We start from the raw sequence: 56422 nt of genomic DNA on the forward strand, positions 1-56422 counted from the left end.
GCGGATCCTGGAACACCATGGCGATGTCGCGGCCGCGAATGGCGCGCATGCGGGCCTCGTCGACGCCAAACAGATCCTGCCCGTCGAACATCACGCGCCCGCCGGTGGTGCGCGCCGGAGCGCCGAGCAGGCGCATCACCGCAAGCATGCTCAGGCTCTTGCCGGAGCCGGATTCGCCGACGATGCCAACAGCCTCTCCTGCCGCGACGGCAAAATCGACGCCGCGGACAGCCTCGATGACGCCGCCCGACGCGTCGCGAAAGCCAACGCGAAGGCCCTCGACACTGAGCAGGGGCCCGTTCATGCGACCAGTGTCCTGGCTTCGCTGCGCGGATCGAACAGCTCGCGCACCGCGTCGCCGAGCAGGTTGAAGCCGATCACGGTGATCGAGATCGCCAGCCCCGGAAACACCGGCAGCCACCATTCGCCGGAATAGATCGCGCTGCGCGCATCCGACAGCATCGAGCCCCAGCTCGCCTGCGGCGGCTGTACGCCGAGGCCCACGAAGGAGACCGACGCTTCGACGACGATGCCGATCGCGACCAGCAACGTCCCCTGCACAATGATCGGCGACAGGCAGTTGGGCAGGATGTCGCCGGTGACGATCTCCCAATGCGTCGCGCCCTGGAGAGAGCGTGCTCGTACGTAATCGGCGCCGACGACGCGGCTTGCCACTGCATAGGTCACGCGGGCGAAGACCGGCGAGAACAACACCCCGATCAGCAAGACGATCTTCACCTCGTTGGGCAACACCAGCGGCCCGACACGCACCGGCCCGACGCCGAGGATGCCGACGATCGCGATCGCCCAGACCAGCAGGGGAATCGAGGCGACACCGTCAACAATGCGCATCACGAGCTGCTCGCCAAGTCCTGCCTTGTAGGCCGAGAAGAGCCCCGCCGAGACGCCGATCAGCGCTCCGATGACGACGGCGCCGATGCCCACGGCCAGTGAAGCCCGCGCGCCGTAGATGATTCGGCTCAGCACGTCCCGACCGGCCTGGTCGGTGCCGAGCCAATGCGAAATGTCGGGTGCCAGCAGGCGATCCTCGATGCTCAGCGCGACGGGATCGTAAGGTGCGACCAGCGGCGCGAAGATAGCGGCGCCGAGCATGACGACGACGATCATACCGCCAAGCCAGCCGGTCCAGTCGATCAGGCGCAGCGTCGACGAAAGCCCCCTCATGCGGTGACCCGCTGGCGTGGGTCGAGCACGCGGTTGACGAGGTCCGCGGCGAGGTTCGCCAGCACGAAGATCACCGTGAACAGGAAGACGATGCCCTGGAGCAGCAGGAAGTCGCGCTGCGAGATCGCGTTCAACAGAGCGCGCGACAGGCCGGGCACGTTGAACACCTGCTCGATGATCAGCGCCCAGCCGAACATGTAGCCAAAGGACAGGGCGGCCAGGTTCACCACCGGCGGCAGCGCGTTGATCAGCGCGTAGATCACGACTCTCGGCGAGGACAGCCCCATCGCGCGGGCGGTGCGGACATAGTCCCCGCGCAGCGTCTCCTGCAGGCTGGCCTGGGTCATCCGGGCGAGCACGGCGACATAGTAGACAGCGAGCGAGACCGACGGCATCAGGATGGTCTGGAGATGGGCGCCGAGGCCGGCGGAAAGCGGCGCATAGCCACCGGGCGGCAGCCAGCGCAGATCGACCGCGATGAAGCGGATCAGCACGATGCCAAGCCAGAAGGCCGGCACCGACAGCCCCAGCACCGACAGCAGCCGCGCCCCGCGATCGAACACGCCGCCGGGGCGCAGCGCCGCCGCGATCCCGATGCCTACACCGAAGACGAGCGCAACCGCGAAGGCGAAGAGCACGATCGACAAGGTCACCGGAAGCGCGTTGACGATCTCGGTGCCGACATCGCGGCCGGTCACGAAGGACCGTCCGAAATCGCCATGCAGGATGTCGGAAAGCCAGGCGCCGTATTGCGTCAGGAAGGGGCGGTCGAGCCCGTTCGCCTGTTCGAACTGCGCCAGCTGCGCGGCGGTCGCATCCGCACCGAGCACGATCCGGGCCGGAGAACCCGGACCGGCCCGCGTCAGGGCAAACAGCGCGAAGCCGACGAAGAGCAAGGTGCCGATGGACGAGACGATCCGGCCGGCGACGAGGCGAAGCATGGGCAGTTGTGTCCTAAAGCTTGGTGACCAGCGGCCAGATCAGGATGGGCCCCGGAACCGGTGCCGTTATCCGGGGCTTGACCCGGGATCCATCACAGGGCGCGACGATCCCCTATGATGGACCCCGGATCTCCGCTTCGCTGCGTCCGGGATGACGGCGGTTCTGGAGTTCGAGCTGGACCCTAGAGCTTCACGTCCCCGACGCTCATCGTCAGCGCCTGGTTCACCGTGAAGTCCTTCACGCCCTGCCGCCAGAGATTGGAGGCGTGGACGAAGCCGAGCACGCCGATCGGCGCGTCGCGGGCCAGGATCGCCTGCATCTTGCCGTAGAGGTCCTTGAGCTTGGCCTCGTCGGTCTCGGCGAAAGATGTCGCCATCAGCGCATTGAGCTCGGGGTTGTCATAGCCGGTGCTCTTCGACAGGAACTGTCCCGGCATCACCGTGTTGGCGATGATGTAGGTCGCCTCGCCCGGCGACATGAAGACCTGCATCGCCATCTGGTGCTCGCCGCGCGCGATCTGCTGGATCAGCACCGAGAACTCGTAGACCTTGAGATTGATCTTCACGCCGATCTTGGCGAGTTGCGCCTGCAGGAAGATCGCCGCGTCCTTGGTGTCGAGCAGATAGGGCTCGGCCTGGATCGAGATGTCGATCTCGGCGCCGGTCGGGTATTTCGACTTGGCCAGGAACTCCTTGGCGCGGTCGAGATCGAAGCCGAGCTCCTTGTCGGCCGCGGCATTAAACCACCAACCGCGGGGCGGCGCGAGCACGGCGGACGGATCGAGCAGCCCGTAATAGACCTTGTCGCCGATCGCCTTGCGGTCGATGGCGCAGGATAGCGCCTTCCGAAAGTTGAGATCGTCGAGCGGGGGCTTGAGGTTGTTGGTGAACATCAGCAGCGCGCCGCCCAGCGTCGGGCGCGAGGCGCCGGTGACGCCCGGCATGGTCTTGAGGCGGTTGAATTCACGCGCCGGCGGCGCGCTGATGATGTCGACCTGGTTGGTCAGGAGATAGGCGACGCGCGTCGCATCCTCCGGGATCATCTTGACGACGAGACGGTCCCAAGCCGGCAGGCCCTTGCGCCAGTAATTCGGATTCTTCTTGAAGCTGATATAGTCGTTGGGCTTCCACTCCTCGAACATGCCGAAGCCGGTGCCCATGCCGACGGGCTTGGACTTGAAATAGTCGTCGCCATGCTCCTTGCGCGAGCCGGCGGGGAAGACGCCCATGTATTTCGTCAGGAAGTAGACCCACTGGCCATAGGGCTCGGACAGTTCGACCTGGACCTTGAGCGGATCGAGCACCGTCACCTTGGCGATCTTGGTGAAGAGCGGCCGGCGCAGCGCCTTGTTGTTGGCGTCGAGCAGGTAGTCGAACGAGTATTTCACGTCCTCGGCCGTCATTTTCTTGCCGTTGTGGAACGTGACGTCGTCGCGCAGTTCGAAGGTGTAGGTCTTCTTGTCGGCCGAGATCGTCGGCAGGGCCTTGGCAAGCTGCGGCTTCAGCACGCCATCGACATCGAACTCGACGAGGTTCTCGAAGACGGTCTGGCCCAGCACCATCGCGTCATGATTGAGCTGGTTGATCGGGTCGATGGTGATCGGATTGCTCGGCAGGACGATCGTCAGCGTCTTTCCGGCGTTCGGCTGGGCGTGGAGCAGGCTGGACGGCAACAGCGCGGCCAGCGCGCCACCGGCACTCGCTGTTAGAAATTGTCGGCGATCCGTCGGTAGATTGACCATCGAACATCCCCTTTTGGCTGGCGAAGCCTTGGCAGTGCGCATCGTCGGACGTGGCGCTCAACGGGGGGAAGCGTAACACCCGCGCAAAGACCAATGAAAATAAGAACTCTTGGCGTCTCGATAGCCGCCCACTATCGTCTTTGCCCATGCGCTACACCTTCGGTCAGGCCGAGGCATTCTATTGGGTGGCCCGGCTCGGAGGGTTCCGCCCCGCCGCAACGCATCTCAATCTCGCCCAGCCCACCGTTAGCCTGCGCGTCAAGGAGCTGGAGCGCATCCTCGGCGGAGAGTTGTTCGACCGCGCGCTGTACCGGCCGGTGCCGACGACGTTGGGCAGCGCGATCTATGCCGATGTCGAGCGCATGCTCGCCCACGCCGATCAGGTCCAGCGCCGCTCGAAGGACGCGCTGCCGGGTCGCGGCCTGCTGCGCATCGGCGCCGCCGACTCGTTTGCGGCGCTGATCCTGCCGGATCTGCTGGCGGCGTTGGCGGCTCGCCACGCGGCCTTGCAGGTCGACGTCACCGTGGATTTCAGCACGCGGCTGGAACAGCTCCTGCTCGATCGCTCGATCGATATCGCGTTCCTGTCGCAGCCGCGCGCGCATGAGGGCATCACCATCGTGCCGCTCTGGCTGATCGATCTCGTCTGGGTCATCGGCAAGGACCTGCCCTTCGACGGCGATGTCGCCACGCCGGAGAATCTCGTCGATCTGCCGATCTTTACCAATAGCTCGCCCTCGGGCCTGTTCACCACGATCCAGATGTGGTTCGGCACGAAAGGGCTCAAACCCCACCGCATGAACACCTGCAATCCGCTGACTGTGATCGCCAGGCTCGCCAATGCCGGCACCGGCGCGGCCCTGATCCCGCGCGAGATGATCAGGGTCTCGGGCGACGACCTTGCCCTGCGTGTGCTCGAGACCAGGCCGCCGATCCCGTCCCACAATCTCTGCGCGATGTGGTGGGACAATGAATCCGCCGCCGAATGCGGCTATCTGGCCGATCTCGCGCGCGAGATCTCGACAAAAGCTGAGCTGTGAATGGTGCATTGCGACCTCGCCCCTTCCAATCGCAGAGCGCCCGTACCCGAACTTCAGGAAGTCTTAGGGGGGAGATTGACGGGCTTGCGTCTCCTCCCAGGCACCTGAGGGGTTGCGTCAGAACGCGCCGGCATTGAAAATGCTGCGTCTTACTAGGTGTAATCTGCGATGGCGACCGGTACTGTGAAATGGTTCAATGCGACGAAGGGATTTGGCTTCATCCAGCCGGATCAAGGCGGGCAGGATGTCTTTGTGCATATTAGTGCCGTGGAGCGAGCGGGTCTGCGCGAGCTGCGCGATGGTCAGAAGGTGTCGTTCGAGCTTGCCCAGGACAAGCGCTCAGGTCGCACCTCGGCAGATCAGCTTCAAACCCTCTGATCGCCCAGCCAACGATGTCGAGGCCGCACTCCGCCAGCAACTCCTAGACATCGCGATAGCTCAAGGCGAACCGCAGATAGAGCCACAAGGCGTGCCTGATAATCTCGCGCGCGAACTGGTGACGGGCGTAGGAAATCGGCTGCATGCCCCCTACCCTAACCTGCCAGGTTCAAATCGCCCATTCCCGTGACAATGCCCTTCATTCTACTGCCGATCAGGAAGCGAGCTGCGGATGTACCGGCAGCACCGATCGAGCGGTAATCCACGACAGGGCGCCAGCAGGGCAAAACTCAGCCCCTTGGGCCGCGTTCGTTCGGCTTCTTCACGGCGGTGTCACTATCAAGTTCGTCGAGGGAAACCGCTTCGCCATCGTCGTGGGTTTCCTCCCAGCGATCCACCGCGGCCAGCAGGAGTTCGTACTCGGGGGGAGCCGGGCTACCGGGTTCGATCTTGCCGATTGCGTCGAGCCGGCGTGCAGCGTCGCGATACTCGTCTATGTTCTTCAGGAACAGCTTTCTCACCGAACAACCTCGTCGTGGCGCGGACTTTCAGCGCCAACGAGGGCGCGTCCCAACAGTTCCGACGCGGAACGATTCTATCGTCCGGCCGTGGCTGCCAATCCGGAGCGCCATGCGTTGAGCCCCTTCAACGACGTCGTCGATATCAGGCGACTGGCTATAAAGAGGGCCCGTCCCATCGCGGAAGGCCAATCTGGGCCAATACGCCAAACTGTTAGGGTCCGAACAATCTGCCGGATTACCTCCAGAGGGCGAAAGAATAGCACTCCCTACTTTAGTTCAGACCCCGTAAAAGGAGGTTTAGACCACTGCAGCGGAACGAAACATTCCGCCCGTCTTTTACAACTCTGTTAGTTGCGGAGGTTGTATAATGTGTGACTGTCGGGCTGTCAGAGGCGCGCCTGCAGCGGATATCGTCCAAGACCCGCTCGCGCGGCGGCGGGAAGCCGAGCGCGATCAATTTGTGGACCCGATGCCGGAACGCGTTGAGCCTTGTTTGGCGCTGCTCCAAAGCAAACCTCCAGCCGGCAACGACTGGGCTTTTGAGGTGAAGTGGGACGGCTACCGGCTCGCCGTCCATATCGGGCCTGGCAAGAAGGTGCAGATCATCACCCGAGGCGGCCACGACTGGACCAATCGCTTTCCGACTATCGCAAACGATGCGCTTGAGTTCGGCCTGGACAGCGCCATCCTCGATGGCGAGGCGGTCATGCTCGACGAGCGCGGCGCTTCCGACTTTGGCGCCCTGCAGAAGGCCCTTGGCGGGCGGGGCGGCAAGCGATCGGCTGCCAGCGCGATGCTCTACGCGTTCGACCTGCTCTATCTCAACGGCCGTGATTTGCGCGCGCTCCGCCTCGATGAGCGCCGGGCGATGCTGGAGGGTGTACTCGCCTACCAGCCGCATGGCTCGATCCGGCCCAGCAAGGAAATCAAGACGGAAGGCGCTCCGTTTCTTGAGCTCGCAGGTGAGTTCGGCCTGGAAGGAATCATCGCGAAACGCCGCTCGGCTCCGTATCGCTCGGGGCGCGGCGGCGACTGGCTAAAGGTGAAGTGTGTGCAGTCGGAAAGCTTTGTTATCGTGGGTTATGAACCGTCCACCGCTGCGCTCGGCGGCATCGGTCGATTGGTGCTGGCTGCTCGCAAGGACGGAGCGTTGGTCCATGTCGGGGGCGTCGGTACCGGCTTCAGCCACGCCAGCGCGACGGCACTCCGCAAGCAAATGGACGAGCTCGTTATCCCGAAGCCGGCGCTCAGCGTGAAGGGAAGTCGCCAGGCCTATCGCTGGCTCACGCCAGCTCTGGTCGCAGAGGTCGAGTTCCGAGCGTGGACAGACGATGGCAAGCTGCGGCATGCATCGTACAAGGGCCTGCGCGAAGATGCCGAGGCGGCTGAGGTCACTGAGCTGCCCTGAAGCCTGATGGGGCTTACCCACGTCCTTTCCTTGGCACGGCCTATTTCTGCGGAGGTGCCGGCTCGTCAGCTCTTCTCAGCGTGCCTTCGCCGAAACCGTACGATGGCGCCTCTTCGATTTCGCATCTGCCGATCACATGGTGCGCGTCGTCCGGGCCGCGCACGCGGTAATGCTGCTCACCATTACAGTTCGGCAAAAGCTGGATGATCTCGAAAGGGCCAGGGCGGAGCGCACCGGCAAAATTGCGCTGGAGATCGACAAAATCACCTATTTGGTATTCCGTCTCCATCACGATTTTTTCCCTCTGCCCTCAGACTTAGGTCAGGCGATCCGGACCGGCGCTGAGGGGAGCGCCAACGCCCTTCATCGAGCGAATCCTTATAGACCTTCACGGCGTCCGCGAAACCGCCATCTCGCGCTCTTCGTCGCTGTTGTTGGTGAATCCCATCCGATCTTTGGCCTGGTCCAAAGCGGCGCTCAGTTCGTCTTCGCGTTGTATCACCAATCGGCTCATGGGCGATTAATGGGCTCAGTAAAACTTCGTTCCGCTCCGAGTTCCCAGCAATCTGCTGTGCTCGACATGGGCGGCCCAACCTTCGTCGCCGATGAAGGTCAGGTGGATTTGCGGAAGGCCGGAGGCAGGCGTCGCGAGTTTCAGCCTGACCATCTGTTGGTGTCACCTGGCGGACGCCGTTGGCGTGGCCCCCGCGTGCATTTGAATGACCCACATCCAATAGGAAGGCTCGGCGCCCGGGCCTTGCTGCTAAACAATCGTGCCGACATAGAGCCCTGTGCCCTAGCGGCCGTTCGCCTGCGCGCAACGACGGCCGCTTTCGCTACCGTTCCGCCTCAGCGCGGCAAGCAATCAATCTCGACGCTTTCGAGCAGATCTTCAACACGCTGCGCCCGCACGGTTCGCTCGGATACCGCGCCAGAAGTCTTCGCGCCCGCCATGACCGCGCGGGCGGCCGACGCTGGGATCGTCATCTGGCTCTATTTCGCCCGCCGGGACAAGGACCCCCTTGGATTAGCAAACGCTGGCACGGGCATGATTATTTGGGTTGGAGGCCGAGCGATCCTTTATTGGCTTGTTGGTCGCTAGATGTCGAGCACGACACGTGCGCCGCCATCACAACCTTAGATTGCCTCTGGACCTCAAGAATGAAAGGTGAGGGCCCGCTTATCGGATCGGGAGCGCCGCATAATAGGCAGAGAGCGCAGCGATTTCCGCTGTCGTCATCGCACGCGCCATATAGCGCATCTCCTTGTGCTGACGCTTTCCCAACCGAAACGCCATTATCTGATTGAAGAGGTAGCGTTCATTCTGCCCGGCCAGATGAGGCACTTCGGTATCTCGGGCGATGCCATCTTCGCCATGACAAGCGGCGCATTGCTCCACGGTGGAGTGCCTCGGTTCGGCGAGTGCTGGAGCGGCGATCAACGCCATCGCTAAGGTCAGTCGAAGCATCACCTTGATTTCTCCCCGCTTGTTCCATCCGCCGAACCGGCCGCGATGGGATGCTCGGCAGTAGCAATCGCCCGCGTCCCCGCTTCCGGCCAGATCTTCGCGCTAGCGCTTCCGACCCTGCCCCTTCCCTCGGGCCGCTGCAATGACGGCCGGCTCCGCTGTCGGCGCCGCCCGGCGTTTAACCTTCTTATCCTTCATGGCATCGGTATCGGCGAGCACACGGTCCACAGCAATCGCCGCCTCCGCTCGCACATCGTCGGCGTTGGCCTTCTGCTGCTCTATTGAAACGGCATCTACGATTGAGACGGAATGGCGGCGTCCAAGCTTCGCCAGCCTCACGACCGGCTGGCCGCGGTTCACGAACTCGACGCCTGCGGCCTCTAGTGCCTTTGGAATTCGGTGCACGACATCAAGACCGCTGGTGAGTGTACTCGCTCCACGCTTTTCCATCTCTGCTGCCGCCGCGCTGCTTCGCAACAGGAGCAAGCAATGAAGAACGTGATAGGAATCGCAACGCTGATTGCATTCGTGATGCCAACAATTGCAGACGCTGCTAGTGCCGCCGCATCGGCCCGTTAATCGCGATATCGGTGCCACGTCGCCTTGCGGTATTGAGTGGATGAAAATGACCGCCACGCCGCCGTTCCGACGCGCTCAGGTATTGATCCGCCAGCTCTACGAGGGCGACTCGCGCCGGGCGCACCAATTCCGCTATACGCTGCTCGCTTTCGATCTGGTCACGCTGCTGTTCATCGTCGCGACCTCGTTCGTTCCGGGCAACGCCGTCACCGAGACGCTCGATGTCGTGTTCGGCCTCGTCATCCTGGCGGACTTTGGCGCGCGCCTGCTGATCAGCCGCCACCGCCTGCGCGACCTACTGCGCCCGACCACATTGGCCGACATCGCGGCGATCACGTCATTCCTCGCGCCACTGGTGGGCGAGGGCGCGGGCTTCCTGCGCGTCGTACGCACTTTGCGGCTGCTGCGCAGCTACCAGCTGCTGGCGCGGCTGCGTCGCGACTCGGCGTATTTCCGCGACAACGAGGAGATCATCATCGCGGTCGCCAATTTCGTGGTGTTCCTGTTCGTGATGACCGGCTTCGTCTACGAGACGCAGCACGCCAGCAATCCGCACATCATCAACTATGCGGACGCGCTGTATTTCACCGTCACGGCGCTGACCACCACCGGTTTCGGTGACATCACGCTGCAGGGCACCACCGGGCGGCTCATCTCGGTCACCATCATGATCTTCGGCGTGACGCTGTTCTTCGGGCTGGCCAAGGCGGTACTGCGTCCGAACAAGGTGCGCTTCCCCTGCCCGACCTGCGGCCTGCTGCGTCACGATCCCGACGCGTCGCACTGCAAGGCCTGCGGGCAGGTGCTGAACATTCCGTACGAGGAGGAATAGAGCTTTTTGGGCTGATCGCCGCTAGTGCGGAACGGAACAAGACTCAACGAATAAACCCTTGCGCGCCCTTTCCCCTAGCCCGCCCGAGGGCAACGTTGGCAAGCGCGCGGCCATCGATCTCGTCATCGCTTATGGCGACGCTCCCGACGTCATTGCCGCCATGCGCGGGCCGTCCTAGGCGATGGGAGCCCGGCCCAATCTGTGAGCTGGAACGGGCAGCAGGGCACCGAGATGTCTTCACGTGCGCCAACATGGCGCCTGGCCAGGGAGCTATGAGCCGCGTCACCCACGCGCTGATCCGCGACGTGCCGCGGGCGAGCCGCTCGTCCCAGATCCCGGAACTCCAGAAGAATGCGGACGGGTCGGGGCGATGATCGCACTCGTCTCGGTCATTTGTCGTCGAGCCGGTCGAGCGTCCGCAATGCCGCAATCATTAGAAACTTGCGGAGTACGTTTGCCGAAAGCTCGGATTTCAGGTCGACCCGTTTGGCGAACGCGGCAAGATCAGTGTCCTGATTGAACGTAAACGCCAGACTGATGAATACGGCTGCCTCTGCCGAACGCGCATTGTTCGCTTGAGCCTGCTGAAGCAAAGTTATCTTTTGGAGGCATTCGGAAAACGTTTCCTTGAGTTGATACCGCGCCCATTCCTTGGTCGAGACCAGACGGGTTATTCGATTGATGTCAGACGTTTTGGATTCCGCAGTTACCCATGCATCCTCGGCGGGCGTGTTGGTCGGCACGACGTCGAGGATTTCGCGACAATAGGCCTCGACCAGTCGCGACAGTTCCACCCGGTTTACGGGGCTAAAAGGTTGCTTAAAGGCAAACCCGAATAGGTCGCCTTGCGCCGAACCGGGCGCAGTCGCCTGCGAATAAGCCGCTGTCGTTGCTGCGGTCGCCAGAGCGGCGAACATCAGGCCGGCAAGGATGGTCGGACGGCTCGTCATGGGGCAGCCTTGCACGGCCACGCGCTGCGCAGTGCCGCTGTCGCCAGTATAGCAAAGGGCTCATGCTGTCTGGCGGGCAGCTGGTCGATATACGCCACGACGACGCGAGCTACTTCGGCGATATAGACGCCATCGAGCTCGCAACTCTTTGGGTCGACGAAGACAATCCCGGCAGAGAAGCCGCCGCAATATCCTTCGTTGAAAGTAGCGAGCGGACCTCTTTGACTGGCGTTTCCAAACGCACGGCAGCGGGACAGCAATTTATTCTCCGACAGCCCTTGGGCGGAGCCCGTCTCAACGCTCAATGCCGTGATGAGAACAGCCATCGACAACCAAAACATCGCCCACCCCAACAATCGCCTCTCGCATATGTCGCCAGGACATATTTATTTTTCATGCTGCGGGACGGCGCTCCGCGTTCAGCCGGGTCAGCAGCGCGTCGCATATTATGTCAGCAACGACAGATGTGATCTATATCAGAAGGTTAGGTATAAATATGATAGTGATTTGATATTAAACATATTTTTTTGGACCTATATACCTAGTTGACCTTGGAGTTAGCCCTTGAGGGGGACGTTTAGAAGCGAGGCAATTGACCGGCGACCCAAGGTACGCCCTCAGCCAAAGCGGGTGGTCTTCGAAACCGGCCCCCTGTCCGTGTGGCTCTATCACACGTTATGCGCACCTGGCCTACCTGCAGTTTGCATCATGCTCGCCAAACAAGACCGACGCGAACGCTGCGGATGGCTTGGCCCATCTGCCGAAAGGCGGCTTTTATTGTGGGGTACCCGTGAAAGGGTTCGATAACATGTTGACCTCACGCTAGTCTCAGAATGAACCAAGCTGGTCAGGATCACGATCGAGCTCTCCAGCGAATTCCAAGGCCTGATGGGATGGGCTCGCGGTTGAACCGAGCCTCGCGCCATAGGGGCCGAGCTGGCATAGCCAGTAGAGCGGCGCTCTGGGCCGAACTGCTGTTCCCGATGCAATCCGCCTTGTGTGATGCGCCGCCGAGGCCCATAAGCAACGCTCCATGCGTGACGCGAATGGTTTTTCGCCGTGGTTTGCCAACGCAGGTGAGGACTTGAAACACGTCCGTCTGGATGGGTTGTGGGGGCGGGAAAGCGGTTCATTGAACCCAAGGAGCCCGGCCATGAGCGAATTTTTAAACTCGGAAGGAATGACACGTCGACGCGGCCTTTCCTTCTTGTGGTCGGCCGCGACCTTGGCCTTTGCGGGCGCAATTGCGGTTTTGAACCCATCGCATTCTCAGGCTCAAACCAGCGGTACGGACCGCCGTCAGGATCGGCGCACTGGCCGGGACGTTCGGCGCACTGATCGGCGTACTGGTCGCACCGAAAGACGAGTGGACCGCCGAAACTAAACGCCCGACATGCTGTGATATTTCGGGGCTCGACCTTGGTTCCACTTATGGCCGCGCCCCGGCCTACCGCCGAGCTACGACGGAATGTGGCGCTCGATCTAGTCACCGATGCGGATGCGGCCCGCAGGTGCGAATATTTCGGTGCAGAAATCTCGAAGATACGCCCGAAAGCTGTCTGGGTGGGCTATTTCGCTGAAGCAATTACCCCCGGACATTTCAAATTACATGAAACCGCGCAAACCGTGCATCGTCACACTGGCCACGATCGCCTTCCTTTCAACGCCAGCTTCAGCCCAAAAGAGAACATTGGAAGGCATTGCCCGGTCAGCTAGCCTTTATGCTGCGATAGTTGAATTTTGCCCGCAGCATCAGCGCATCGACCTCGAGTTAGCGACCAGAGCGGCGAAGGCGATGGCCGATGCTGCCAGCGAAGCCTCGGGACCAGCCACGGGGCGAATGATGCTTGATCAGGAAATGCAGCGCCGATTCGATATTGTGCGATCTTCCGGAGCGGAAGCTTGGTGCCAAGCGCAACGACAGCGACCGGCGAATGAGCCCCTATTCTTAAAAGCGCCATAGCCGCCGCCTGTCGGCGGCAATCCCCCTAGGCAGCTTGAGGTCCTGTTGCTCTAAAGCCCGTCGCCTTCGCGACGGGCTTTTTTGTTCGGATCCAAGCAGACGGAGGGGCGAAACCCTTCAGCTTGGAAACCCCAGAGAGAGACGAAAATCCAAGTGATAAGACGCCGCCCTGCCCAAACTGGGCTTTCGCCGGTGTTGCGCGCATGGAGGGAGTTCGGCCGATCGCATGCTCTGGCTTCTAAGAGTAGAGAGCCCGACCAACGGCGCCTCTAAAACCGAAGTGAAATCTCAGTTTGGTTTTAATTCGATTTCAGACTTGACTCGAGCTGCTTGCGGCGTGAACTTTGGGCGCCAGGGAGGGTACCCACGTGCCAAAGACGGACCGCATCGGCGTAAATTGTGCGCTTTCCACCCCGTTCACCGCGGGCGGGGCCATCGATCATTCACTATGGATCGAGCATGCCCGTTGGGTGCTGGCGGCCGGAGCCGATGGCATTACGCTGTTCGGTACGACAGGCGAAGGTGCGGGGATCGGGTTGCATGAGCGCATTGGAGCCATGGGTGCGCTGGCCGGTGCCGGGTTTGATTTTCGCAGGTCGGTAGTGGTCTCAGTTACGTCCTCGACGATCGAGGATGCTGTCGCTCAGACACGCGCGGGCTACGCCTACGGCGCCAGAGCGATCCTGATCACGCCGTCCTTCTACTTTCCGGACATGCCGGAGGACGGCATCTTCGACTGGTTTTCGACCGTGTTCCAAGAGTTGGGAACCGAGTTGCGCGACATCCTGCTCTACCACATCCCCAACATGACGCGTTCGCAGATCACGCCGCACCTGGTGTCTCGCCTGCGTGACGCCTTTGGCGATGCGATCGTCGGAATCAAGGACAGCGCGGGCAACTGGGAAGCGACGCAGGCTTTGCTCGACGCGCATCGCGATTTCCAGGTGCTCGTGGGCAGCGAACGGCATGTCGCCCAGGCCGTCAGCGAAGGCGGCAGCGGCACGATCTGCGGGCTGGCAAATTTCCAGCCGGCGCTCCTTCGCGGGCCAGTGGCCGCCGGGCGCGACGAGCCGCTGATCATGGCTTATCGATCCGCGATCTTGCCGGATCCGTTTCCCGCCTCGTTGAAGGCACTCGTAGCCCGGCGTACGGGCCGGCAAGAATGGCTGCGGATGCGACCGCCCAACGTCACCTTCGATGATGCCCGGGTAACTGCCCTGATGACGCGCATCGAGCAAGTCCGGGCGCTGCAATGAGTGAACCCACGGTGTTTGCCCCCAAGAGCCGGGACCGGGCATATGACCTGTTCACCGAAGGGCTGATGTCACGCAAGATCGTCGCGGGCCAGTTCATCTCGCAGCGCGAACTGATCGAGATCATTGGCCTGCCTATGGCGGCAATCCGGGCCCTGATTCCACGGCTGGAGGCTGAAGGGCTGATCGTCACGGTGCCGCAGCGCGGGCTGCAGATCGCGCATGTCGACGTCAACCTGATCCATAACGCTTTCCAGTTCCGATTGATGCTGGAAAGCTACGCCATGGCTGCCTTCGTGCGGGATGCTCCGGATGAAGAGATCACCAAGCTGCGAGAGGCCCATGAAATCGTCCTGCGGCAGGGTGAGAGCGAAGTCACGCCGGAACTTCTGCGCCAGGCGCAGCTGACCGATTGGAATTTCCACGATCGGATCATTGATTGGCTCGCCAACGATCTCGTCAGCGCAGCCTATCGCACCAACTCGATCAAGATTCGGCTGATCCGTCAGGGCGAGGTCCGCATCGCGCCTCAACGGCTTCTCATCGTCATGAGGATCCATCTCGACATTATTGAGCGCATGGAGAAGCGCGATGTGGAAGGCGCCGTGCAGGCGTTGACCGAACACATCATGGCGGCTCGCAACCGCGCCATGAACGTCTGAATGGCATGAGCACTTCAATCAGAAGCAGCGGAAATCCGTGCATAACCGGGAGGAACGACGATGAGAAGGCCGACAATTTCTCGCCGCACGCTGTTGAAGTCCGGCATCGCCGGAGCCGTGGCGTCGCCGATGCTGAACCTGACGACCGCCTTTTCGCAATCTGAAAGCTTCAACTGGAAGCGTTTCCAGGGCCAGAACATCGAGGTGTCACTGACGCGCACACCGCGCAGCGAAACGCAGAAGCGATATCTGGCCGAGTTTCAGTCGCTGACCGGCATCAAGGTCGGGCTGGAGGAAATCCCCGAGCAGCAGCATCGCCAGAAGATCGTCATCGAGTTCAATTCCGGCAAGCCGAATTTCGACGTCGCGAGCTTGTCCTATTCCGTCCAGAAGCGGCAGCTCGCCCGTGGTAAATGGCTCGCAACCGTCGAGCCGATGCTCGGTGACCGCTCACTGACGCCGCCCGACTGGGACCGGGCCGACTTCAGTCAGCGGGGCCTCGAATATGCGACGGATGACGGGCGCCTGACCTCGCTGCCCCTCTCGGCCGACTACTGGCTGCTCTACTGGAACAAGGATCTATTCAACGCCAAGGGCGTCGCCTATCCGAAGTCGATCGCCGACATCGTGACAGCAGCCGCCAAGCTTCATGACCCGACGAACGGCATTTCCGGCATCGTCGCCCGCGGCCTGCGCAATGCGAATGTGCCGGTCTGGACCCAGTTGCTGCTCGGCTACGGCCAGGAGACCACCACCGGAACGCCTCCAAAGCTGGCGACGACGACCGAGGATTCCGTCGCCGCTGCGACGATCTACCAGACCCTACTCAAGGCCAGCGGGCCGCAAGGCGTCTCCGGCTTTAACTGGAACGAGGCGCAGTCGCTGTTCGCGCAGGGTCGCGCAGCGATGTGGATCGATGGGGTCGGGTTCGCACCGCCTCTCGAGGACGCCAAGCGCAGCCGCATCGTCGGCAAGGTTGGCTACGGCGTGTTCCCGCCCGGGCCGAAAGCCCACCACGCGAATGTCTTCGGCGACGGCATCGGCATCGCAGCGGCAAGCTCCAAGAAGGAAGCCGCATTCCTCTATTGCCTCTGGGTGACGTCGAAGACGATGTGCAACCGATTGCTGCAGACGGGCTCGGGCGTCCCCTTCCGCAATTCCAGCCTCGTCGACAAGGAGACACTGGCGGCGTTGACGGTTCCCAAGGACTGGGCCGATTGCGTACGAGGCTCGGCCGAGATCGCGCGCACGGGCCTGCCCAACATCGTTCCGGTGACAGAGTTTCGCGACACCTTCGGGGCTGCCCTAACCAACATGATCGGCGGCGCCGACCCCGCCGCCGAACTCAAAAAGGCGACCGACGAATTCGGCCCCGTTCTCGATCGCAGCGAGCAGTCGTGACCAGCCTTGCGGACATGGCTGTCCGGTCTGCGCCTGTGGCGACGCAGGCCGATCCGCTGCGCAAGCCGTCGTATATCTGGTTCATCCTGCCGGCGTTGGTCGCGACCGTCGCGATCATCGTCTTTCCCTGGATCTTCACAATCTGGATGAGCTTCCACGAATGGAAGATCGGCGGCGCAAAAACCTGGGTTGGATTGCGGAATTATATCGACCTCGCCAGCAACCAGCGCTTCCTTGAGTCGATGTGGCACACGGCGTATTTCACCGTGCTTGCCGTCCTCCTACCGCTGGTCGCCGGCACCTTCGCCGCGGTCATATTCAACCGGCGCTTTCCCCTCCGCGGCCTGCTACGGACGATCTTCATCATGCCGATGATGGCGACGCCGGTCGCCATCGCGCTGGTCTGGACGATGATGTTCCATCCCCAGCTCGGCGTCCTGAACTACCTCCTGAGTGTAGTCGGCATCCCGCCGTCTGAATGGGTTTTCGCACGCAGCACAGTCATTCCAAGCCTCGCCCTAGTCGAAGTCTGGCTCTGGACTCCCTTCGTCATGATCATCGTGCTCGGTGGCCTCGCGGCGGTGCCAGAGGAACCCTACGAGAGCGCGCGGCTCGACGGGGCCACTCAATGGCAGATGTTCCGCTATATCACCTTCCCGCTCGTGCTTCCCTTCATAGCGGTGGCAGGCGTGATGCGCACCATCGACGCGGTGAAGGCCTTCGAGGTGATCTATGTCATCTCCAGCGGAGGCCCGGGGACGGCTTCTGAGACGATCAACCTCTACCTCTATTCGCAGGCCTTCGCCTATTACAACGTCGGCACCGCCTCGACCGTCGTCGTCGTCTTCTTCGCGATCATCCTGCTTCTCTCCGTCGCCCTGCTGTGGGTCAGGGAGCGATCGAAATGGTACAACAAGTGATGGCTGGCGCGCCGTCGCGCCGCTTCGGCCCTATCTCGTTCGCACAGCTGCGGGAGCATTTGGCGCTAGGCTTCGCTCTACTCGTGCTGATGGCGCCGGTACTGTTCGTCTTCCTGTGGGTCATCTCCCTGTCGCTCAAGCAGGAGATCGACAACACCGCATATCCGCCGGTCTTCATCCCGAGCGACCCGACCCTCGACAATTTCCGCACGTTGTTCAATGAGACACCGATCCTGCTGTATTTCTGGAACAGCGTGCTCGTTTCGGGCGGGGCGACCCTGGCAGCGCTGATCCTAGGGGTGCCCGCCGGCTACGGCATCGCGAAATCAAAAGCGCACGGGCTCGCCGTGCTGATGCTAATCAGCCGGCTGACGCCGGGTCTGTCCTATCTCATCCCGCTGTTCGCGCTGTTCCAAGCGTTGGGTCTGGTCGGCACACTCTGGCCGATCGGCATCACGCATCTGGTGATTACCCTTCCGATCGTGATCTACATCATGATCGGCTACTTCGAGACGCTTCCAGCCGAATTAGAGGAGGCCGCGCGCATCGACGGCTGCTCGATGTGGCAGACCTTCTGGCATATCGCGGTACCGCTGGCGCGGCCGGGCATCGTCGTCGGCGCCATCCTGTCCTTCATCTATTCCTGGAACAATTTCGTCTTCGGCGCCGTCTTCGCCGGCCGCACGACACGCACGATGCCGGTCGCCGTCTACAACATGCTCACGTTCGAGCAGGTCTCCTGGGGCCCGCTCGCCGCGGCCGCGATCGTGGTGATGCTGCCGGTGATCGTGCTCACCGTGGTGATCCAGAAGGACATCGTCGGCGGCTTGACGGCCGGCGGTGTCAAAGGCGGCTGAACCCCGCCTAGAGCCGACACGAAACCCGAACCTGCCGACTGGAACCAAAGATGATTGCCGATCTCAAGGACAAGGTAGTTTTGATCACAGGCGCCAGCACCGGCATCGGTTCCGCCGTGGCGCAGGGCTTTGCGGCCCATGGCGCGAAAGTCGTGGTCAACTACAACGCCAGCGCCGAGCAGGCGGGGGCGGTGGCAAAACTGATCGCTGACGCCGGTGGTGAGGTTCTGCTCCACCAGGCCGATGTCACCGATACGGCAGCCCTATCCGGGTTGGTGGACGCGACGGTGGCGAAATTTGGCCGCATCGATGTGCTCGTGAACAATGCCGGTGCTATGCTCGGCCGTGTCCCGACGGTCGAGATGGATGACGCGCATTTCGAGCGGGTGATGCGCCTCAACTGCTGGTCGGTCTTCGCGCTCAGCCGGGCGGTAGCGCCCGTCATGGCCGGCGGCGGTGGCGGCTCTATCATCAACGTCACTTCGATCGCCGCGCGCAACGGTGGCGGTGGCGGCGCCAACATCTACGGCGCCGCTAAAGGCTTCGTCAGCTCCTTCTCCAAGGGCCTGGCGCGCGAACTCGTCGCGGACAAGATCAGGGTCAATGCTGTGTCGCCGGGGGTGATCGCGACGCCGTTCCACCAACGCTATTCGTCGGCCGAGCAGATGGAGATGATGCGCCGCCAAGTTCCCATGGGGCGGGTCGGCGAATCCGAGGACTGCGTCGGCGCCTTCCTGTTTCTCGCCGCTCCGTCGCTGAGCGGCTACATGACTGGCCAGATCATTGAAGTCAGCGGCGGCCAGGTGATGCCGTGACGGCCGTCTATCCTGATCTGCTGGGGCGGACCGTTCTGATTACGGGCGGGGCGAGCGGCATTGGCGCAGCTCACACAAAGGGCTTTAGCGATGCGGGCTGCCGCGTCGCCTTTCTCGACATCGACGAGGCCGCGGGCACCGATCTCGCAACACGGCTTGCGGCCGCTGGCGGAGAGGTGCTCTTCCTGCCCTGCGACCTCAATGACATTGCCGCGCTGGGCTCGGCGATTGCGTCGGTGCGCGAGCGCTTCGGACCCGTCTTCGCGCTCGTGAATAACGCCGCGCAGGACAAGCGCCAGCGCTTCTCCGACATCACGCCCGAGGACTTTGACGCGATGATGAGCGTCAATCTGCGCCACGCCGTTTTCGCCGCACAGCTGGTGGTGCCGCATATGCGCGAACTAGGATCTGGCTCGATCGTCAATACGAGTTCGGTCGCCTGGATGCGTGGCATCGAGGATCTGCAACTCTACAGCGCGGCGAAGGCGGCCGCTATCGGGCTGACGAATTCCCTCGCGCGTGAGCTCGGCAGGGATCGCATCCGCGTCAACGCGATCGCGCCGGGCTTTGTCGTCACCGAGCGCCAGCGTGCACTTTGGTTTGACGATAGCGCCATCGACGGGGTGAAGCAGAGACAATGCCTGCCCGACATTATCGAGCCAGACGACATAGCCAACGCCGCGCTGTTCCTATGTTCGGACAGCGCTCGCATGATCACGAAGCATTGCCTGGTTGTTCATGCAGGCTCACTCTGATTGAGAGTACCGACAAGAGACGCGTGTATCTGAAAATCCGACAATGAGCAGTGCGCCGCATTTGCATGAGCTTTCTAGAACTGCCGATCGGCAGATTCGCAGCATCACGTTGCGTTCGAGTTCCGGCATGGAAGCAGAGGTCATCGACTACGGCGCGAGCCTGCGGGATCTGCGCGTGCCGAGGGCGGGCGGTGCGCTCCAGCGGGTTGTCCTTGGATTGGAGAGACTGGAGGACTATCCGGCGTACTCGCCTCACATGGGCGCGGTCGCCGGGCGCTTCGCCAACCGCATCGCCGAGGGGCGCTTCGTTCTGGGTGGCGTGGAATACCAGCTCCCGCGCAATCAGGATGGGCGCCACTCACTGCATGGTGGCGGCAACGGCTTCGGCAAGCGGCACTGGACACTCGTCGAGCAGAACGAGCGATCAACGACCCTTGCTCTGGTTTCGCCTGCAGGCGACGCTGGATACCCCGGAACGCTTCGCGTTTGGTGTCGATACAGCTTGACCGAAGACGAGACTTTACGCATCGAATTTTCGGCGACGACGGATGCAGCGACCGTCATAAATCTCGCTCACCATCCCTATTTCAAACTGGACAATACGGCGGACATCCTCGCCCACCGTTTGCAAATCGAGGGCGATCTCGTGCTTCTGACGGATGCGGACCTCATTCCCGACGGGTCTGTTGCCGCCGTGGCCGGCACGCCCTTCGATTTTCGAGAAGCCAGATCGATCCGAGAGCCGGGGCACGGCGAGGCGCCGACACGCTACGACGCGAACTTCATACTTCGACGGAGCCGCACAGAGCACGATCCCGCGTCCGGCATGGAACTCGCACATGCGGCGACATTGCGGTCAGACGCGAGTGGCCTGGGACTTGAAATCTGGACCACCGAGCCGTGCCTTCAGTTCTATGACGGCGCCAAGCTTGCCGTCGCGGTTCCCGGCCTTGGCGGGGCGACCTACGGGTCATTCGCCGGGGTTGCCCTGGAGCCGCAGCACGCCCCCAACTCACCCAACCTGGCGCATCTGCCGTCCACCGTCCTCTGTCCGGGAGCGGTCTATCGTCAGGTCAGCGAGTACCGGTTTTCGTGATCGCGACGGCTCTCATATGATTGGGATCAATCGAGAAATTGAGAATCATGTCCCGGGACTAAAAGGGCGAGCCGCACCAATAGCCGACTCTGGCTCATCGCCCGAAAGCCGACATCCCGGGGCGATCTGCTCAAGGCCCCTCTCTCGGTAGCAAAATTGGTGGGCTTTCCGGGACAAGAGCGGCGCCGTTGCACCGCTCTCCTCTCAAGCTGAGGGAGTTAGGATCATGCGTCTGATTGCGCTGAAACCGCCCAGGATTCGCCGGAGGCCGCTTAGGTCACGTTGCTAGGGCTGGCCTATCCTGCATAGCGTAGTAGCACTCCTCGGCTTTCAGCTTTTCGAGAAATTGCCGATAGGCTCCAGCCGCCGTCATTGTTGAACCTCGAGGTGCCTTCCGCTCTTGCGGCCGCAAAACGCCTAGCAGAAATCAAAATCAACGCCCTCGTCGGCCTGGAGCACGTGCTCGTCATAGAGGTGGTCATAGCCACGGCGCTGGATCGCCTGAGGAGCTGGCAGCGCCTTGCGGCGCGTCTCGAGTTCGGCCTCGCCCACCAGAAGGTCGAGGCGGCGCTCGGCGACACTGAGCCGGATTCGGTCGCCATTGCACACCAGCGCGAGCGGCCCGCCGATTGCGGCCTCGGGCGCAACATGCAGCACGATCGCGCCATATGCCGTGCCGGACATGCGCGCATCCGAGATGCGGACCATGTCCTTGACGCCCTTTGAGGCGAGCTTGCGCGGAATCGGCAGGTAGCCGGCTTCCGGCATCGCCGCTGCGCTCTTGGGGCCGGCGTTCTGCAACACGAGGATGTCGTCGGCGGTGACGTCGAGATCTGGGCTGTCGATCCGCGCCGCGAGGTCCTCCAGCGAGGAGAAGACCACCGCCCTGCCCTCATGCTCGAGCAGGCGCTTGTCGGCTGCGGCGCGCTTCACGATGGCGCCGCGCGGCGCGAGCGAACCGAACACGGCGACAAGGCCGCCATCGGGATCGACGGGCTCCGCGCGCGGGCGCACAATGCTGCGGTCGACCTGATCCACAAGCGGCTCGTCGATCAGCTCGCCGAGCGTCTTGCCGGTCACGGTCATGCAATCGAGATGCATCAGGTCGCGGAGTTCCTTCAGTACGGCGGGCACGCCGCCGCCGGCGAAGAAATCCTCCATGTAATTGTTGCCCACCGGTTTCAGGTTCACCAGCACCGGCGTCTCGTCGGAGAGCTTGTTGAGCCGGTTGAGGTCGACCTTTACCCCGGCGCGGCGCGCGATCGCGGTGAGATGTACCACCGCGTTGGTCGAGCCCGAAATCGCCAGCAGCATGCGCCAGGCGTTATCGATCGCCTTCTCGGTGACGATCTGCTTCGGCAGAAGTGTCGTCGTGCCGATGAGTTCGACGGCGCGCTTGCCGCTCTCCTCGGCGCAGCGCAACCGGTCGGCATGAACCGCCGGGATCGCGGCCGAGCGCGGCAACGACAGGCCGAGCGTCTCGGCGATGCAGGCCATGGTGCTGGCGGTGCCCATGACGGCGCAGGTGCCGGCTGTGGTGGCGAGCCGGCCCTCAACTACATCGATCTCCTCCTGATCGATGTCGCCCGCCCGGAAGCGGGCCCAGAAGCGGCGACAATCTGTGCAGGCGCCCAGGCGCTCGCCCTTGTAGCGGCCGGTCGACATCGGCCCGGCCACGAGTTGCACCGTCGGGACATTGGCCGAGAGCGCGGCCATGAGCTGCGCCGGCACGGTCTTGTCGCAGCCGCCCATCAGGACGACAGCGTCGATCGGCTGCGCGCGGATCATCTCCTCGGTGCCCATGGCCATCAGATTGCGGAATTTCAGGCTGGTCGGCTTGAGGAAGACCTCGCCGAGCGAGATGGTCGGGAACTCAACCGGCAGGCCGCCAGCCATCAGCACGCCGCGCTTAATCGCCTCGAGCAGCTCGGGGAAGTGCCGATGGCAATTGTTGAAGCCGCTATAGGTGTTGGCGATCCCCACGATGGGACGCGCCAGCGCCTCGTTGGAATAACCCATCGAGCGCGCGAAGGAGCGGCGCAGATAGGCGGCGAATTCGGGGTCGCCGTAATTGGTCAGCCCACCGGCAATGCCGCGCCGCTTCGGTTCGTTCTCGCTCATGCCGCCGCCATCCCTCGAGCTGTCTTTTCGTCCGGCCAGGGTGTTCAGGCCGGCGCGTTATGGACGAACTTGGTGTTGAGATACTCGCGCACGCCCTCGGCGCCGCCCTCACGGCCGAAGCCGCTCTGCTTGATGCCGCCGAACGGCGCCTCCGGCACGGCGACGACCGTCGTGTTGACGCCGAGCACGCCCACCTGGAGCTCGCGCGTGACATGGTCGATCGCACGCTTCGAGCTAGCGAAGAGATAACCGGCCAAGCCGAACTCGACGGCATTGGCCCGCGCTATCGCCTCGTCCGCGCTGGCGCAGCGTACGATGGCCGCGACCGGCGCGAACGGCTCGTCCGCGAGGATCGAGGCATCCGGCGGCAGATCGGCCAGCACGGTTGGCTCAAAGAAATAGCCGCGGTTGAGGCTGGCCGGGCGCTTACCACCGGTGGCGAGCGTCGCGCCCTTGCCAAGGGCATCCTCGACCAGCCGCTCGGCCCGGTCGCGCTGGCGCGCGGTCGCGAGCGGGCCCATCAGGACGCCGTCGTCGAGCCCGTTGCCGAGGCGCAGGGCTTGCGCCTTCGCCGCCATCTTTTCGGTGAAGGCATCGGCGATCTTTTCGTGCACGAAGAAGCGGCTCGGCGAGGTGCAGACCTGGCCGGCATTGCGGTACTTGCCGCCGACGGCCGCGGTCGCCGCCTTCTCGACATCGGCATCGCCCAGCACGATGAAGGGGGCGTGGCCGCCGAGCTCCATGGTCATGCGCTTTACCGTGTCGGCCGCCTGGCGCATCAGGGTCTGGCCGACGCGGGTCGAGCCGGTGAAGGAGAGCTTGCGCACAGCGGGCGCCGCCATCAGCGGCACCACGACCTGCTGCGGCGAACCGAAGAGCAAGTTCACGGCACCGTTGGGAAGGCCGCCATCATGGCAGCAGCGCACCAGCTCGGCGACGCAGGCCGGCGCCTCCTCGGCCGGACGCAGGATCACTGTGCAACCGGCGGCGAGCGCCATGGCGAGCTTGCGAGAGGCCAGGCTGATCGGAAAATTCCAGGCCGCCAGCGCCAGCACGACGCCGACCGGTCCATGCGAAACCTCAAAGCGGGCTCCGGGCGTGCGCCCGTCGAGCATGTAGCCATGCAGGCGTCGGGCTTCGTCGGCGCAATAGTCGAAATATTCGGCGGAGACGGCGACCTCGGCGCGCGCCTCCGACAGCGGCTTGCCGATCTCCATGGTCAGCAGGCGCGCGATCATCTCCTGCCGCTCGCGCAGCAGTCCGGCGATCTTGCGCAGCACGTTGCAGCGCTCCCAAGGCAGCGTATTGCGCCACACCTCGAAGCCGCGCTCCGCCGCCGCCAGCGCAGCGGTGACCTCGGCCGCGGTAGAAGACGGCACCGAGCCGAGAGTCTCCTCTGTCGCCGGGTTGACGACCTCGATCCTCTCGGCGCCGGTCTTGTCGATATGGGCCCCGTCGATGAACAGGCTGGCGGCATACATTGTAGCAGTCCTCAATAGGGAAGCGGCTCAGGCCGCGTTGATCTCGCCGAGCAGGGCTTCGCTGCGGCGGGCCAGGATTGCGGTGTCCGAGCCGACGGCGATGTAGCTGTAGCCGGCGTCGAACAGCTCGCGCGCCTCTCCGACATTGAAGTTCAGGATGCCCGGCGCCCTGCCGGTTTTCTTGATCGCGTCGAGTGCCCGGTCGATCTCGGCCCGGACCTCGGGCGCACCCGGCTTGCCGAACAGGCCCATATTGGCGGCGAGATCATTCGGACCGACGAAGATGCCGTCGACGCCCTTGACGGCGCCGATCTCGGGGATCGCAACGGCGGCGGCCGGCGTCTCGATCTGCACGATGATACACTGTTCCTCGTGATAGCGTTCGTTATAATCCTTGATGCGTGCGTAGTTGTTACCACGCATGTTGCCGCTGACGCCGCGGATGCCGTGCGGCGGATAGCGCGTCGCGGCGACGGCGGCGCGGGCCTCCTCTGCATTCTGCACGAAGGGCACCATGAAGGAACGCACACCGGCATCGAGCAGGCGCTTCATCATGATCGGCTCGTTCCACGGAATACGGACCACGACTTCGGCCGTGCCGCCTTTGGCTGCTCGCAGGTGCTGGGAGACCTGCGAGGGGTCGACCGGCGTATGCTCCATGTCAAGCAAGAGCCAGGAATAGCCCGCGCCGGCGAGAATCTCGGTCGCGTTCAGGCTTTCCAGCGTCAGCCAGAGGCCGGGCTGGCGCTTGCCCTCAATGAGGCCGCGTTTGAACAGGTTCGGCTGCAGGGTCGCGTGCGACATTGTCGCTCCAATCGGTTCGTGAGGATCAGGCAGCTTTGCCCGCGGCGGAGCGCAGCTCGGCCCAGGGCGTCATCGCGTAGGTGTCGAGCGCCTTTGCGTCGAAATCGAAGCCGAGGCCCGGCCGCTGCGGCAGATCGATCATACCCTTGCGCACGGTGAGCTGCGTGTCGACGAGGCGGCGGAAGTTCAGCACTTGGTCATCGGCGAAGAACTCGACATAGCGCGCGTTCGGCGTCGCGGCGACGAGATGAGCGTGCAGATCGTGGAACCAGTGCGGACACAGCGTTATGCCGAAGCTCGCCGCGGCCGCCGCGCTAAGGCGCAACTCGCTGATGCCACCGCAGACGCAGGCATCGGTCTGCAGGATCGCAGCGCCGCCCTTGCTCATCAGCTCCATGAAGCGCCAGCGTCCGACCTCGATCTCGCCGGTCGCGATCGGCATCGCGACCTGCTGGGCGAGGCGGGCATGGTTGTCGATATCGTCCGGGCTGAATGGCTCTTCGAGGAAATACGGGTCGTACTGCTCGTACATGCGGGCGAAACGCAAAGCCGTCGGAAGGTCCGACCAGGCGTTGTTGGCGTCGAGCATCAGGATCGTGTCGTCGCCGATGCGCTCGCGCACCGCAGCGATGCGCTCCTCCTCCTGAGCGAGGCCGAAGCGGCCGACCTTCATCTTTACGGCCGTGTAGCCCTCGTCGACGTAGCCGCCCATCTCGGCGGCGAGATGCTCGGGTGTCTTGCCTTCGACATAGTAGCCGCCGCTGGCATAGGCCGGGACGCTGTCCTTGACCGAACCGAGGAATTTGTAGAGCGGCAGGCTGGCAGCGCGCGCGTTGCGGTCCCAGAGCGCGGTGTCGAGCGCGCTAATGGCGCGGACAACCGTACCGGCGCGGCCCTGCAGCAACGCCTCCTGGTACATCGCCTGCCAAAGCCCCTCGACGCGATAGGGGTCCTCGCCGATCAGGACCGGCGCGAGGAGTGCGCGCACGGCCTCAGTGAAGAGCCCGCCACCGGCGCTGCCGACATAACAGAAGCCGATGCCCTTATGGCCGTCATCGCCCTCGACCTCGACCACGCCATAGTGCCGCTCGGTGACGCGGCGGCTAGAGAGCGAGGTCACCTTGTCGAGCGGAATAATGATGCTGCGGGCGCGCACGGCGCGGATCTTGGTCATCGCTGGCTTCCTTCTAAAGGGCGGAGGCACGGATGGCGTGTCCGGCGAGAAGCCGCTCAACCTCCGGCGATCCTGTCATCATCAACTTTTTTGTCAACAATATTGGCGAACACACTTAAACCTTAGCCGGTTGCGCGCCAGGCGTGGCTAGAGCGAGCCGCCGTTGATGGTGAGGCACTGCTTGGTGATCATCCGTGCCGCGTCCGAGCACAGGAAAAGCGCGGTTTCGGCGATGTCCTGCGGCTCGATCGCATCGGGCAGGCATTGCAGGGCGATGGTGCGCTTCTCAGCCTCCGCATCGTGCCACAGCGCCCGCTGACGCGGCGTCGCGACATAGCCCGGCGCGATCGCGTTGACGCGGATTCGGTCAGGTCCGGCGGCGCGTGCCAGCGAATTGGTGAAGCCGATCACCGCCGCCTTGGCGGCGCTGTAGAGCGGCACATTGGCGATGCCGCGCATCCAGGCGACGGAGGTGGTATTGACGATCGAGCCGCCGCCAAGCCCGCGCATCTGCGGCAGCACGCGCTGCGCCGCGAAGATCGCATGGCGCAGGTTGACGTTCATCATCCAGTCGAAATCGTCCGGCTGCATGGCGTCAATGTCGTGGCGCTGGTCGACGGCTGCGTTGTTGATCAGTCCGTGCACCGGCCCGAGCCTCTCGCCGACGCGGTCGATGGCCGTGCCGAGCGTCGCAATGTCGAGGAGGTCGCAGGCGACGAAGAGGACGTTCGCGCCTTCGCCGCGCAGGCTGGCTTCGAGAGTCCTGCCCGCCTCCTCTTGCTTGTCGATGAAGGCTGTCTTGCAGCCACTCGCGGCAAAGGCACGGACATGCGCCTCGCCGATGCCGGAGGCGCCGCCGGTGATCAGAACCACGCGGCCGGCGAGGTCGGGATAATGTCCGCGAGGCGTCATGCGATCCGGCTTTCGGTCTTGGGGTCGAACAGGCAGGCCTTGGCGGTGTCGATGGCGAAGTGCGCGACCGAGCCGACGGCCGGGCGCGCATCCGGCCGCATCCGGGCCATGATCTCGCTCTGGCCGACGCGGATCAGCGCCATGGTCTCGGCGCCTGTCGGCTCGATCATCTCGACCGTCGCCGGCAGGCTGGAAGCAGGCCTGGCCGGCTGCTCATCGCCGGACAGCGTGATGCATTCCGGCCGAATGCCGAGCACGACGTCGCGGCCGACCCAGTCCTTCATCGCCGCGGTCGCATTCGGCAGCGGCACGGCGGTAGTGGCGTCCGGCCCGACCATGGCCGCGATCTCGCCGCCCGACGCGACAAGCTTGGCGGGCAGCGCGTTCATCGGCGGCGAGCCCATGAAACGGGCGACGAAGAGATTGGCCGGCTGATCGTAGATCGTTTGCGGATCGGCGAATTGCTGGATCACGCCGCCATTCATCACGGCAATGCGCGTCGCCAGCGTCATCGCCTCGACCTGATCATGGGTGACGTAGACCATAGTTGTGCCGATGCGCTGGTGTAGGCGCTTGATCTCCATGCGCATCTCGACGCGCAGCTTGGCATCGAGATTGGAGAGCGGTTCGTCGAACAGGAAGAGCACGGGGTCGCGCACCAGCGCCCGGCCCATGGCGACGCGTTGGCGTTGGCCGCCGGAGAGCTGGCCCGGCCGCCGATCGAGCAAATGCTCGATCTGGAGCAGCTTGGCGACACGGGTGACGGCCTCCTTTTGCTCGGGCTTGGGAATGCCGCGGCACTCCATGCCGAAGGTGATGTTGCCGCGCACGGTCATGGCCGGATAGAGCGCGTAGGTTTGGAAGACCATGGCGATGTCGCGGTCCTTGGGCGGGACGCCGGTGACCTCTCGGCCGCCGATCCCGATGCGCCCGTCGCTGGCCTGCTCGAGCCCGGCGATGACGTTGAGCAAGGTCGACTTGCCGCAGCCGGAGGGCCCGACGAGCACGATGAACTCGCCGCTCTCGATGGCAAGATCGACGCTCTTAAGCACTTCGACCGAGCCGAAGCGGACGCGCAGCTTTTCGACGGAGAGGGCTGACATGGGTTTGACCTATTTGACCGCGCCGGCCGTCAGGCCGCGCACGAAGTACTTGCCCCCGAACAGGTAGACGAGCAGCGTGGGCAGGGCGGCGATCAGCACGGAGGCGCTTTCGATGCCGTATTCACGGGCCTGGGCGATGTTGGCGCTCAGCGCCATCAGCGCGGCGGTCACCGGCCGAGCCGAGCCTTCCGAGAAGGTGATGCCGTAGAGAAATTCGTTCCAGATGCCAGTGAACTGCCAGATGACGGTGACGATCAGGATCGGCGGCGAGAGCGGCAGGATGATCCGCCAGAAGATCTGCAGAAAGCCAGCGCCGTCGACCTTCGCCGCCTTGATCAAGTCCTTCGGCACGTTGACATAATAGTTGCGGCAGAACAGCGTGGTGAAGCTCATGCCCTGCACGACATGAATCAGGACAAGGCCGCTCAGCGTGTTCGACAGGCCGAGGTCGCGCAGCGTGATCGCCCAGGGCACCAGCTTCATTTGCGCCGGCAGGAAGACGCCGAAGGTGATGATGCCGAAGATCAGGCCGGCGCCCTTGAAGCGCCAGAGTGAGAGCAAATAGCCGTTCATTGCGCCGAGCAGCGTCGAGATCAGCGTCGCCGGGACCGCGATCAGCAGCGAGTTCCACATATACGGGCTGATGCCCGAGCAGATGCCGGCGATGCAGTAGGAGCCCCAGGCCTGGACCCAATTGTCGAACCGGAACTCCCTGGGGAAGCCGAGCACCGAAGTCTGGGTGATCTCCTGGAAGCTGCGGAACGAGTTCAGGATCACCACGATCAGCGGTGTCAGATAGAAAGCCGCGAAGGAGATCAGGACGACGTAGAGCAGGATTCGGCTGCCGCGGGTCGAAAGAGAACGGGCCTCAACCAAGGCCGCCTCCCTTGCCGCCGCGCATGCGCTGGAGGATAGCATAGGGCAGCAGGACGATGAGCAGCGAGAGCAGCAGCATCACGGCGGCGGCCGAGCCGGCGCCCATCAGGCCGCGCTGGAACATGTAGTCGTAGACGACATTGGTGGGCAGCGTCGTGGCGATCCCGGGGCCGCCGGCGGTGAGCGCTCGCACTAGATCATAGGTCTTGATCGCGGTCTGCAGCAGGATGACCAGGACCGAGACGACGATCGGCCAGATCGCCGGCACCATGATGCGCAGATACATCCGGGACGGGCCGGCGCCGTCGATCGCGGCGGCCTTGTAGAGATCGCCGTCGAGCGAGCGCAGGCCGGCCAGGAACAGCGCCATGGCGAAGCCGGAAGCCTGCCAGATCGCCGCGATCACCACGCAGTAGATCGCCATGTCGCGATCGACGAGCCAGCCGAAATTGAACTGCTCCCAGCCGAGGCTACGGACGAAATGCTCGACGCCGATGGTCGGGTTGAGCAGCCAGGCCCAGACCGTGCCGGTGACGACGAAGGACAGCGCCATCGGGTAGAGGTAGATGGTGCGCAGCAGGTTCTCGGCGCGGATCTTCTGGTCGATCAGGATCGCCAGCAGCAGGCCGAGGCCCGTCGCGCCGAGGATGAAGCCGAGTCCGTAGATCGTCAGGTTGAAATAGGCGACCTGCCAGATCCGGCTGCGCAGCAGCGCCCAATAATGCTTGAAGCCGACGAAGCTGTATTCGGGCAGCAGCGTCGAATCCGTGAATGAGATCACCACCGTCCAGAGCGTGAAGCCGACGACATAGCTCACCGCCGCGGCCGCGATCAGCCCGGCGACGATCCGGGTCAGCAGATCCGGGACTTCGCTGACCCAGGAGCGGCGCGGCGCCGTCCGGGCGGGGCGCGTCTGCCCCGCATGCATCGTTGTGGCGGTTTGGTTCATGGCGATACGGGTCGAGGGCTCAGCGCACCGTGTCGGCGGCGTCGGCGAGGCGTTTCTGGGCCTCTTCCGGCGTTATCTTGTCGTTATGGACGTACTCGGTCAGCACATCGCGCAGCGCCGCCGTCACCGGGCTGGTCTGGGCCATGTTGTGGCCGAGGCTCATGATCGCCTGGTTGGCGGCGATGGCGCCGGAGAGGTTCTTGGCGGCGTCGCGCTGGCAATCCTGGAAGCCGGCATCCGACAGGTCGATATCGGTGCGGACCGGGATCGAGCCGTTGATCTGGGTGAAGGTCCTGGCGAATTCCTTGCTCATCGCCACCTGGGCGGTCGCCTTCTGGCCGGCGAGGAGATCGGCATTCTTCGTGTCCCAGAAGATCATGCCGTCGGCATTCATATCGAAGACCGGCTTGCCGGTATTGTTCGGAGTCGGGCCGCAGAGGAAGTCCTTGCCCTCCTCGAAATTGCCCTTCTTCAGCACGCCGGAAGCCCAGCCGCCCATCATCAGGAAGCCGTAGTCGCCCTTCATCAGCGCCGGCAGGAAGACGCTCCAGTGCTGGCCAGCATTGGACGGGCTCATCCATTTGGTGAGCTGGCGAAGCTGCTTGAAGGCGGCGAGCACTTCAGGCCCGCGCAGGGCCTTGTCGTCGAGTTCCATGATCGACTTGCGATAGGCGTCGGCGGAGATGCCGGCGAGCGTCAGCTCGAAATACATCGCATCGGCCCAGCCGATGCCGCCATGGGCGACGGGCGTGATGCCGGCGGCGGCCATCTTGGCGGCAAGCGCGTTGAATTCGTCCCAGGTCTTGGGCAATTCGGTGGCACCGACCTTGTCCATCGCCTTCTTCGAGGCGAAGAGCGTGTTGACGCGGTAGATCTGCAGCGGCAGCGCGATCCAGTCGCCCTTGGGCTTGTGGATCTTGGCGAGGTCGGCCGAGATGTTCTTCTCGTAGTCGGTCGCCTTGACGACGTCGTTGAGGTTGACGGTGGCGCCGATCGCCGACCAGGCCTTGATCTCAGGCCCCTTGAGCTGCGAGGCGGCCGGCGGCTTGCCCGCGATGATGTCGGCGCGCAGCTTGTTCATCATGTCGGTGGTGAAGCCGGAAACGGGGCTATGCTCCCATTTCACGCCCTTCTCGGTCACCATCTTGCCAAACGCGTCCATGGCGGCGCCCTCGGCACCGGCGCTCCATTGCGAAATCACGGTCAGGCGAGGCTCGGCCTGGGCCGGTGGGTGGACGAGACAGGCCGCGAGGAGCGCCAGGCCGGTCGTTCGGAACAGCGATGCTTTCATGATGTCCTCCTGAGAATCCTCGGTTCGGTGCCATCGCTTGCATCGCGTGGCCTGCGGCCCCTCGTAGGAGGCTGGTAGGGCGGCACTCATCTCTCTCGCGGCGACTCCTAGAGACTGTTGAAAATCTTGTCAACAATTTGGTTGATGATTTGGGCGACGGAACTCCTGTCGTCATGGTCGACCTGTCCCGCCCATCCATGTCCTGGCTCTCGAACGCGCTCCTGAAGCCTTGGGTGCTCGCCATAAGGGCGAGCATGACGGCATGCGGCCAGTCGTGCGTTCGCTCCGAATTCAGCCCTTTGCGACCACCGCGACGGCGCGCTTGGCGCGCGCATTGATCTCAGCCCAATCCGCCGCCTCGATCAGATCGCGCGGGGCGAGCCAGGCGCCGCCGGCGGCGAAGCAATTGGCGAGTTCGAGATAGCTCATGACATTGCCGTCGCTGATGCCGCCAGTCGGGCAGAAGCGGATATCGGGATAGAGCGGCAGGACGTGCTTCAGCATCGCCGTGCCGCCCATCAGGTCGGCCGGGAAGAACTTAAGCTCATGGAAGCCGTATTCGCGCGCGGCCAGCATTTCCGACGGCGTCACCGCGCCGGGGACGAGCGGGATATCGACCTTCTCGGACGCCAGGGCGAGGCGCTCGGTCAGCGCCGGGCTGACAGCGAAGAGCGCCCCCGCATCGCGGACCTTCGCCAGTTGCTCGGGTTTGGTGACAGTGCCGGCGCCGACGATCGCCTGCGGCACGGCCTTGCGCATCCGCGCGATCACCTCCGGGGCCGCCTCGGTGCGCAGCGTCACCTCCAGCGCCATCACGCCCGCGCTGACCAGCGCCTCGGCTAGCGGCACGGCATGCTCGGGATTCTCGACATGGAGCACCGGGATCAACGGCGCGGCCTTGCCGATCACGGCAGAAAGCAGGGTCTTGGTCATGGCAGTACTTTCAGGAGGTTGGGGAACGGAAACGAGTTCGGCTCAGGCCGTCGCGGCGGGCTTGAGGTAGCTCTGTGCCGGCGGGCTGCGCAGCTTCAGGATGGTCTCGCGCCGCGCCGGCTGGAGCCGCACCGGCGGCAGGCCGCGCAGGATCAGGCCGAGATCGTCGAGCACCATCTCGCCGATCATGCGCATTGACGCCGGCATGCCGCCGGCCCGGTGCGGCGAGAGCAGCAGGCGGCTGCTGCGGATGAGGCTGTCGGCGGGCAAAGGTTCAGTCGGGAACACGTCGCTGGCGGCGCGAAAACGCCCGGCATCGGCGAGCGCGGCGAAGGCATCGAAATCGATCACACCTGCCCGGCTCGCGAGCACGACGATGCTGTCCGGCGCGATCAGCTCCAGCTCCTTGCGCCCAAGGAAGCCCTGGTTTTCCGAGGTCACGCCGGCAAGGATGAAGATGAATTGGGAGGTCGCGAGCAGCGTCTCCAGCGAAACCGGTTCGGCCTGCTCCTCGCGCAGGACATTGTCCGGCAACCAGGGGTCATGGATCTGCACATGCGCGGCGAAGCCGGCGAGCAGCTTGCGCAGCGCCCGGCCGATATTGCCGTAGCCGATGATCCCGACCCGCGCGCCGCTCAGCAGCACGGCCCCGGCATTGCCGGCGGAGCCGTAAAGCTCGCCGCCCGCACGCATCGAGGCATCGGCGGCAGTGACGCCACGCGCCAGATCGAGCGCAAGAGCCAGCGACATCTCCGCCACGGGAACGGCGAAGGCGGGCGCGATCGAGAGCACGGAGATGCCGCGCCCGAAGCACGCAGGGTAATCGACGTTCTGGTAGAAATTGCCCTCGACATTGATCAGCGCTCGCAGCTTGGGCGCCCGCGCGATCCGCTCGGCAGGCAGCGGCGCCTGGCCGATGATTGCGACCGTCTCCGGCAGCCAGCGCTCGACCACCGCGTCGGACATCGGCGCGGCCGTATCCTCGATGACGTCTGCCATCTCGTTCAGGCGCCGCCATTGCCCGGCGTCGAGAATGCGCTCGCGCAGGCGCGGATGCGGGTCGAGCATTACGACCGGCTTCGTCATCGCGGCGGCTTTCGCAGGCCCAGGACGGCGTCGATCCGCGCCTCGTCGACGGCCGGGCGCATCGGCGCGTCGAAGGCTGCTTCGGTCACGGGGATGATGTGATCGGCGATGAAGGCCGCACCCTCGGCGGCGCCGCGATAACGCTCCTTTAGGTAGCATTCCCATTCCAGGCAGGCCCAGCCATCGTAGTCATGGGCGGTGAGCAGCGAGAAGATCGACCGGAAATCGATCTGCCCGTCGCCGGGGCTGCGGAAGCGGCCGGGCCTCCTGGCCCAGTCCTGGTAGCCGCCATAGACGCCGCTGCGTGCGGACATCCGGAACTCGGCGTCCTTCACGTGGAAGGCCTTGATCCGCTCATGGTAGATCTCGATAAAGCCGAGATAATCCATGTGCTGCAGCAGGAAATGGCTCGGATCATAGAGCAGGTTGCAGCGCGGATGCCCGCCAACCAGCGCCAGGAAGCGCTCGAAGGTCGCGCCGTCATGGAGGTCTTCGGACGGATGCAGTTCGAAGCAGAGCTCGATGCCATCAGCGCCATAGGCGTCCAGGATCGGCCGCCAGCGCCGCGCCAGCTCGCGGAAGCCCGCATCGAGCAGCCCCTCGGGCGCCGGGGGATAGGGATAGAAATAGGGCCAGAGCAGCGAGCCGCTGAAGCTGACGATCCTGTCGACGCCGAGCCGGCGCGCCGCCTTGGCGGCAAGCAGGAGCTGGTTCTTCGCCCATTCAGCCCGCGCTTCCGGTTTGTTCCGCACCGCTGCCGGCGCAAAGCCGTCAACCGTCGCGTCATAAGCCGGATGGACCGCCAGCAAATGGCCATGGCGCTGGCAGGTCAGCTCGGTGAGCTCGAGCCCGTGCTTGGCCAGCGTGCCCAGAAATTCGTCGCAATAGGTTTGGCTCTCGGCCGCCCTGGCGAGGTCGAACATGTGGCTCTGCCAGGTCGGGACCTGCAGCCCCCTGAAGCCGAGCCCGGCCGCCCAGGCGCACATGCCGTCGAGCGTCGAGAGCTGCTCGTTGGCATCGATGAACTGGGCAATGAACAGGCCCGGTCCCTTGATCGTGCGCATGGCGGGGTCTTTCGTGGCAAACCCGGCGCGCTTAAGCGCGCCGGGTGATCGTCATGGATGCGAAGCGTCGCCGCTCAGAACACCGGCAGGTCGCCGACCGGCACGTTCAGGAACTTGCGGGTGAGCGTGTCGATCTCGCCGCTCTGCTTGGTCAGGAAGACGAAGGTGTTGAGGAACTGCAGCAGGTCGGCGTTCCCCTTCTTCACCGCCATGCCCATGTAGAGGGCGTTCAGCGTGAACTTGCCCTCATAGTCCTTGCCCGGGCTCATCTTGTTGAGCGCGGACGGGGTCAGAAGGCCGCCGCCGATGAAATCGGCCTGGCCGGTCAGGAGCGCCTGCTGCACGCTGGCATCGTCCTCGAAGCGCAGGATCTCGGCGCCGACCGCGTCGCGCGTCACGGTGATGTCCTGCGGGCTGCCGCGCGGCACCGCGATACGCTTGCCCTTGAGCTCGGCCATCGAGGTGAAGGGCGTGCTCTTCGGGGCGATCAGGATCAGCGGGTTCGGCGCGTAGGGCGAGGTGAACCAGACCTGCTTGGCGCGCTCGGCGGTGATCGAGAGGGTCGAGAGCACCATGTCGATGCGCCCGCTCTGCAGGAAGGGGATGCGGCCCGGGCTGTTCACCCGCTCGATCTTCAGCCTCACACCCATTTTATCGGCCACGAGCTTGGCATAGGCAGGATCGAACCCGGTCGGCTCCTGCTTCTCATCGAGGAAGCCCCAAGGCGGGTTGGTGAGATCGATGCCGATGACGATCTCGCCGCGCTTCACGATCTCGTCGACCGTCTGCGCCCTGGCGGATGCCGTCGCCAGCATGGCGGCGGCGGCCATCGAGACTCCGATAAGTGCTTTCCTGAGCATTGTTAGTCCTCCCGTCGTTTCGTTTCCCAAGGCGTTGTTTTCTTGTTTCGCCTAGCGTGCGTTGCCCTTGGCCAACCGGGCCTCGAGGCTCTGACTCCACTTCGACAAAGGCCAGCAGATCACGAAGAAGACGCAGGCTACGAAACCGTAGACGAAGAGCGGCTTCAGCGTGGAGTTGTTGATGAACTGCCCGGCGCGGACGAGTTCGACGAAGCCGATGATCGAGGCGAGCGAGGTGCCCTTGATCAGCTGGACGAGGAAGCCGACGGTTGGCGGAATCGCGATGCGCAGCGCCTGCGGCGCGATCACCAGCCGGAAAGTTTTTGGCCGCGTCAGCGCCACGGAATATGCGCCCTCCCACTGGCTGCGCGGCACTGCCTCGACGCTGCCGTACCAAATGTCGCCGAGAAAGGCCGAGGCGTGCAGGCTGAAGGCGATCAGCGCGGCGGTCCAGGGATCGAAGCGGATGCCGATCAGCGTGCCGCCGAAGAAGACCAGAAAAAGCTGCATCAGCAGCGGCGTCGCCTGGAGGAACTGGATGTAGCCGAAAGCGACAGCGCGCACGAGCTTCAGCCGCGACAGTCTTGCCGCCAGGATGCCGGCGCCGACCACGCCGCCGCCGGCGATCGCCAGCACCGAGAGCAGCAGCGTCCAGCGCGCGGCGCTCAGCATGTAGATGAAATCGTTGATGTTGAGGTCCCGGATCATAGGCCGGGGACCCGCTGCCACTGGCCGTTGCTGCCGAAGCTGCGCAGGTAGATGACGTTGAACAGCGCCCGGAAGACGAGCACCATGATCAGGTAGATGAAAGTGACGACGAGATAGGTCTCGAATGTCTTGAAATTGGCGGCCTGGATCGAGTTCGCCACCGAGGTCAGCTCGTTCGCCGAGATCGCCGAGACCACGCTGGAGCCGAGCAGCACCATGGTGAATTGGCCGGCGAGCGGCTGGTAGATGATGCGCAGGGCCGGCGGCAGGATGATCAGCCGGAAGATCTGCAGGGGCCGGAAGCCGAGCGCCTTGCCGGCCTCGGTCTGGCCATGCGAGATCGCCTCGATACCGGCGCGCACGATCTCGGTGGCATAGGCGCCGAGATTGATCACCATGGTCAGGAGCGCCGCCTGGTTCGGCGTCAGCCGGAAGCCGAGCGCCGGCAGGCCGAAGAAGAAGAAATAGAGCTGCAGCAGGAACGGAGTGTTGCGGATCACCTCGACATAGACATTGACCACGGCCTTCGCCCAGCTCGGGCCACTGGTCTTGGCCCAGGCGCCGACGATCGCGACGATCATGCCGAGAATGACCGCCTGAACGGTCAGTTGCAGCGTCAGGGCGGAGCCGACCATAAGCTGATCGAACGCGGCGAAGACCGAGCTGAAGTCGAAATACTGGTCGTACATCGCCCCGCCTTACGCGCCGGCGCAAAAAGGCGGGGTGCAGCCATGCCAAGCGGCACCGGCTACCCTGCCGGTCCCTGCCAAATCCGCCTCCTCCCGAGCCGATGGTCGTTGCAAAGCGCCATCTCCTGTTCTGTTGGCGGCAGCTTCGTTGATGGTGCCATCATAGTCAACTATCTTGTTGACAATATCGAGAGGCACGCCCTTAGTGGGACTGCCCGGCCGGTCTGACTATGAGCGAAGCGGCAGGGCGACAGGCGCGCCGGGACGAACAGGCCCGCCGCCGCATCGGCCCTCCCTCACCTCGCGACGGCACGGAATGACCAGGAAAATTGAGCTCAAGGACCTCAGGAGCCAGAAATGGTTCGGCGCATCGGGCCAGCCCGGCAACCACAAATCCTACCGCACCAAGCAGATGGGCTATGCGAGCGAGGATTTTCAGGGAAAGCCGGTGATCGGCATCCTGAGCACCTGGTCCGACCTGAATAGCTGCCATACGCATTTCCCGCAGCGGATCGAGGAGATCAAGCGCGGCATCTGGCAAGAGGGCGGCTTCCCGGTGGTGATGCCGACGCTCAGCGTCGGCGAGACCTATGTCCGCCCGAGCACGCTCATATACCGCAACCTCCTCGCCATGGACGCCGAGGAGATCCTGCGCTCGCATCCGATCGACGGCGTCGTGCTGTTAGGAGGCTGCGACAAGACCACGCCCGGCCTGATCATGGGCGCTGCTTCGATGAACATCCCGGCGATCTTCGTGCCGGCGGGCGCGATGCTGCGCGGCCATTTCCGCGAGAACTGGAATCTCGGCACCGGCTCCAGCACCTGGAAGGCGCTGGCCGATTTCCGCGCCGGCAAGATCGACGAGAAGACCTGGCGGGCCTTCGGCGAGGGCACGGCCCGTTCGCCCGGTACCTGCAACACCATGGGCACGGCCTCGACCATGACGAGCCTGGTCGACGTGCTCGGCTTCACCTTGCCGGGCGCGAGCTCGATCCCGGCGGTCGATGCGCGCCATCCGCAAATGGCCTCGATGTGCGGGCGCCGGATCGTCGAGATGGTCTGGGAGGACCTGCGGCCGAAGGCGATGGTGACGCGCGCCAGCTTCCTCAACGCAGTCATCGCCGACATGGCGCTCTCGGGCTCGACCAACTCGCTGATCCACCTGATCGCGATGGCGCGTCGGCTTGATCTCGAGCTCTCGCTCGACGATTTCGCCGCGGCGAGCGAATCCGTGCCGGTGATCTGCAATGTGCAGCCGAGCGGCTCCTACCTGATGGAGGATTTCTTCTATGCCGGCGGGCTGCTCGCGCTGCTCAAGCGGCTGGAAGGCTATCTCGACCTTTCCTGCCTGACCGTCACCGGCAAGACGCTAGGCGAGAACATCGAGGGCGCTGAGGTCTATAATGACGACGTCATCCGGCCCTCCGAGAACCCGGTCTACGGCGCCGGCGGCCTCGTCGTCATTCGCGGCAACCTTGCCCCTCGCGGGGCCGTGATCAAGCGTGCCGCGGCCGATCCGAAACTGCAGAAGCATACAGGCCCGGCCGTGGTCTTCCCCAACTTCAAGGACATGCTCGCCCGCATCGACGATCCCGAATTGCCGGTGACGGCCGACAGCGTACTCGTGCTGCAGGATGCCGGGCCCGTCGGCGCGCCCGGGATGCCGGAATGGGGCATGCTGCCGATCCCAAAGAAGCTGCTGGAGCAGGGCGTGCGCGACATGGTCCGCATCTCCGACGCGCGCATGAGCGGCACCAGCTACGGCACCTGCGTCCTCCACGTCTGCCCGGAGAGCCGCGTCGGCGGCCCCCTCGCCTTCGTGCGCGACGGCGACCTGATCTCGCTCGATGTAGAGGGCCGCGTCCTCGACCTGCTGGTTGACGAGGCGGAACTGGAAGAGCGCCGCAAGGCCTGGACTCCGCCACCGCCGCATTACGAGCGCGGCTACGGCATGCTCTATTCCGAGCACGTGCTCCAGGCCGATGAAGGCTGCGACCTCGACTTCCTGGCGAAGCAGGGCGTCATCCCCGATCCGGAAGCGCGGTTCTCGTAGGCGCTTATCGTACACTCTTAGTCATCCCGGGCGACCGGAGGTCGACCCGGGATCCATGCCGGAACGCAGCCAATAGCAATTCAGGCATGGATCCCGGGTCCGCGCTACGCTCCGGCCGGGATGACGTTGAGGCTTTTCAGACCCGCGGCACCTTGGCCCAGGTGCCCGTAGCGGTCGATTCCAGGCACGCCTCGACAAAGGCCAAGCCCTCGGCTCCGTCGACTGCGCCCGGCGCCTGCATTGCGAACGGATGGGCCGGCTTGCCGGCTCGCCGCGACGCGACCAGCAGAGCGAAATCTGAATAGATATTGGCGAAAGCTTCGAAGAAGGCTTCGGGATGACCGGGCGGGGTGCGCGTCGCGCGACGGCTATAGGGATGTAGCGTCGGCAGGCCGCGCGTACGAATCTCGGCCGGGCGCGCATTGCGCATCACCCGCAATTCGTTGGCGGTCGCTTGCGTCCAGGCCAGTCCGCCGGCCTCGCCATAAGCTTCCAACGATATCGCGTTCTCGGCCCCAGTCGCCGCCTTGGTCGCGAAGAGCATACCGCGCACCCCGCCTTCGAGCCGCAAGATCACCGAAGCGGTGTCATGCGTCGCCCGGTCCGGCAGCGCGGGGCCGACATCGGCCAGCACGGCCTCGACCCGTCGCCCGGTCACGAAGCAAAGCAGTTGATGCGCATGCGTGCCGATATCGCCCATGACATGGCTCAAGCCCCCGCGCGCCGGATCGAGCCGCCAGCGCAGCCGGTCCGAGATCGCCTCTGGCTTATCCTCGACGCGCGTGCCGAGCGAGCCCTGGACATAGGAGACGGTGGCAATCCTGAGCGGGCCGAGCTCGTTCTCGGCAACGGCGCAGCGTGCCTCGCGGACCATCGGGTAGCCGGAATAATTATGAGTCAGGCTGAAGACGAGCCCGCGCGAGCGCGCCTTCTCGACCAGCGCGAGCGCGCTTTCCAAATCATTGGTCAGGGGCTTGTCGCAAATCACGTCGAGCCCGGCATCAAGCGCCATCTCGGCATAGACCTGATGGCTGTCGTTCGGCGTCATGATCGCAACCGCATCGATGCCGTCGGGCCGCTTCGCCTCCTCGGCGATCATGGTCGCTATGTCGGCATAGCCGCGCGGCAGGCCGAGCGCCTGCGCTTCGGCAAGCGCGCGCTCCGGCTTGGACGAGAGCACGCCCGCCACCGTCTCGAAGCAATCGTCGAAGCGGGCCGCAATGCGATGGACCGGGCCGATCAGAGAGGCACCACCACCGCCGATAAGGCCGAGGCGGACGCGGCGCCCGAGAAGTTCCGTGACGGCGGCATGCATGGCGGCACCTTTCGTGGATCTCAGGGCGCTAGGATATACGGCTCTCAGCCCTTGAAAGCTGGCTCCGGCAGGCCCTGGACGCCGGGCTCGGCAACGAAGATGCCGCCGGCCAGCGGCTCGCGCTCCAGTTCCTCGGTGGTCATGCCCTCGCGCGCTGTGGTGATGTAGAGCGTCCGCAAATCCGGGCCGCCAAAGGCGCACATCGTCACGCGGCTCACGGGTAAGTGAATGATCCCGTCCATCTTGCCTTCCGGCGTGAAGCGCACCACGGCGCCGCCGACCCAGCGCGCGCTCCAGTAGCAGCCATCAGTATCGACTGCCGCGCCATCGGGCCGGCCGGGCGCCGGGCCCTTCTCCAGCCAGAGACGCTGGTTGCTGGCCATGCCGGTGCCCGGATCGTAGTCAAAGGTATAGACCCTCTCGGCCGGACTGTCGGCCCAGTACATGCGCTTGCCGTCGGGGCTGAAGGCGAGGCCGTTGGCGACGGTGACGCCGCCGGCGAGACGAACCGTGTCGCCATTAGGATCGAGCCTCCAAAGCTGTCCGGAAGACGACGTCCGCGCCACGTTCATCGAACCGGCGACGAAACGCCCCGCCGGGTCACAACGCCCATCGTTAAACCGGTGATCGGCAAGCCCCGCCTCGGGCGCGGATAATTGGGCAATCGCGCCGGTCTCGGGATCGAAAGTCCAGAAGCCCTGCTCCATGGCCATTACGAGACCGCCCGCCTCGCGCAGGGCGAAGCAGCCGACGCGGCCAGGCATCGGGAAGATGCGGTGCGCGCCGCTGGCGGGGTCGAACCGTTGCAAGCGTTTGCCCGGGATATCCGTCCACCACAGGCATTGGGTATCGACGCTCCAGACCGGGCCTTCGCCCGTTTCGGCGCGCACGTCGAGGAGGAGGTCGGCATTCAGGATCATCGATCTGCTTCCTCGATCAGCGGCGGCGTCTTCGGCTAGTGGGCGCGCCGCTGCGACATCCTGCTCAGCAAATTGGCTTCAGATCAAAACATTGTCAACAATACAGTCGATGATTTTGTAGACTATCTTGATTGACCGTTGTTCTGTGCTAGACTGTTTTCTGGCGCAATGAAATTCGTGCGTCGCGCCTCGTGAGGAACGGTGCGGGAATTATGGCGAGAGGGGCATGGCGGTAGCGAAGGCGAAGGATGCGGTGGTTTCCGACCCCCGCACGATCACTAACAGGCTCGAAGAGGACATCGCGCTCGGGCGCATCATGCCTCGCGAGCGACTGATCGAGGAGGAGCTGGCACTTCGCTTCGGGGTCAACCGACACGTCATCCGACAGGTCCTAATGGAGCTAGAGACCATCGGCCTGATCATTCGGCAGAAGAACAAGGGCGCGACCGTGCGCGACCTGCTGCCGGAAGACGTCATCAATATCTACGCGGTGCGAGAGCTGCTGGAAGGCAAAGCGGCCGAGCTGATCCCGCTGCCGGCTCAACCCGATGTCGTCAAACATCTGAAGGATATTCAGGAGCGGCACAGCAAAGCCGCCGATGCCGGCGACCTTGCCAATGTGTTCCGCCTCAATCTGCTGTTCCACAAAACCTTCTTTGCGGCCTGCGGCAACCCTCATCTCGCCGATGCCATACAGCATTTTGCACTAAAGGCACATATCGCCCGTTCGCTCACGGTGGGTGATCCAAAGCTATTGCGGCGAGCAATCGAAGAACACGCAAAAATCGTACACTATCTAGAGACATCCGACCGGGAGAATCTTGTCAGGGTTGCAGTGGACCACATCATTCCATCGCGGGAAGCCTATCTCGAAACCTATCGACGTCGATTCGGTGATTTCAAGACTGTGTGAGCACCAGCATAGAGGAGCCAACCGATTGCCCTTTCGAACGAAATCGCTGCGACAGGTCGATAAAGACCCGTGAGATTTTATTGAATCAGGATCGGCAATGCCCAGAAAAATGCGGCTTCAACGGGGGGCAATTGGGCGCGCGAGGACGACACCGAAAACTTCTTCAAGGAAGCTCGCATAGGAAAGCTGCTCAAGCTCGCCCCGCGGCCGGGCCACCACCTGCATGCCCACCGGAAGACCTTCTGCGGTGAAGCCACACGGCATGGACAGGGCGGGCGCCGTAGTGAGCGTGATGGCATAAGCTATGGCGAGCCAGTCCATATAGGTCTCGAACTTCAGCCCCGCGCACTCCTCGACATAGCGCAGCTCGTTGGGAAACAGCGGAACAATTGCCGCCGGCGTCAGCAACAGGTCGTAATCGTCGAAGAATGCGAGCGTCCGGACGATCAGCTCGGCGCGCTTCGCATCGGCATCGATCAGCTCGGCCATGCCGAGCTTCAGCCCCTTCTCGACGTTCCAGATCATCTCCGGCTTCAGCATATGCGGATAGTCGCGCAGCTTCTGGCCGTGGCTGGCGGCGAAGAAATGGGCGCGCAGGGTCTGGAAGGTTTCATGCACGCCGGAAAAATCCGGATGCGCCTCCTCGACGATGACGCCCTCCCCAGCCAGATTCCCGGCAGCAGCCCGGCAGATCGCGGCAACCTCCGGATCGACCGGCGTGATGCCCAGATCGGCACTGAAGGCGATCTTGCGCGGCTTGATTGGCGCAAGAGCGGCCGAGAGGAAGCTTTCGGGCAGGCGCGGCAGGGAGATCGGATCATCGGCATTCTCGCCGGCGAGCGCGTCGAGAAAGAGTGCCGCATCGGCGATATTGCGCGCCATCGGTCCTTCGGCGCCAAGCAGGCTGCCCGGCGTCGTGCCGGGATCGCGGGCGACGCGACCGGGACTCGGGCGGAAGCCGACGACGCCACAGAAGCTAGCCGGCGTCCGCAGCGAGCCGCCGAGATCGTTACCATGCGCAACCCAGGCCATCCCGGTCGCGAGCGCCACGGCAGCACCGCCTGACGAGCCGGCTGCGGAGCGGCTCCGATCCCAGGGATTATGCGTCATCCCGAAGACTTCGTTGAAGGTGTGCCCGCCTGCGCCGAATTCCGGCACGGCGGACTTACCGAAGATCACGCCACCCTCGTTCTCGACCTTCTGGACGAGAATGTTCGAGCGGTGCGGAATGTTGTCGGCAAAGATCGGCGAGCCGAAGCAGTTGCGAACGCCCTCGACCTCGGTCAGGTCCTTGATCGGCAGCGGCAGGCCCGCCGTTGGACCGAAGCGGATATAATAACGGTCTGGCGCGGAGCAATGAATTCCGGCTGCAGCATCATCATCGAGCGGCAGCACGACCTGAATTCACGATGACGGGCTAAGGGATATGCTCAACGAAAGCGCTAGCGCATCCGTCAATCAAGAAATGGCTGGAGATGTCGCCGACTTCGGCCTCAATTCCAGGCTGAAAATAACAGGCCGCTTGAAGCCAGAAATCAAAGTCGGGACTCTGCCTGAGGGCGGGCGAGAATAGCCCTCAGGCAAGGCGCCAACGCAAACCGCGCCTCCATGACAGAGGAAGCCTGGAAAACTGCGTGTGGCTTGCGAGCTGTCGCTCTACGATTCCCTGAACACAAAGGAGTCGAGGACAGCTGCCGCTGGGAACCCCTTCGTCCGGCTTTTGCGCTGCGCGGTCGCCCACGCCCCTTCATCATGGCGAGCGTGTCCTCAAAGGCCTTCACGCCGTCCGCGATGCAAGCTCGCGTCTCTCGTCGCTGGCGGCGATACAGACGCTCGGCTCAAATGCGGCGCTGGTAACCTTTCTCCGGAGATCCTTGATCCGCGTGCGCCAGCGCTCACTGCGCCCCAATGAAGCTTGCTTCGCGCCGTTATGGGTTGTTCCTGCCAAATTTATGGATCGACAGCCGGAACACGGCAGATTTTTTGCATGAGGGATTCAACGCAATCTGCGAGTCGCACGCGCACCTGGCGGATCCCTCCTATGAAGATGTCAGAATCAGCATCGGATGCCGACAAAGAACAGACTTTCGGACAGCATAACAATATGTTCGGATTTCTCAGGCTGCTCTTCGCGTCGGCCGTGATCATATCTCATGTTCCGGAAATAATCGACGGCAGTCGTAGCAACGAAATCCTGACTCGCTTATTTGGGTCAATCTCCCTTGGCGATTTTTCAGTAGACATGTTCTTTTTGATCAGCGGATACCTCATCACAAATAGCTTCGTAGGAAGAAAATCGTCATTAGAGTACGTCATAAAAAGAGTAGCCAGAATATATCCTGCGTTTATTTGCGCGTATTTTATATGCGTTTTAATCGTTGCTCCTATCGGTGGAGCAAAAATGCCGGGAAACCTAGGAGAATTTTTATCAATTGTAGTGCGGGCCCTACTACTTCAAGCTCCGAATGTGGGAAATGTTTTCCATGGGACGATGTTCCCCTTTCTAAATGCATCGATGTGGACCATCAGCATCGAATTCAAATGCTATTTGCTCGTTATCGTGATGGGGTATTTGCGTCTATTTAGAAAAAGACATTTGGTTTTAATTGTGACAGGGGCAATGCTTGTAATTGCCATTTTTCTGGAAATCGAGACTCAACCTTTCGACACAAGCATTACTGATCGACCTATACCAAATATATTTTCCTTATCAGAATGGAATAGCATGCTGTTTGGAGCAAAAAAGAGTTGGCTGAGGCTGAGCGGCATATTTTTGACCGGATCATGCTGGTTTCTGTATAGAGACGTCATAATATTCAAGCTAAAATACGTTCTGATATCGACTGCGGCGCTCGCCTTATGCCTGTTCGTCGATCAATTGGCCCATTTCGGGGTCGCCATATTCGGGTCCTATATACTATTTTACATTTCGAATATTAAAAATAGAATCTTGAACAAAATTAATAATAAAAACGACATATCTTACGGAGTATATTTATACGCTTGGCCAACGACAAAGGTCATACTTCTCATATCTCCTCATATGTCGGTGATAAATGCGACTGTCCTGACAGTTATTATTTCATACATACTTGGTTTGGTTAGCTGGATCTGCATCGAAAGGCCGGTATTGGCACTCGTCAAGTCGACGAAGCAGCCTCTCCATTGCCCAATAAGCAGTCGCGCTTGGCCTCGTAGCGCCAGAGATAGCTGAAAATCAGGTGGCAAAGCCAAGCTCCGCGCAAGTTTGCGCGTGTTCGGACACGCCCCCGCTAGGGCTCGATCATTTCCCGTTTAGTGGGAATCCAGCAAGTCTCATTTTTACTTTCGAACAGACCAATCAGGGTCCTGAACCGCTGAGAGGCTGCGGAAGGGCCGGAACTGGTGAAAATCGGCGGCGACCGACCGGCTATAGGTCAATTCGAGCGCCTGCGGAGGGGCGCTTGGGTGATCCGCGGGTATGCCATCGATCTCGCCGCGCCGGATCTTGCCGCGCATTTCGCGATACGGGGTCTCCCATGGCCCGCCCCTGAAGAACTCTGATGTGCTGGCTGTCACGGCCTGCGCCGCATACGAGTCCAGGCGAGACGCCGTGAACTCGTCAAGACAGTGACTGAGACACGCTCGCCGCACTGGCAGGTTAAGGTTAGTTTGGTCGGGCCGCGATCAGGTCTGCCATACGCTCGGCCATCATGATCACCGGCAGGTTCAAGTTCGCGCGAGGCGCGGTGGGCATGATCGAGGCATCGACGACGCTAAGGCCACCCACGCCATGCACCCGCCCCGTGGCGCCGTCCACGACCGCGTCGGGGTCGTCCGCCGCGCCCATGCGGCAGGTGCCGCAGCAGTGCCATTGGCCGAAGGCATGGGCCTTGACGTAGGCTTCGAGGATGTCGGGCTCGTTCAGCAGCGATTGCAGGCTGATGCCGCTCGAGACGGCGCGCTGGAAGAACATCTTTCGCAGCGGCGGCAGCGCATCGATGGCAAGCGCAATCGGCGCGGTGATCAAGTAGTTGCGCACCGTCTGGCGGCCAAGCGACTTGGCAAAGCCGCTATAGCTCGAGGCGCCCGGCATCTCGACGAGATCGGCAAGGGGCCGCGTGGCAAAAAGCTTTGCGATAAGGTGGACGGCCGCGCCCATGCGCTGGAGATCGCGATAGTCGGAGAGATAATTGAAGTCCGCGGTCGGCTCCTTGCGCGGATCCGACGATACCAGCCGCACCTCGCCGCGCGAATGAGCCTTGTTGATCCAGGAGATGATCGTGCCAATCCGCGGTCCCAGCGGATGCCAGGCGGATTTGGCGGCGACCATCAGGAACATGTCGGACGGCCCGCAGTCCTCGACGCCGGAACTGTAGCGCATGCCGACATGGATATGGCGGCGCGTCGAATTGCCGAGCCGCGCCGCGGGCTTGATGTAGCCCGAGAGCGAGATGCCAGGGTGCTCCTGCAGATTGGTGCCCACGCCCTGCAAATTGACTCTGACCTCGATGCCGAGCGAGCGCAGATGTCCGCCTGGGCCAATGCCGGAGCGCATCAGCAGGGCCGGCGAATGCATGCTCCCCGAGGACACCAGGACCTCGCGGGCCGCCAGCCTTTCCTGGCCCCTGCCCCTAGCGATGTCGACGCCGACGACCTGATTGCCCTCCATCGCCAGAGCGAGCACGTGAGTGTCGGTCATGATCGTGAGATTGGGCCGGCGCCGGGTCGCCGCGTCGAGATAGGCCATGGCCGTCGACACCCGGTTCTGGCCGTTATTTGATAGTGTTATAGCAAAATGCCCGTCGCCGAAGGCGCCGTTCTGGTCCTTGATATCGGAGAAACCCTGCGCCTCCATGGCGGCCTCGGCCGCGACTGAAAAGGCCGGCCAGCGCTCATGCGGGATGCGGTGGATCGGGATCGGCCCGCTCTTCCCGTGCAGAGGCCCCGAATAGTCCAGATCCGTCTCAGCCTTGATGAAATAGGGCAGCACGGAGTCCCAGTTCCAGCCGGCGGCACCGCCCTGTTCCCATTCGTCGTAGTCGTCGGGCGTGCCGCGATTGGCGATCTGGCCGTTAATGCTGGAGCCGCCACCGATCAGCATCGGCTGCTCGTAGCGCTTGGGCGGCGGACGGTTGGTGACATTGTGCAGATGCGGTTGCGTCTGGACCAGCAGGTCCGGCCAGTGGTTCTGTGGGTCGAAAGCGGCTTTGCCGGGATAGGTGTCGAGGATGGCCGAGCCTTCCTCGCCGGGCTTGAGGTCGCGCCCCGCCTCGATCAGGAGGACTTTTCGGGAGGGATCGGCGGAGAGTCGATTGGCCAGGACGCAGCCGGCCGAGCCGCCGCCCACGATGATGATATCCCACATAGTTTGGCTCACAGTGCTAGCATGGACGGCGAATGTGGATCAGGCGAAAAGGTCCAAAGCTGCGAAGGCGGCAGCGCCGGCCTCAGCCACCTGCTGGTCCTGGACGGTCGAGCCGGAACTGACGCCGATGGCGCCGATTACCTGAGCCCCGGCACGCAGCGGAATCCCGCCGGCAAGCGTGGTGAAGCGTCCGCCATGCAGGTTTTGGATGCCGAAGCCTGGTTCGCCCGGCACGGTGCGCGCTCCGATCGCTTTGGTTTCAACCTGGGCGCCGGCGGCGGTGAAGGCTTTTGCTAGCGCGATCTCGATAGAGGTAAATTTGGCGCCGTCCATGCGTCGAAAGGCGACGAGAAGGCCGGCTGCATCGACGACCGCGATGTTCTGCGGCACGCCCATCTGAGCCGCCTCCTTGGCCGCGGCAGCGATGACGATGTCAGCCTCGTCGCAGCCGATATTGGAGATCATATGCATGTCTCAGCCCTTGACCGAGCCCTTGGTCAGGCCGGACACGATGAGGCGGCTGAGCAGGGCGAATGCGATGAGGATGGGAAGAATGGCGAGCGTCGCGGAGGCCGTCAGAGGTCCCCATTCGCGCCCGAAATAGCCAATAAAATTGTAGATCGCCGGCTGAATCGGCCGTAGATCGGGCGTGTCGATCATCACCGAGCCCGCCACGAACTCGTTCCAGCAGGCGACGAAGGTCAAAACCCCGGCCGCGCCCAGCGCCGGCCGCGTCAGGGGCAGCATCACACGCGTCAGGATCTGGAAATGCGTGGCTCCGTCGATGATCGCGGCCTCGTCGAGTTCCCGCGGTATGGCTTCCAGCGAGCCCTTGATGATCCAGATTGCCATGGGCAGCTGATAAGCGGTGTAGATCAGCGGCAGCGTGAACCAGGAATTGGTCAGGCCCAGCCGGGTGAAATACAGATAGTTCGGAATCAGCAGCGCGGCTGCGCCCAGCGACAGCGGAATGCTGGCGACCACAAGCATGAACAGCGCCCGGCGCAGCGGAAAATCGAATCGGTCGAAGGCATAGGCGGCGGGCAGTGCGAGCACTAGAACGCTCGCGACCGTGACCACGCAATAGAACACGCTGATCCGCATGTTCCCGAGAAAGCCGCTGTCAACGACACGCTGGTAGTTCTCGGCGGTCGGAATGAAGTCGAACAGCACCGGAGGCGTCCTGAATAGATCCGGTTGTGACTTGAGCGATGTGAGCACGCCCCAGAACAGGGGCAGCAAATTGAGGCCAGCCAGCACCAGGAACATGGCGGCAATGACGAGGCCGAGCGGGCCGGGCAGGATCGCGCGGGCTCGGACCGTTTGGGCATTCTGCGCCGGGACGGTCCTGGGATGTGTATCGGAAGGGGCGGCGCTCATCACGTCTTCCACTTCGCGAGCCTGACATAGGCCAGGACGAGCAGGATATTGCCGGCAAACATCACCAGAGCGAGCGCGGTAGCCGAACCGAGGTCGAAACTTACGAAGGCGCGGTCGAACACCTCGATCGGCAAGATCCGTGTCGCATCGCCTGGTCCGCCGCCGGTCAGGACGAGCGGTGTCTCGACGGTGTTGAGGTTGGACAGAGTCAGCACGATCGTGACCAGCAGCAGCGGCGTCTTCAAGAGCGGCAGCACGATGAGCCAGAATATCTGCCAGGGATTGGCGCCATCGATCTTGGCGGCTTCCTCGAAATCGTCCGGAATGCCCTTGAGCCCTGCGAGCAGGATGATCACAGCATACCCGACTCGCTTCCAAACCGAGACGCCAATCAACAAGGTCATGGCGCTGCCTGGGCTGTTGAGGAGCTGCATATCGGGGATGCCCGCCATCCGGATCAGCGATCCCGCCAGCCCGATATCGCTGACGAAGACCCAGCGGAACAGCAGCGTCGCCACTACCGTCGAGATGATCCAGGGCAGGATCACGATCATCTGCACGACGAAGCCGAGCCGCTGGCCGAGTCGGTTGATCCAGACGGCGAGAGCAAGCGCGATGACCAGTGTCAGCGCGACGGCGGCGGAGGTGAACAGCGCACTGCGCTTGAGCGTGGCTGCGAGCACTGGATCATCAAACAGCCGTGCATAGTTTTCCAGGCCCGCGAAATCCGTCGGCGCGCCATACTGGATACGGAACAAGCTGAACCAGAAGCCGTAGAGGACCGGCGAGAACAGCACCAGCATGAGCAGGGCCATCGCAGGCAGCACATAATTGACGCCGGTAAGGCGCGAATACATCGTCATCGAGCGCGATCCCTGATCGGAGGCGGAGCCGGGTGCCAGCTCCGCCTGGCTCGCGTTAGCGATTGTTCTGACGGTTGAAGCGGGTTTCTGCCTCTTCGAGGGCCGCCTTCACAGGGACACCTTCGACGATGATGCGCTGCGTCGCCTTGTTCAGCGCCTGCCGGTAGCCGCCGACATTGAACTCGATCGGAGTGAGCCAGCCATATTTGCTCGCCCCCTCGGCGGCGACGCGGATATAGCCGTTGCCCGGCTGGTCGACGAAGGGGGCGACCGCCTTTGCCGTTGATTCCATCAGGGGCGACTGCCCGCCGACGGTGACCCAGATCTTCTCGGCTTCCCCGCCCAAGAGGTAGTCGACGAACTTGCCGGACTCCTCCTTCTGCGTGCCCTTGGACCAGACGCCGACGGCCCATCCGGCCATGACGGCGGGCGAATGGACGGTCTTGCCGTTGCCCGGCCAGAGCATCAGGCCGACATTCTCCTTGCCGAGCTTGGCCTGCAGCGTCGAGACGCGCACGCTCGGGCCCTGGATCATGGCGACGCGATCGGAGGAGAACTGCTCGAACAGGTCGTCGACCGTCCAGGTCGCCGATTGCGGCGGGGAGACGTTGTATTTCTTGACCAGGTCGGTCGCGAAGGTCATGGCGGCAACGCCGGCGGGGCTGGCGAAGTTTGCTTTTCCGTCCGGCTTGAACAGCGTCTCGCCCTCTCCGAGGAGATGGGGGATCATCATGTGCGGGTCGGCTTGCTGCTCGCTGAAGCCCTGGGCATAGCCATAGCGCGTCACCTGGCCTCCGGGGTTCTTCACCGTCAGCTTCTCGGCGGCGGCACGGAAATCTTCCCAGGTCTTGATCGAGGCCGGGTCAATGCCGGCAGCCTTCATCAGATCCGCGCGATAGACGATCGAAATGTAGTTCGGCGAGGCGAACAAGGCATATTGTTTGTCGCCCTTCTTGGTCAGGTCCCAATAGGCGCTGGCATGGTCCTTGACCTGTTCTGCCGGCCATTTTTTGATGAACAGCTCGTTGAGGTCGGCCAGCGATCCCGAGCCGATCGCGTCGCCGAGAAAATCTGTCACCACCCAACTGATGTCGGGCGCGTTGCCGGCGCGATGGGCCGCCAGGAACTTCGGTGTCATCTGGTCCCAGACCTGCGTCTCGACGACGATCTTCGTGCCGGGATTAGCGGCCTCGTAATTTTTGATGATCTGCGCCAGGGCCAGCTCGCGCGGCGTCGTCCCTGTGGCGCTCAGGAACGTCCACATGCGTATTGTCTTGGTTTGCGCCAAGGCCGGAGCCTGTGGAACAAGCGCACCTGCAGCCAAAAAACCGAACGCCGCCAGGCCATTTAGAACGTGACGTCTCTTCATGTTCGTTTCCTCCCCATGAAAAATGCGGCCGATTAGGTTCGGCTCTGTGCGAGTTCTTCGATCAGATTGCGGGCCTTGAGATCAGCCAGCGCGTCCTTGAGCGAGCGGCCCAGATGGGTCCGCACCGCTTTCGCATAGTCGGTGGGATTGCGGTCGCGCAGCGCTTTGATGATGGCGCGGTGCTCGACCGCTTCCGAGGCATGTCGCGCGCGCCAGGATTCGATGCCGCGCTGGATCCAGGCGTTCAGCACCTGCATCTGGATACCGCGATAGGTCGAGAGCAGCAGGTCATTGCCGCTGAACTCGACGATCTTGTGATGGAAGCTCGCGTTCTGCTCGTGCCGATCCTTGTGGGAGATCGCCTGCGGATCGACTTCGAGGCGGCGCTGGACCTCCTCGATCCCGTCGACAGCCGTGATGTCGAGGCCGCCTCCGTTTAGGCGCCCGATCATCAGTTCACCTGCCATCAGCTCGATTGCGAGCCGCACCTGCCAGAGGTCGAGGACCTGCTTCGCATCGGGGTCGCGGATGTGATAACCGCGCCGCTGGATGACCTCGATGAAACCCTCCGCCGCCAGCCGCATCAGAGCCTCGCGCACCGGCGTCAGGCTGACATTAAAATGCTCGGCGAGCTTTTCCGGATAGAGCCGCGCGCCCCGCTCGAAGTAGCCGAACACGATCATGTCGAGCAGCGTGCGCCGCAAGGTCTCGGCGAGCGTCTCGCCGGGCTTGCCGACGAGTTCGCCCATGTCTCCGGGGCTACGCACTGATATGGACGACATCGTCCCGCTCCGCGTTGGTCTCGAGGCCATTCACGGCGTAGCGAGCAAGGCGGGCGAGATCCGGCTCGCCGCCGTGACCCGGGAAATCCTGAGCGACGAGTTGCCCGGCTTCAGTGATGAGTGGGCGCACGGCCATATTGTCGCGCAGCGGGTTCAACAGCCGGTTCGCTTCATAGCCATGGACTGCCGGGGCGGCCCGGCAGGTATGGACGGCCGCCGAGACGGCGACGCAGGTGCCGACGCCATGCGGTGCCATCAGGATGCCGGAGCGCGCGCAGAGTGCGCCGATCGCCATCAGACCCGACACGCCGCCCGCGCGTGAAATATTTGGCTGCAGGAAGTCGACAGCATCGGCGGCGACCAGTTTGGCATGAGCGGCGAGCGTAAAATCGTTCTCGCCCGCCGCAACCGGCACGGGCGAGGCCCTGCGCACCTCGGCGAGGGCCTGGGGATCATCTGGCGGCACCGGCTCCTCGAACCAGCCGATGTTGTAAGGACCGAGCGCCTTGGCGACCGCGATCGCCGTGGGCACGTCATAGGCGCAGTTCGCATCGAGATAGAGCGCCTTGTCAGGCCCCATCTCGCCGCGCACGGCAGCGATATGGTCGATGTCGATCGCGAGGCCGCGGCCGACCTTGAGCTTGATGGCAGTGTAGCCCTGGTCGAGATAGGCCCGCGCGGCGCGCGCCGACTTGTCGGGATGATCCTGGAAGCCGACGGGGCTGACATAGGTCGCGACCGGGCCAGGCGAGCCGCCGAGCAGCGTCGCGAGCGGCAGGCCGGCGGCCCGCGCCTTGAGATCCCACAAGGCGATGTCGACGCCGCTCAGAGATTCGATGGCGGGTCCGCGGGTGCTGCCCATCGCCGTGAAATAGCGCTCGAGGTCCCCGAGCATTTCGTTGGGATCGCCGATCTCGGCGCCGGTCAGCACCGGCGCGATGACGCCGTTGATGATCGCAGTCGCCGCGCCGGCATGGGGCAGGCCAAAAGCCTCGCCATAGCCGATGGCGCCGTCGTTGCTTTCAACGATGACCAGCGTCGAGACCTGGCCGGTGCGGGGGATCCGCCTAAAATGGGCGGCCGGAGCCAGCAGTTCCGCGGGCACCTTCTCGATGCCGCCGAACACATCCGCGAAGCGTGCTTCAAGCTGGATCGCCCTAAGTCGAGAAATTTTCAACGTCGCGCCTCCGAGATTATAATTTATATTTTATTTTTTCTTTTGCGTCGTCAATAGGGGCAAATCCGGCGAGGGCATTGGCATCGCGCTATGCGGCCACTGCGTGGCGTCAACAGATCGCGAAAGACAAGACGGAGGCCAGCATTTGCATGAAATAGCTTAGGGACGGCTTTGGGGTAAGGATCCCTCTCTAGGCAATGACACGGACGGAGAGTCGGCGCAGGCCTCCTTTTCTGACGGAACCCTTCGCCGCGAGGCGCGTAGTCGCGACATGCCCCTGCACTGGTTCACCCCTCCGGTCTATGTCGAGTCGACCAGGGTCGGCGAGCGCTACGCCGTGAGCAGCGTCGAGCGTGCGGCCGAGTTCCTGCTGTCCTGGCGGGAGCAATCCGGCGCAGAAACATGGCGTTTTGCGATTGCAACATGCATGGCCGCGCTCAAAGGCGAAGTCCCGGCAGTGCACGCGCGGAAAGCTTTTGAGGTGGCCGCGCGCGATTGCGGCAAACTCGTTTGACGAGCCAAGGTTCGCCTGGCCTATTTCTGTGAGGAAGTGGGGCCTGAAGGTCGGTCGGCACAACTGATGAAAAAGCGGCGTCTGCGCCGATCGGCCTACTCCTCCCAATGAGACTTCATCACCGAGTCCGCAGCCGCGCGCCGACACCCCGCAGCCTATTACGTGACATTAAAAATTGACGTCCTACTCGCGAGGCTCGGAGGCTTCTTCTGCCGCCCGTGTTGCGAGGCTCCGGGCTTCAATTTCCAAGGAAGCTATCACGTCCTTGTATTCTGTGATCATCGTGCTCCTGGTCGGCGCGCTTGACTTGGTCCAGTGCTCAAGCCCCACACACGCCAGCTCATAGGACTCGCAGACATCGAGGAAGGCTTCCCCGGAGGCTCGTTCAAAACGAGCCCGCCAATCAGGAAACCGCATTTTCAGACGCGCGCGCCCGCGCTCCTGGATCCGGGTCATGGTGCGGATCTCGACAGGTAAGGGCGCCGCGTTTGATCGGTCCCGTACTTCGTCGACCGCCAATTTTGCGCCTGGTGCACTCTCCTGCAATTGGCCTTGGGGACACGTTCTTCCGTGATTCTCGGATTTGCGGTTGCGTCGTTCGTTTCATCCGATCACGGTAGATGTAAGCGTTTGAGTGGCCGGAGCGATCGACCGTGACCCAGTCGACGAGTTCCAACGGCGTCTGGGTGTCCCACGCCGTTCCCGTGATGTCCCAAGTGGATGTCCGCGCTCAGCTGCGTCGCATTTTAGAAAGTGGCGACTTTGATGCGCCCGAGCGGGTGCACCGGTTTTTGTCCTATGTGGTCGAGGAAAAGCTCTCCGGCCACGGTGACCGCATCAAGGCGTATGGGATCGCAGTCGAAGTCTTCGGCCGGAGTGCAGATTTCGACGTTATGAGCGATCCCGTCGTTCGCATCGAGGCGGGGCGACTCAGGCGCGCATTGGAGCGGTATTATCTGCTTGAAGGCAGGACCGACCCGCTCGTGATCGATATTCCAAAAGGCGGCTATGTGCCCAGCTTCCGCTGGCAGCTGAAAGATCAGAGGGAACCCGAGCCACTTTCACCCCCCGCACTTCCGCCTGACGAGCCACCCCGCCCGCGAACGAGCGGCTGGCTATGGCGAAATCGACTAGTCGGTGTCGCTGCGGCGCTCGCGATCATCCCATTGGTGGCCACAATGGTGATGGCAAAGCGATCGGCCCCGACGCAACAGGCGAGCCTCGTCCGATCGTCGGTTGTCGTGAAGCCTTTCGTCAGTCTGACCAGGAAGGCCGAAACCGAGGCTTTTGCAGCGCAGCTTACCGACGAGCTGCTCTCGCAGCTTGCTCCGCGTGGTGAGCTGGCAGTCTTTCGCAGCGAGGATTTGTCTGCGTTGGTTCCATCCCCGGCTGTCCCGAGCGATCGGTCATTGAGCAAGCGGCACATCCTGCAGGGTGTGATCCGTACAAGCGATAGCAAGGTCAGGATCACCAGCCTCCTTCTGGATGGTGAAACGACCGCAATCGTCTGGTCCGGAAGCTACGAGGCCGATCTGAATTCCAACAGCTCCTTTGAACTCGAGACGCGCCTGGCGTCCACCATCGCTGAGGCAGTTAGCTCCCGCTTACGACCCGCAGCAACGGTGCATTAGGCGGATCGGCGGGCCAATTTGCGCTCATCGTCTGCAGCGGGTCGAAAGCGCTCATATGCGCACCGCCTAGAGGAAGCGGACGTCCGAATATCGGAATACCACCGGACGTCGGCGAGGCGGCCGGCGCCAATAATTGTGGAGCGAGATCCTGACTATAAAATTCTAGGAAGCCGACGGCGCTGCCCCCGGGGACTAGCCGGTCGGGCGATGGCGCCGGGATTCGGAATCGGCCTCGGCCATTGTGATGGCGTCGTGCTCGATCGAGGCCGCAAGGAGGCAGTAGTCGTCGAAGCTGAACATCGCGCAGTGTTCGTCCTGGGACATCGCCTCCCAGACAAGATCGTACTCCTCGCAGACACCGCGAAAACGTCGGTCCTCCATTCGCGCGAAGCGGTCGCGGAACTCCGGGAACCTCATCTGCAATCGGGCTAGCCCACGATCTTCAGCCGACATCGGACGCTCCCATGAACCACGGAAGACATAAGCGAGGAAGGCATAGGCAAGGGTGCAAGGTGGGAACGTTGGTGAGCAGCATTCCCTTGGGACAGGCTGACACAGGCTCGACAAACGGCAAATGTAATTCAACGCGCTAACCATGCTTTAGCGGCGCGATGTGGGGTCATCCTTAAAGCGGCCTTGTCGCATTCGCAGAAAGACGCAACCGGTGTTCCTCCAAGGGGGCGTCCCACCAGACTGACACACAACCTCTCAGTTGGCCCTCGACTTCCGTGGCACGGCCGGCCTGTAGACCTGGCCGTCGAGCAGCGTCAGGGGATCATTGCCGACGTTCTCGGGCGCGCTGATCCTAGCGCGCGCGACCGGGCTCAAGCCAAGTGCGTCGCCGGCCAGATGCATCTCCTTTGCTGCGAGACTTTGAATCCGGACCAGCGGCGACATCGCCAATTGGCCGGTCGAGCCCCTACTGAACATCGTCAGCTGGCCGATTTTGCGCTGGCATTCGCGAAACCTCGCCCACGCGACGCACATCCTTTCGACCGCCTGGCTGTCGGCCAAAGTGAGCAGGCCGGGCGGCAGGCCGGCCTCGATCTGTTTCCACAAGCCCCGCTGCTCGTCGTCGAGATAATGATGCGACGCGGCTTCGGCGGGCGTCCTGCTGGCATCGGCGGTGCTCCGAACGTGGCAAGTATCTGCGCGCAGCGAGTTGATACGATCTAGATATAGTACTTCAATATTCGTTGGTTTTCGGGCGAGCGAGAGCGAGGGGCGAGGGGTTGGTTCAGGAGGGAGGGGCCGGCCGTTTCTAACTGCTCCCGGGGGTCGTCTAACGCCCTACACCAGTGCGATTTGGGCCGCAGCGGCACGCGCCTCGCGCAGCTCGCG

The 56422-nt window shown here is 63.1% G+C and carries 55 protein-coding genes and 1 pseudogene (1 of these 56 running past the window's edge); 19 read left to right on the forward strand and 37 right to left on the reverse strand.

From position 1 onward, the window contains the following. The 4 genes from AC2FAN_RS19590 to AC2FAN_RS19605 form a co-directional block, all read right to left on the reverse strand. Positions 1-304: the beginning of an ABC transporter ATP-binding protein gene (locus tag AC2FAN_RS19590; RefSeq protein WP_485175963.1), read on the reverse strand. 662 nt of this gene lie to the left of the window's left edge; the window shows 304 of its 966 coding nt (coding positions 1-304); it begins with the start codon at positions 302-304; the stop codon falls past the left edge of the window. Continuing rightward, positions 301-1185, reverse strand: a complete 885-nt coding sequence (locus AC2FAN_RS19595) for an ABC transporter permease (protein WP_485175964.1) — start codon at positions 1183-1185, stop codon at positions 301-303. Before AC2FAN_RS19595 ends, AC2FAN_RS19590 begins: the two co-directional genes overlap by 4 nt. Continuing rightward, on the reverse strand, positions 1182-2126 hold the full coding sequence (locus tag AC2FAN_RS19600) for an ABC transporter permease (protein ID WP_265055427.1): 945 nt from the start codon (positions 2124-2126) through the stop codon (positions 1182-1184). The genes AC2FAN_RS19595 and AC2FAN_RS19600 overlap by 4 nt, the downstream gene beginning before the upstream one ends. 182 nt (positions 2127-2308) lie before the next feature. Continuing rightward, entirely contained in the window at positions 2309-3868 is a 1560-nt protein-coding gene (locus AC2FAN_RS19605) for an ABC transporter substrate-binding protein (RefSeq protein ID WP_265055428.1), read from the reverse strand. A gap of 146 nt (positions 3869-4014) precedes the next feature. Here AC2FAN_RS19605 and AC2FAN_RS19610 point away from each other — a divergent pair, with 146 nt between their 5' ends. Next, complete coding sequence (locus AC2FAN_RS19610) at positions 4015-4908, forward strand: LysR family transcriptional regulator (RefSeq protein ID WP_476807775.1); 894 nt, start codon at positions 4015-4017, stop codon at positions 4906-4908. 168 nt (positions 4909-5076) lie between these two features. Continuing rightward, positions 5077-5286: a cold-shock protein gene (locus AC2FAN_RS19615; protein ID WP_485175965.1), complete on the forward strand. Its 210-nt coding sequence runs from the start codon at positions 5077-5079 to the stop codon at positions 5284-5286. A 290-nt stretch (positions 5287-5576) separates the two neighbouring features. On the opposite strand, the gene AC2FAN_RS19620 is transcribed toward AC2FAN_RS19615, so the two are convergent. Further along, positions 5577-5807, reverse strand: a complete 231-nt coding sequence (locus AC2FAN_RS19620) for a hypothetical protein (protein WP_476807774.1) — start codon at positions 5805-5807, stop codon at positions 5577-5579. A 493-nt stretch (positions 5808-6300) separates the two neighbouring features. On the opposite strand from AC2FAN_RS19620, the gene ligD reads away from it, so the two are divergent. Then, complete coding sequence (gene ligD, locus AC2FAN_RS19625; RefSeq protein WP_265055373.1) at positions 6301-7215, forward strand: non-homologous end-joining DNA ligase; 915 nt, start codon at positions 6301-6303, stop codon at positions 7213-7215. A 136-nt stretch (positions 7216-7351) separates the two neighbouring features. Further along, the gene (locus AC2FAN_RS19630) at positions 7352-8317 is read left to right on the forward strand and encodes a hypothetical protein (protein ID WP_485175966.1); all 966 of its coding nucleotides are present in this window, start codon (positions 7352-7354) and stop codon (positions 8315-8317) included. A gap of 78 nt (positions 8318-8395) precedes the next feature. Here the strand turns inward: AC2FAN_RS19630 and AC2FAN_RS19635 are convergent, their stop codons facing one another. Beyond that, on the reverse strand, positions 8396-8683 hold the full coding sequence (locus tag AC2FAN_RS19635) for a c-type cytochrome (RefSeq protein WP_485175967.1): 288 nt from the start codon (positions 8681-8683) through the stop codon (positions 8396-8398). A gap of 102 nt (positions 8684-8785) precedes the next feature. Next, positions 8786-9133, reverse strand: coding sequence for a hypothetical protein (locus AC2FAN_RS19640; RefSeq protein WP_485175968.1), 348 nt, complete (start codon positions 9131-9133; stop codon positions 8786-8788). Positions 9134-9308: 175 nt separating this feature from the next. On the opposite strand from AC2FAN_RS19640, the gene AC2FAN_RS19645 reads away from it, so the two are divergent. Next, positions 9309-10094 carry an ion channel gene (locus tag AC2FAN_RS19645; RefSeq protein WP_476807959.1) on the forward strand — a complete coding sequence of 262 codons (786 nt, stop codon included), beginning with the start codon at positions 9309-9311 and terminating at the stop codon, positions 10092-10094. Between the two features lie 389 nt (positions 10095-10483). On the opposite strand, the gene AC2FAN_RS19650 is transcribed toward AC2FAN_RS19645, so the two are convergent. Together AC2FAN_RS19650 and AC2FAN_RS19655 are read right to left on the reverse strand one after the other, a co-directional pair. Then, entirely contained in the window at positions 10484-11044 is a 561-nt protein-coding gene (locus AC2FAN_RS19650; RefSeq protein WP_265055445.1) for a hypothetical protein, read from the reverse strand. Further along, on the reverse strand, positions 11041-11370 hold the full coding sequence (locus AC2FAN_RS19655) for a Rap1a/Tai family immunity protein (protein ID WP_485175969.1): 330 nt from the start codon (positions 11368-11370) through the stop codon (positions 11041-11043). The genes AC2FAN_RS19650 and AC2FAN_RS19655 overlap by 4 nt, the downstream gene beginning before the upstream one ends. Positions 11371-11650: 280 nt before the next feature. Here AC2FAN_RS19655 and AC2FAN_RS19660 point away from each other — a divergent pair. The 9 genes and pseudogenes from AC2FAN_RS19660 to AC2FAN_RS19700 form a co-directional block, all read left to right on the forward strand. Further along, positions 11651-11878: pseudogene (locus AC2FAN_RS19660) on the forward strand (IS110 family transposase); the annotation flags it as partial. 1497 nt (positions 11879-13375) lie between these two features. Next, complete coding sequence (locus AC2FAN_RS19665) at positions 13376-14263, forward strand: dihydrodipicolinate synthase family protein (protein WP_485175970.1); 888 nt, start codon at positions 13376-13378, stop codon at positions 14261-14263. Beyond that, positions 14260-14922, forward strand: a complete 663-nt coding sequence (locus tag AC2FAN_RS19670; protein ID WP_485175971.1) for a GntR family transcriptional regulator — start codon at positions 14260-14262, stop codon at positions 14920-14922. The genes AC2FAN_RS19665 and AC2FAN_RS19670 overlap by 4 nt, the downstream gene beginning before the upstream one ends. 60 nt (positions 14923-14982) lie before the next feature. Next, positions 14983-16323: an ABC transporter substrate-binding protein gene (locus AC2FAN_RS19675; protein ID WP_485175972.1), complete on the forward strand. Its 1341-nt coding sequence runs from the start codon at positions 14983-14985 to the stop codon at positions 16321-16323. Beyond that, positions 16320-17243, forward strand: a complete 924-nt coding sequence (locus AC2FAN_RS19680; RefSeq protein ID WP_485175973.1) for a carbohydrate ABC transporter permease — start codon at positions 16320-16322, stop codon at positions 17241-17243. The genes AC2FAN_RS19675 and AC2FAN_RS19680 overlap by 4 nt, the downstream gene beginning before the upstream one ends. Continuing rightward, a complete protein-coding gene (locus AC2FAN_RS19685) occupies positions 17243-18100 on the forward strand; it encodes a carbohydrate ABC transporter permease (RefSeq protein WP_442865099.1) in 858 nt (285 codons plus the stop codon). The genes AC2FAN_RS19680 and AC2FAN_RS19685 overlap by 1 nt, the downstream gene beginning before the upstream one ends. A gap of 50 nt (positions 18101-18150) precedes the next feature. Beyond that, positions 18151-18915 (forward strand): SDR family NAD(P)-dependent oxidoreductase, encoded by a 765-nt coding sequence (locus AC2FAN_RS19690; RefSeq protein WP_485175974.1) that lies wholly within the window; start codon positions 18151-18153, stop codon positions 18913-18915. Then, on the forward strand, positions 18912-19670 hold the full coding sequence (locus AC2FAN_RS19695) for an SDR family NAD(P)-dependent oxidoreductase (protein ID WP_485175975.1): 759 nt from the start codon (positions 18912-18914) through the stop codon (positions 19668-19670). The genes AC2FAN_RS19690 and AC2FAN_RS19695 overlap by 4 nt, the downstream gene beginning before the upstream one ends. A 43-nt stretch (positions 19671-19713) precedes the next feature. Beyond that, entirely contained in the window at positions 19714-20766 is a 1053-nt protein-coding gene (locus AC2FAN_RS19700; protein WP_265055531.1) for an aldose epimerase family protein, read from the forward strand. A gap of 417 nt (positions 20767-21183) precedes the next feature. On the opposite strand, the gene AC2FAN_RS19705 is transcribed toward AC2FAN_RS19700, so the two are convergent. The 15 genes from AC2FAN_RS19705 to AC2FAN_RS19775 form a co-directional block, all read right to left on the reverse strand. Beyond that, positions 21184-22887, reverse strand: coding sequence for an IlvD/Edd family dehydratase (locus AC2FAN_RS19705; protein WP_476807548.1), 1704 nt, complete (start codon positions 22885-22887; stop codon positions 21184-21186). 44 nt (positions 22888-22931) lie between these two features. Next, the gene (locus AC2FAN_RS19710; RefSeq protein WP_485175976.1) at positions 22932-24368 is read right to left on the reverse strand and encodes an NAD-dependent succinate-semialdehyde dehydrogenase; all 1437 of its coding nucleotides are present in this window, start codon (positions 24366-24368) and stop codon (positions 22932-22934) included. A 27-nt stretch (positions 24369-24395) separates the two neighbouring features. Further along, the gene (locus AC2FAN_RS19715; RefSeq protein ID WP_485175977.1) at positions 24396-25172 is read right to left on the reverse strand and encodes an HpcH/HpaI aldolase family protein; all 777 of its coding nucleotides are present in this window, start codon (positions 25170-25172) and stop codon (positions 24396-24398) included. A gap of 25 nt (positions 25173-25197) precedes the next feature. Next, positions 25198-26346: a mandelate racemase/muconate lactonizing enzyme family protein gene (locus tag AC2FAN_RS19720; protein WP_485175978.1), complete on the reverse strand. Its 1149-nt coding sequence runs from the start codon at positions 26344-26346 to the stop codon at positions 25198-25200. A 147-nt stretch (positions 26347-26493) separates the two neighbouring features. Further along, positions 26494-27258: an SDR family NAD(P)-dependent oxidoreductase gene (locus tag AC2FAN_RS19725; RefSeq protein ID WP_265055536.1), complete on the reverse strand. Its 765-nt coding sequence runs from the start codon at positions 27256-27258 to the stop codon at positions 26494-26496. Further along, positions 27255-28361 (reverse strand): ABC transporter ATP-binding protein, encoded by a 1107-nt coding sequence (locus tag AC2FAN_RS19730; protein WP_265055537.1) that lies wholly within the window; start codon positions 28359-28361, stop codon positions 27255-27257. The genes AC2FAN_RS19725 and AC2FAN_RS19730 overlap by 4 nt, the downstream gene beginning before the upstream one ends. Positions 28362-28370: 9 nt before the next feature. Further along, positions 28371-29237: a carbohydrate ABC transporter permease gene (locus AC2FAN_RS19735; protein ID WP_485175979.1), complete on the reverse strand. Its 867-nt coding sequence runs from the start codon at positions 29235-29237 to the stop codon at positions 28371-28373. Then, a complete protein-coding gene (locus AC2FAN_RS19740) occupies positions 29230-30186 on the reverse strand; it encodes a carbohydrate ABC transporter permease (protein WP_485175980.1) in 957 nt (318 codons plus the stop codon). Before AC2FAN_RS19740 ends, AC2FAN_RS19735 begins: the two co-directional genes overlap by 8 nt. Before the next feature lie 19 nt (positions 30187-30205). Further along, entirely contained in the window at positions 30206-31477 is a 1272-nt protein-coding gene (locus AC2FAN_RS19745; RefSeq protein ID WP_485175981.1) for an ABC transporter substrate-binding protein, read from the reverse strand. A 291-nt stretch (positions 31478-31768) separates the two neighbouring features. Continuing rightward, a complete protein-coding gene (gene eda / locus AC2FAN_RS19750) occupies positions 31769-32410 on the reverse strand; it encodes a bifunctional 4-hydroxy-2-oxoglutarate aldolase/2-dehydro-3-deoxy-phosphogluconate aldolase (RefSeq protein WP_485175982.1) in 642 nt (213 codons plus the stop codon). A gap of 42 nt (positions 32411-32452) precedes the next feature. Next, the gene (locus AC2FAN_RS19755) at positions 32453-33496 is read right to left on the reverse strand and encodes an NAD(P)-dependent oxidoreductase (RefSeq protein WP_485175983.1); all 1044 of its coding nucleotides are present in this window, start codon (positions 33494-33496) and stop codon (positions 32453-32455) included. Further along, entirely contained in the window at positions 33493-34560 is a 1068-nt protein-coding gene (locus tag AC2FAN_RS19760; protein WP_485175984.1) for a sugar phosphate isomerase/epimerase family protein, read from the reverse strand. Before AC2FAN_RS19760 ends, AC2FAN_RS19755 begins: the two co-directional genes overlap by 4 nt. 74 nt (positions 34561-34634) lie before the next feature. Then, complete coding sequence (locus AC2FAN_RS19765; protein WP_265055067.1) at positions 34635-35390, reverse strand: transporter substrate-binding domain-containing protein; 756 nt, start codon at positions 35388-35390, stop codon at positions 34635-34637. 81 nt (positions 35391-35471) lie between these two features. Continuing rightward, complete coding sequence (locus AC2FAN_RS19770) at positions 35472-36128, reverse strand: amino acid ABC transporter permease (protein ID WP_265055068.1); 657 nt, start codon at positions 36126-36128, stop codon at positions 35472-35474. Then, on the reverse strand, positions 36125-36817 hold the full coding sequence (locus AC2FAN_RS19775) for an amino acid ABC transporter permease (protein WP_265055069.1): 693 nt from the start codon (positions 36815-36817) through the stop codon (positions 36125-36127). The genes AC2FAN_RS19770 and AC2FAN_RS19775 overlap by 4 nt, the downstream gene beginning before the upstream one ends. 316 nt (positions 36818-37133) lie before the next feature. Here AC2FAN_RS19775 and araD point away from each other — a divergent pair, with 316 nt between their 5' ends. After that, positions 37134-38870: an L-arabinonate dehydratase gene (gene araD / locus AC2FAN_RS19780; RefSeq protein WP_485175985.1), complete on the forward strand. Its 1737-nt coding sequence runs from the start codon at positions 37134-37136 to the stop codon at positions 38868-38870. Positions 38871-39006: 136 nt separating this feature from the next. On the opposite strand, the gene AC2FAN_RS19785 is transcribed toward araD, so the two are convergent. Together AC2FAN_RS19785 and AC2FAN_RS19790 are read right to left on the reverse strand one after the other, a co-directional pair. Then, on the reverse strand, positions 39007-40185 hold the full coding sequence (locus tag AC2FAN_RS19785) for a Gfo/Idh/MocA family protein (RefSeq protein ID WP_485175986.1): 1179 nt from the start codon (positions 40183-40185) through the stop codon (positions 39007-39009). Between the two features lie 44 nt (positions 40186-40229). Next, positions 40230-41105 (reverse strand): SMP-30/gluconolactonase/LRE family protein, encoded by an 876-nt coding sequence (locus tag AC2FAN_RS19790; protein ID WP_485175987.1) that lies wholly within the window; start codon positions 41103-41105, stop codon positions 40230-40232. Between the two features lie 226 nt (positions 41106-41331). Between AC2FAN_RS19790 and AC2FAN_RS19795 the strand changes: the two genes are divergently transcribed. Then, entirely contained in the window at positions 41332-42018 is a 687-nt protein-coding gene (locus tag AC2FAN_RS19795; RefSeq protein ID WP_485175988.1) for a GntR family transcriptional regulator, read from the forward strand. 117 nt (positions 42019-42135) lie between these two features. Here AC2FAN_RS19795 and AC2FAN_RS19800 read toward each other — a convergent pair whose 3' ends face one another. Then, positions 42136-43413, reverse strand: a complete 1278-nt coding sequence (locus tag AC2FAN_RS19800; RefSeq protein ID WP_485175989.1) for an amidase — start codon at positions 43411-43413, stop codon at positions 42136-42138. 709 nt (positions 43414-44122) lie between these two features. Here AC2FAN_RS19800 and AC2FAN_RS19805 point away from each other — a divergent pair. Next, a complete protein-coding gene (locus AC2FAN_RS19805) occupies positions 44123-45232 on the forward strand; it encodes an acyltransferase family protein (RefSeq protein WP_485176098.1) in 1110 nt (369 codons plus the stop codon). 432 nt (positions 45233-45664) lie between these two features. On the opposite strand, the gene AC2FAN_RS19810 is transcribed toward AC2FAN_RS19805, so the two are convergent. The 7 genes from AC2FAN_RS19810 to AC2FAN_RS19840 all read right to left on the reverse strand — a co-directional run bounded on the left by AC2FAN_RS19810 (position 45665) and on the right by AC2FAN_RS19840 (position 52936). Further along, positions 45665-47365: a GMC family oxidoreductase gene (locus AC2FAN_RS19810; protein WP_485175990.1), complete on the reverse strand. Its 1701-nt coding sequence runs from the start codon at positions 47363-47365 to the stop codon at positions 45665-45667. 39 nt (positions 47366-47404) lie between these two features. Then, positions 47405-47830 (reverse strand): GlcG/HbpS family heme-binding protein, encoded by a 426-nt coding sequence (locus AC2FAN_RS19815; protein ID WP_485175991.1) that lies wholly within the window; start codon positions 47828-47830, stop codon positions 47405-47407. A 9-nt stretch (positions 47831-47839) separates the two neighbouring features. Next, positions 47840-48634, reverse strand: a complete 795-nt coding sequence (locus AC2FAN_RS19820) for a carbohydrate ABC transporter permease (RefSeq protein ID WP_485175992.1) — start codon at positions 48632-48634, stop codon at positions 47840-47842. Positions 48635-48744: 110 nt separating this feature from the next. Continuing rightward, positions 48745-49608 (reverse strand): carbohydrate ABC transporter permease, encoded by an 864-nt coding sequence (locus AC2FAN_RS19825; protein ID WP_485175993.1) that lies wholly within the window; start codon positions 49606-49608, stop codon positions 48745-48747. 55 nt (positions 49609-49663) lie between these two features. Next, positions 49664-50872: an ABC transporter substrate-binding protein gene (locus AC2FAN_RS19830; RefSeq protein WP_485175994.1), complete on the reverse strand. Its 1209-nt coding sequence runs from the start codon at positions 50870-50872 to the stop codon at positions 49664-49666. A gap of 137 nt (positions 50873-51009) precedes the next feature. Beyond that, positions 51010-51759, reverse strand: a complete 750-nt coding sequence (locus tag AC2FAN_RS19835) for a GntR family transcriptional regulator (protein ID WP_485175995.1) — start codon at positions 51757-51759, stop codon at positions 51010-51012. Then, on the reverse strand, positions 51737-52936 hold the full coding sequence (locus AC2FAN_RS19840) for a mandelate racemase/muconate lactonizing enzyme family protein (protein ID WP_485175996.1): 1200 nt from the start codon (positions 52934-52936) through the stop codon (positions 51737-51739). Before AC2FAN_RS19840 ends, AC2FAN_RS19835 begins: the two co-directional genes overlap by 23 nt. A 271-nt stretch (positions 52937-53207) precedes the next feature. On the opposite strand from AC2FAN_RS19840, the gene AC2FAN_RS19845 reads away from it, so the two are divergent. After that, complete coding sequence (locus AC2FAN_RS19845; RefSeq protein ID WP_485175997.1) at positions 53208-53450, forward strand: DUF982 domain-containing protein; 243 nt, start codon at positions 53208-53210, stop codon at positions 53448-53450. A 183-nt stretch (positions 53451-53633) separates the two neighbouring features. On the opposite strand, the gene AC2FAN_RS19850 is transcribed toward AC2FAN_RS19845, so the two are convergent. Further along, positions 53634-53906 carry a hypothetical protein gene (locus AC2FAN_RS19850; RefSeq protein ID WP_485175998.1) on the reverse strand — a complete coding sequence of 91 codons (273 nt, stop codon included), beginning with the start codon at positions 53904-53906 and terminating at the stop codon, positions 53634-53636. A gap of 197 nt (positions 53907-54103) precedes the next feature. On the opposite strand from AC2FAN_RS19850, the gene AC2FAN_RS19855 reads away from it, so the two are divergent. Further along, entirely contained in the window at positions 54104-55081 is a 978-nt protein-coding gene (locus tag AC2FAN_RS19855; RefSeq protein ID WP_485175999.1) for a hypothetical protein, read from the forward strand. Positions 55082-55273: 192 nt separating this feature from the next. Here AC2FAN_RS19855 and AC2FAN_RS19860 read toward each other — a convergent pair whose 3' ends face one another. Together AC2FAN_RS19860 and AC2FAN_RS19865 are read right to left on the reverse strand one after the other, a co-directional pair. Beyond that, the gene (locus tag AC2FAN_RS19860) at positions 55274-55534 is read right to left on the reverse strand and encodes a hypothetical protein (protein WP_485176000.1); all 261 of its coding nucleotides are present in this window, start codon (positions 55532-55534) and stop codon (positions 55274-55276) included. Positions 55535-55789: 255 nt separating this feature from the next. Further along, positions 55790-56272 (reverse strand): phage terminase small subunit P27 family, encoded by a 483-nt coding sequence (locus tag AC2FAN_RS19865; RefSeq protein ID WP_485176099.1) that lies wholly within the window; start codon positions 56270-56272, stop codon positions 55790-55792. Between the last annotated feature and the right edge of the window lie 150 nt (positions 56273-56422).

It is taken from the genome of Allobosea sp. RIT-PG3_2 (assembly GCF_057321085.1).

Coding starts and splice junctions, on each gene's coding strand:
- AC2FAN_RS19635 (WP_485175967.1), bottom strand. CDS start 8,683: ATGCTTCGACTGACCTTAGCGATGGCGTTGATCGCCGCTCCAGCACTC.
- AC2FAN_RS19845 (WP_485175997.1), top strand. CDS start 53,208: ATGCCCCTGCACTGGTTCACCCCTCCGGTCTATGTCGAGTCGACCAGG.
- AC2FAN_RS19615 (WP_485175965.1), top strand. CDS start 5,077: ATGGCGACCGGTACTGTGAAATGGTTCAATGCGACGAAGGGATTTGGC.
- AC2FAN_RS19790 (WP_485175987.1), bottom strand. CDS start 41,105: ATGATCCTGAATGCCGACCTCCTCCTCGACGTGCGCGCCGAAACGGGC.
- AC2FAN_RS19835 (WP_485175995.1), bottom strand. CDS start 51,759: ATGTCGTCCATATCAGTGCGTAGCCCCGGAGACATGGGCGAACTCGTC.
- AC2FAN_RS19595 (WP_485175964.1), bottom strand. CDS start 1,185: ATGAGGGGGCTTTCGTCGACGCTGCGCCTGATCGACTGGACCGGCTGG.
- AC2FAN_RS19755 (WP_485175983.1), bottom strand. CDS start 33,496: ATGACGAAGCCGGTCGTAATGCTCGACCCGCATCCGCGCCTGCGCGAG.
- eda (WP_485175982.1), bottom strand. CDS start 32,410: ATGACCAAGACCCTGCTTTCTGCCGTGATCGGCAAGGCCGCGCCGTTG.
- AC2FAN_RS19640 (WP_485175968.1), bottom strand. CDS start 9,133: ATGGAAAAGCGTGGAGCGAGTACACTCACCAGCGGTCTTGATGTCGTG.
- AC2FAN_RS19770 (WP_265055068.1), bottom strand. CDS start 36,128: ATGATCCGGGACCTCAACATCAACGATTTCATCTACATGCTGAGCGCC.
- AC2FAN_RS19700 (WP_265055531.1), top strand. CDS start 19,714: ATGAGCAGTGCGCCGCATTTGCATGAGCTTTCTAGAACTGCCGATCGG.
- AC2FAN_RS19815 (WP_485175991.1), bottom strand. CDS start 47,830: ATGATCTCCAATATCGGCTGCGACGAGGCTGACATCGTCATCGCTGCC.
- AC2FAN_RS19810 (WP_485175990.1), bottom strand. CDS start 47,365: ATGTGGGATATCATCATCGTGGGCGGCGGCTCGGCCGGCTGCGTCCTG.
- AC2FAN_RS19785 (WP_485175986.1), bottom strand. CDS start 40,185: ATGCATGCCGCCGTCACGGAACTTCTCGGGCGCCGCGTCCGCCTCGGC.
- AC2FAN_RS19805 (WP_485176098.1), top strand. CDS start 44,123: ATGTTCGGATTTCTCAGGCTGCTCTTCGCGTCGGCCGTGATCATATCT.
- AC2FAN_RS19820 (WP_485175992.1), bottom strand. CDS start 48,634: ATGTTCCTGGTGCTGGCTGGCCTCAATTTGCTGCCCCTGTTCTGGGGC.
- AC2FAN_RS19795 (WP_485175988.1), top strand. CDS start 41,332: ATGGCGGTAGCGAAGGCGAAGGATGCGGTGGTTTCCGACCCCCGCACG.
- AC2FAN_RS19765 (WP_265055067.1), bottom strand. CDS start 35,390: ATGGCCGCCGCCGCCATGCTGGCGACGGCATCCGCCAGGGCGCAGACG.
- AC2FAN_RS19630 (WP_485175966.1), top strand. CDS start 7,352: ATGGTGCGCGTCGTCCGGGCCGCGCACGCGGTAATGCTGCTCACCATT.
- AC2FAN_RS19605 (WP_265055428.1), bottom strand. CDS start 3,868: ATGGTCAATCTACCGACGGATCGCCGACAATTTCTAACAGCGAGTGCC.
- AC2FAN_RS19710 (WP_485175976.1), bottom strand. CDS start 24,368: ATGTATGCCGCCAGCCTGTTCATCGACGGGGCCCATATCGACAAGACC.
- AC2FAN_RS19715 (WP_485175977.1), bottom strand. CDS start 25,172: ATGTCGCACGCGACCCTGCAGCCGAACCTGTTCAAACGCGGCCTCATT.
- AC2FAN_RS19740 (WP_485175980.1), bottom strand. CDS start 30,186: ATGAACCAAACCGCCACAACGATGCATGCGGGGCAGACGCGCCCCGCC.
- AC2FAN_RS19650 (WP_265055445.1), bottom strand. CDS start 11,044: ATGACGAGCCGTCCGACCATCCTTGCCGGCCTGATGTTCGCCGCTCTG.
- AC2FAN_RS19720 (WP_485175978.1), bottom strand. CDS start 26,346: ATGACCAAGATCCGCGCCGTGCGCGCCCGCAGCATCATTATTCCGCTC.
- AC2FAN_RS19690 (WP_485175974.1), top strand. CDS start 18,151: ATGATTGCCGATCTCAAGGACAAGGTAGTTTTGATCACAGGCGCCAGC.
- AC2FAN_RS19825 (WP_485175993.1), bottom strand. CDS start 49,608: ATGACGATGTATTCGCGCCTTACCGGCGTCAATTATGTGCTGCCTGCG.
- AC2FAN_RS19760 (WP_485175984.1), bottom strand. CDS start 34,560: ATGCGCACGATCAAGGGACCGGGCCTGTTCATTGCCCAGTTCATCGAT.
- AC2FAN_RS19775 (WP_265055069.1), bottom strand. CDS start 36,817: ATGTACGACCAGTATTTCGACTTCAGCTCGGTCTTCGCCGCGTTCGAT.
- AC2FAN_RS19610 (WP_476807775.1), top strand. CDS start 4,015: ATGCGCTACACCTTCGGTCAGGCCGAGGCATTCTATTGGGTGGCCCGG.
- AC2FAN_RS19645 (WP_476807959.1), top strand. CDS start 9,309: ATGACCGCCACGCCGCCGTTCCGACGCGCTCAGGTATTGATCCGCCAG.
- AC2FAN_RS19675 (WP_485175972.1), top strand. CDS start 14,983: ATGAGAAGGCCGACAATTTCTCGCCGCACGCTGTTGAAGTCCGGCATC.
- AC2FAN_RS19830 (WP_485175994.1), bottom strand. CDS start 50,872: ATGTGGACGTTCCTGAGCGCCACAGGGACGACGCCGCGCGAGCTGGCC.
- AC2FAN_RS19745 (WP_485175981.1), bottom strand. CDS start 31,477: ATGAAAGCATCGCTGTTCCGAACGACCGGCCTGGCGCTCCTCGCGGCC.
- AC2FAN_RS19725 (WP_265055536.1), bottom strand. CDS start 27,258: ATGACGCCTCGCGGACATTATCCCGACCTCGCCGGCCGCGTGGTTCTG.
- AC2FAN_RS19670 (WP_485175971.1), top strand. CDS start 14,260: ATGAGTGAACCCACGGTGTTTGCCCCCAAGAGCCGGGACCGGGCATAT.
- AC2FAN_RS19730 (WP_265055537.1), bottom strand. CDS start 28,361: ATGTCAGCCCTCTCCGTCGAAAAGCTGCGCGTCCGCTTCGGCTCGGTC.
- AC2FAN_RS19685 (WP_442865099.1), top strand. CDS start 17,243: ATGGCTGGCGCGCCGTCGCGCCGCTTCGGCCCTATCTCGTTCGCACAG.
- AC2FAN_RS19600 (WP_265055427.1), bottom strand. CDS start 2,126: ATGCTTCGCCTCGTCGCCGGCCGGATCGTCTCGTCCATCGGCACCTTG.
- AC2FAN_RS19655 (WP_485175969.1), bottom strand. CDS start 11,370: ATGGCTGTTCTCATCACGGCATTGAGCGTTGAGACGGGCTCCGCCCAA.
- araD (WP_485175985.1), top strand. CDS start 37,134: ATGACCAGGAAAATTGAGCTCAAGGACCTCAGGAGCCAGAAATGGTTC.
- AC2FAN_RS19860 (WP_485176000.1), bottom strand. CDS start 55,534: ATGTCGGCTGAAGATCGTGGGCTAGCCCGATTGCAGATGAGGTTCCCG.
- AC2FAN_RS19705 (WP_476807548.1), bottom strand. CDS start 22,887: ATGAGCGAGAACGAACCGAAGCGGCGCGGCATTGCCGGTGGGCTGACC.
- AC2FAN_RS19850 (WP_485175998.1), bottom strand. CDS start 53,906: ATGACCCGGATCCAGGAGCGCGGGCGCGCGCGTCTGAAAATGCGGTTT.